The 46,205-nt window shown below is 69.6% G+C and carries 43 protein-coding genes (1 of these 43 only partly in view); 23 read left to right on the top strand and 20 right to left on the bottom strand.

The window, feature by feature from the left end; all coding sequences use genetic code 11:
- Positions 1–301, top strand: partial view of a hypoxanthine-guanine phosphoribosyltransferase gene (locus tag KRX52_RS07455; RefSeq protein ID WP_217681100.1) — the 3' portion only. The gene continues 257 nt to the left of window position 1, outside the view; only the last 301 of its 558 coding nucleotides appear in the window; the start codon falls outside the window, past its left edge; it ends in the stop codon at positions 299–301.
- Between the two features lie 123 nt (positions 302–424).
- Here KRX52_RS07455 and dauA read toward each other — a convergent pair whose 3' ends face one another.
- From dauA to KRX52_RS07475, 4 genes are all read right to left on the bottom strand, one after another.
- Positions 425–2,164, bottom strand: coding sequence for a C4-dicarboxylic acid transporter DauA (dauA, locus tag KRX52_RS07460; protein ID WP_217681105.1), 1,740 nt, complete (start codon positions 2,162–2,164; stop codon positions 425–427).
- A 149-nt stretch (positions 2,165–2,313) separates the two neighbouring features.
- On the bottom strand, positions 2,314–2,898 hold the full coding sequence (locus tag KRX52_RS07465; RefSeq protein WP_217681149.1) for a TMEM165/GDT1 family protein: 585 nt from the start codon (positions 2,896–2,898) through the stop codon (positions 2,314–2,316).
- Between the two features lie 332 nt (positions 2,899–3,230).
- Positions 3,231–4,229, bottom strand: coding sequence for a methyltransferase (locus KRX52_RS07470; RefSeq protein WP_217681106.1), 999 nt, complete (start codon positions 4,227–4,229; stop codon positions 3,231–3,233).
- A 182-nt stretch (positions 4,230–4,411) separates the two neighbouring features.
- Positions 4,412–5,374 carry a 2-hydroxyacid dehydrogenase gene (locus KRX52_RS07475; protein ID WP_217681107.1) on the bottom strand — a complete coding sequence of 321 codons (963 nt, stop codon included), beginning with the start codon at positions 5,372–5,374 and terminating at the stop codon, positions 4,412–4,414.
- Positions 5,375–5,517: 143 nt separating this feature from the next.
- Here KRX52_RS07475 and KRX52_RS07480 point away from each other — a divergent pair, with 143 nt between their 5' ends.
- The 7 genes from KRX52_RS07480 (at position 5,518) to KRX52_RS07510 (ending at position 14,947) form a co-directional block, all read left to right on the top strand.
- Positions 5,518–6,192 (top strand): LysE family translocator, encoded by a 675-nt coding sequence (locus KRX52_RS07480; protein ID WP_217681109.1) that lies wholly within the window; start codon positions 5,518–5,520, stop codon positions 6,190–6,192.
- Between the two features lie 114 nt (positions 6,193–6,306).
- Positions 6,307–8,133 carry a DUF1302 domain-containing protein gene (locus tag KRX52_RS07485; RefSeq protein ID WP_217681110.1) on the top strand — a complete coding sequence of 609 codons (1,827 nt, stop codon included), beginning with the start codon at positions 6,307–6,309 and terminating at the stop codon, positions 8,131–8,133.
- 132 nt (positions 8,134–8,265) lie between these two features.
- Positions 8,266–8,754 (top strand): DUF3015 domain-containing protein, encoded by a 489-nt coding sequence (locus tag KRX52_RS07490; protein ID WP_217681111.1) that lies wholly within the window; start codon positions 8,266–8,268, stop codon positions 8,752–8,754.
- Positions 8,755–8,840: 86 nt separating this feature from the next.
- Positions 8,841–10,697, top strand: coding sequence for an Lnb N-terminal periplasmic domain-containing protein (locus KRX52_RS07495; protein WP_217681112.1), 1,857 nt, complete (start codon positions 8,841–8,843; stop codon positions 10,695–10,697).
- Between the two features lie 73 nt (positions 10,698–10,770).
- The gene (locus tag KRX52_RS07500; protein ID WP_217681113.1) at positions 10,771–11,412 is read left to right on the top strand and encodes an MBL fold metallo-hydrolase; all 642 of its coding nucleotides are present in this window, start codon (positions 10,771–10,773) and stop codon (positions 11,410–11,412) included.
- A 92-nt stretch (positions 11,413–11,504) separates the two neighbouring features.
- Entirely contained in the window at positions 11,505–12,206 is a 702-nt protein-coding gene (locus KRX52_RS07505) for a YiaD family glycine zipper/OmpA-like lipoprotein (protein WP_217681114.1), read from the top strand.
- A 188-nt stretch (positions 12,207–12,394) separates the two neighbouring features.
- Positions 12,395–14,947, top strand: coding sequence for an insulinase family protein (locus KRX52_RS07510; RefSeq protein ID WP_217681115.1), 2,553 nt, complete (start codon positions 12,395–12,397; stop codon positions 14,945–14,947).
- Between the two features lie 4 nt (positions 14,948–14,951).
- Here the strand turns inward: KRX52_RS07510 and KRX52_RS07515 are convergent, their stop codons facing one another.
- Complete coding sequence (locus KRX52_RS07515; RefSeq protein WP_217681117.1) at positions 14,952–17,126, bottom strand: dihydrolipoyl dehydrogenase family protein; 2,175 nt, start codon at positions 17,124–17,126, stop codon at positions 14,952–14,954.
- Between the two features lie 2 nt (positions 17,127–17,128).
- A complete protein-coding gene (gene arsS / locus KRX52_RS07520) occupies positions 17,129–18,100 on the bottom strand; it encodes an arsenosugar biosynthesis radical SAM (seleno)protein ArsS (RefSeq protein ID WP_217681118.1) in 972 nt (323 codons plus the stop codon).
- Between the two features lie 128 nt (positions 18,101–18,228).
- Here arsS and KRX52_RS07525 point away from each other — a divergent pair, with 128 nt between their 5' ends.
- Positions 18,229–18,897 (top strand): TIGR04282 family arsenosugar biosynthesis glycosyltransferase, encoded by a 669-nt coding sequence (locus KRX52_RS07525; protein WP_217681119.1) that lies wholly within the window; start codon positions 18,229–18,231, stop codon positions 18,895–18,897.
- Positions 18,890–19,576 (top strand): glycosyltransferase, encoded by a 687-nt coding sequence (locus KRX52_RS07530; RefSeq protein WP_217681120.1) that lies wholly within the window; start codon positions 18,890–18,892, stop codon positions 19,574–19,576. The genes KRX52_RS07525 and KRX52_RS07530 overlap by 8 nt, the downstream gene beginning before the upstream one ends.
- Positions 19,577–19,588: 12 nt before the next feature.
- On the opposite strand, the gene KRX52_RS07535 is transcribed toward KRX52_RS07530, so the two are convergent.
- Positions 19,589–20,524 (bottom strand): AEC family transporter, encoded by a 936-nt coding sequence (locus tag KRX52_RS07535; RefSeq protein ID WP_217681121.1) that lies wholly within the window; start codon positions 20,522–20,524, stop codon positions 19,589–19,591.
- A gap of 385 nt (positions 20,525–20,909) precedes the next feature.
- On the opposite strand from KRX52_RS07535, the gene KRX52_RS07540 reads away from it, so the two are divergent.
- The 3 genes from KRX52_RS07540 to nahK all read left to right on the top strand — a co-directional run bounded on the left by KRX52_RS07540 (position 20,910) and on the right by nahK (position 26,110).
- Positions 20,910–22,085, top strand: a complete 1,176-nt coding sequence (locus KRX52_RS07540; protein WP_217681122.1) for a porin — start codon at positions 20,910–20,912, stop codon at positions 22,083–22,085.
- 292 nt (positions 22,086–22,377) lie between these two features.
- Positions 22,378–23,541, top strand: a complete 1,164-nt coding sequence (gene nosP, locus KRX52_RS07545; RefSeq protein ID WP_217681123.1) for a nitric oxide-sensing protein NosP — start codon at positions 22,378–22,380, stop codon at positions 23,539–23,541.
- Positions 23,471–26,110, top strand: coding sequence for a hybrid sensor histidine kinase/response regulator NahK/ErcS' (gene nahK / locus KRX52_RS07550; protein WP_217681124.1), 2,640 nt, complete (start codon positions 23,471–23,473; stop codon positions 26,108–26,110). The genes nosP and nahK overlap by 71 nt, the downstream gene beginning before the upstream one ends.
- A 25-nt stretch (positions 26,111–26,135) precedes the next feature.
- Here nahK and KRX52_RS07555 read toward each other — a convergent pair whose 3' ends face one another.
- From KRX52_RS07555 to KRX52_RS07575, 6 genes are all read right to left on the bottom strand, one after another.
- Complete coding sequence (locus tag KRX52_RS07555) at positions 26,136–26,813, bottom strand: hypothetical protein (RefSeq protein ID WP_217681125.1); 678 nt, start codon at positions 26,811–26,813, stop codon at positions 26,136–26,138.
- A gap of 63 nt (positions 26,814–26,876) precedes the next feature.
- Entirely contained in the window at positions 26,877–27,263 is a 387-nt protein-coding gene (locus KRX52_RS21140; protein ID WP_437439692.1) for an immunity protein Imm33 domain-containing protein, read from the bottom strand.
- Entirely contained in the window at positions 27,215–27,961 is a 747-nt protein-coding gene (locus KRX52_RS07560; RefSeq protein WP_217681126.1) for a DUF695 domain-containing protein, read from the bottom strand. The genes KRX52_RS21140 and KRX52_RS07560 overlap by 49 nt, the downstream gene beginning before the upstream one ends.
- Positions 27,962–28,091: 130 nt before the next feature.
- Positions 28,092–28,730: an MliC family protein gene (locus tag KRX52_RS07565; protein WP_217681127.1), complete on the bottom strand. Its 639-nt coding sequence runs from the start codon at positions 28,728–28,730 to the stop codon at positions 28,092–28,094.
- Positions 28,731–28,799: 69 nt separating this feature from the next.
- Positions 28,800–29,390 (bottom strand): hypothetical protein, encoded by a 591-nt coding sequence (locus KRX52_RS07570; protein WP_217681128.1) that lies wholly within the window; start codon positions 29,388–29,390, stop codon positions 28,800–28,802.
- A gap of 445 nt (positions 29,391–29,835) precedes the next feature.
- Positions 29,836–30,174 (bottom strand): DUF3175 domain-containing protein, encoded by a 339-nt coding sequence (locus KRX52_RS07575; RefSeq protein ID WP_217681129.1) that lies wholly within the window; start codon positions 30,172–30,174, stop codon positions 29,836–29,838.
- Between the two features lie 183 nt (positions 30,175–30,357).
- Between KRX52_RS07575 and KRX52_RS07580 the strand changes: the two genes are divergently transcribed.
- A complete protein-coding gene (locus tag KRX52_RS07580; protein ID WP_217681130.1) occupies positions 30,358–30,888 on the top strand; it encodes an REP-associated tyrosine transposase in 531 nt (176 codons plus the stop codon).
- Positions 30,889–31,054: 166 nt separating this feature from the next.
- On the opposite strand, the gene KRX52_RS07585 is transcribed toward KRX52_RS07580, so the two are convergent.
- The 7 genes from KRX52_RS07585 to KRX52_RS07615 form a co-directional block, all read right to left on the bottom strand.
- Complete coding sequence (locus KRX52_RS07585) at positions 31,055–31,720, bottom strand: response regulator transcription factor (protein WP_217681131.1); 666 nt, start codon at positions 31,718–31,720, stop codon at positions 31,055–31,057.
- A 45-nt stretch (positions 31,721–31,765) separates the two neighbouring features.
- Positions 31,766–32,311, bottom strand: coding sequence for a PQQ-dependent catabolism-associated CXXCW motif protein (locus tag KRX52_RS07590; RefSeq protein ID WP_217681132.1), 546 nt, complete (start codon positions 32,309–32,311; stop codon positions 31,766–31,768).
- 188 nt (positions 32,312–32,499) lie between these two features.
- Positions 32,500–33,291, bottom strand: coding sequence for an ABC transporter permease (locus tag KRX52_RS07595; protein WP_136489613.1), 792 nt, complete (start codon positions 33,289–33,291; stop codon positions 32,500–32,502).
- 130 nt (positions 33,292–33,421) lie between these two features.
- Complete coding sequence (locus tag KRX52_RS07600; RefSeq protein WP_217681133.1) at positions 33,422–34,144, bottom strand: ABC transporter ATP-binding protein; 723 nt, start codon at positions 34,142–34,144, stop codon at positions 33,422–33,424.
- Positions 34,141–35,112 carry a YVTN family beta-propeller repeat protein gene (locus KRX52_RS07605; protein ID WP_217681134.1) on the bottom strand — a complete coding sequence of 324 codons (972 nt, stop codon included), beginning with the start codon at positions 35,110–35,112 and terminating at the stop codon, positions 34,141–34,143. The genes KRX52_RS07600 and KRX52_RS07605 overlap by 4 nt, the downstream gene beginning before the upstream one ends.
- A 22-nt stretch (positions 35,113–35,134) precedes the next feature.
- A complete protein-coding gene (locus KRX52_RS07610; protein WP_217681135.1) occupies positions 35,135–35,620 on the bottom strand; it encodes an SEL1-like repeat protein in 486 nt (161 codons plus the stop codon).
- Positions 35,621–35,623: 3 nt separating this feature from the next.
- Positions 35,624–36,796 (bottom strand): ABC transporter substrate-binding protein, encoded by a 1,173-nt coding sequence (locus tag KRX52_RS07615; protein ID WP_217681136.1) that lies wholly within the window; start codon positions 36,794–36,796, stop codon positions 35,624–35,626.
- Positions 36,797–36,956: 160 nt separating this feature from the next.
- Between KRX52_RS07615 and KRX52_RS07620 the strand changes: the two genes are divergently transcribed.
- The 9 genes from KRX52_RS07620 to KRX52_RS07660 form a co-directional block, all read left to right on the top strand.
- Positions 36,957–37,292: a hypothetical protein gene (locus tag KRX52_RS07620; protein ID WP_217681137.1), complete on the top strand. Its 336-nt coding sequence runs from the start codon at positions 36,957–36,959 to the stop codon at positions 37,290–37,292.
- A 37-nt stretch (positions 37,293–37,329) separates the two neighbouring features.
- Positions 37,330–37,767 (top strand): cytochrome c-550 PedF, encoded by a 438-nt coding sequence (gene pedF, locus KRX52_RS07625; protein WP_217681138.1) that lies wholly within the window; start codon positions 37,330–37,332, stop codon positions 37,765–37,767.
- Positions 37,768–37,773: 6 nt separating this feature from the next.
- Entirely contained in the window at positions 37,774–38,679 is a 906-nt protein-coding gene (locus tag KRX52_RS07630) for a substrate-binding periplasmic protein (protein ID WP_217681139.1), read from the top strand.
- Between the two features lie 167 nt (positions 38,680–38,846).
- A complete protein-coding gene (locus KRX52_RS07635; protein ID WP_217681150.1) occupies positions 38,847–39,587 on the top strand; it encodes a quinoprotein dehydrogenase-associated SoxYZ-like carrier in 741 nt (246 codons plus the stop codon).
- Positions 39,588–39,697: 110 nt separating this feature from the next.
- Complete coding sequence (locus KRX52_RS07640) at positions 39,698–40,636, top strand: quinoprotein relay system zinc metallohydrolase 1 (RefSeq protein WP_217681140.1); 939 nt, start codon at positions 39,698–39,700, stop codon at positions 40,634–40,636.
- A 69-nt stretch (positions 40,637–40,705) separates the two neighbouring features.
- Positions 40,706–41,713: a zinc-dependent alcohol dehydrogenase family protein gene (locus KRX52_RS07645; RefSeq protein ID WP_217681141.1), complete on the top strand. Its 1,008-nt coding sequence runs from the start codon at positions 40,706–40,708 to the stop codon at positions 41,711–41,713.
- A gap of 221 nt (positions 41,714–41,934) precedes the next feature.
- A complete protein-coding gene (locus KRX52_RS07650) occupies positions 41,935–43,719 on the top strand; it encodes a PQQ-dependent methanol/ethanol family dehydrogenase (protein WP_217681142.1) in 1,785 nt (594 codons plus the stop codon).
- Between the two features lie 304 nt (positions 43,720–44,023).
- A complete protein-coding gene (locus tag KRX52_RS07655; protein WP_217681143.1) occupies positions 44,024–45,628 on the top strand; it encodes a methyl-accepting chemotaxis protein in 1,605 nt (534 codons plus the stop codon).
- A 192-nt stretch (positions 45,629–45,820) separates the two neighbouring features.
- The coding region (locus KRX52_RS07660; RefSeq protein WP_217681151.1) for an aldehyde dehydrogenase family protein at positions 45,821–46,205 on the top strand (385 nt) is incomplete at its 3' end.

Here is a 46,205-nt window from a genome sequence, read left to right on the forward strand (position 1 = left end):
GCTGTTCTGGAAGGCCAAACCGGAGATGTCGCTGATCGACCGCGACGTGCTGATCGTCGACGACATCTTCGACGAGGGCCACACCCTGGCCGCCATCGTCGACTACTGCAAGCACGCCGGCGCCCGCGCGGTGCACACCGCGGTGCTGATCGACAAGGAGCACGACCGCAAGGCGCGCCCGGAGATGGACGCCAACTACGTCGGCCTGCCCTGCGTCGACCGCTACATCTTCGGCTACGGCATGGACTACAAGGGCTACTGGCGCAACGCGCCGGGGATCTACGCGGTCAAGGGCATGTAAGGCCTTGTATAGGGTGGGTTAGCCGCGCAGCGGCGTAACCCACCCTCGCGACCGCGAGGTCGCGCATGCTAATGCCAGGCCTGCGGCCTGGTCGGTGGGTTACGGCCTGCGGCCTGACCCACCCTACACCGGCTCGGCGGCGACCGTCGGTTCCGTCCTTTCCTCCAGCCAGCGCAGCGCCTTGCCGCGCGCCTGATCCAGATCGTGCACGTAGGCTAGTTGGTGGTTGTGGCGGTGGATGCCGGCGCGGCGCAGCTGCAGGCGCACCCGCGAGCTGGTGCCGCTGAAGATCAGGCCGACGCCGTGGTGGCGGAAGTCGCGCAGCACGGTGTCCAGCGCCGCCAGCGCGGTCATGTCCAAGAGCGGCACCGCGCTGAGGTCGACGATCACCACCTTCAGCCCCGGGGTGAAGCGGCACAGGGTGTTCAGCGCCTTTTCCGCCGCGCCGAAGAACAGCGGGCCGCGGATCGCGTAGGCCAGCACATGCTCGGGCAGGTCGTGCAGCGCCTGGTGGAAGTGCCGCGGCAGCGGCGCGGTGTCGGTCAGCGCGCTCATCTGGCGGATGAACAGGCCGGCGGCCAGCAGCAGGCCGGCACCCACCGCCAGCACCATGTCGAATGCCACGGTCAGCACCAGGCAGGTCAGCAGCACCACCACGTCGCTGCGCGGGGCGATGCGCAGGGTATGCACCACGTGCGGCGCCTCGGCCATGTTCCACGCCACCATCAGCAGCAGCGCGGCCAGCGCCGCCATCGGCAGGTAGCTGAACAGCGGCGCCAGCAGCAGCATCGCCGCCAGCACCACGCCGGCATGGATGATCGCCGCCAGCGGCGAAAACGCGCCGGCGCGCACGCTGGCGGCGGTGCGGGCGATCGCCGCGGTGGCGGTGATGCCGCCGAACAGCGGGGCGATCAGGTTGCCCAGGCCCTGGCCGATCAGCTCGCCGTTGGAGTCGTGCTTGCTGCCGCTCATGCCGTCGGCCACCACCGCGCAGAGCAAGGATTCGATGGCGCCGAGCATGGCGATGGCCATCGCCGGGGCCAGCAGCTCGCGGATCAGCGCCAGGCTCAGCGGCGGCGCGTCGGCCAGCTGCCAGGGCAGGGCGAAACTCGGCAGGTAGGGTGGAATGCCCGGCTGCGCGACGCCGTCGACCATGTAGCTGAAGCGCTCGCCGAGGGTGGCGATGCCCAGGCCGGCGACCTCCAGCAGCAGGCCGAGCAGGGTGCCCACCGCCAGCGCGGCGAGGTGGCCTGGAATCTTCGGCACCAGCCGCGGCCAGGCGATCAGTACGGCGAGGGTGACGATGGCGACCAGCGCATCGCCCAGATGGGCGCTGGGCAGGGCCAGCAGCAGGTTGAGCATCTGCTCGGGAAAGTGCGCCGCGCTGGCGGTCACCGTCAGGCCGAGGGCGTCCTTGAGCTGCAGGCCGCCAATCACCACGCCGATGCCGGCGGTGAAGCCGAGGGTCACCGGGTAGGGCACGAACTGGATCAGGCGACCGGCCTTGAGCACGCCGAGGGCGATCAGGATCAGCCCGGCGAGCATGCTGCACAGCAGCAGGCCGGCGAGGCCGTACTGCTGGACGATGGGCAGCAGGATCACCACGAAAGCCGCGGTGGGGCCGGAGACGTTGAAGCGCGAGCCGCCGCTGAGGGCGATCAGCGGCGCGGCCACCAGCACGGTGTACAGGCCGTGCTGCGGCGGGGCGCCGACGGCGATGGCCAGGGCCATGGCCAGCGGGATGGCGATGATGCCGACGGTGAGGCCGGCGAGAATGTCGCCGCGCAGCGCCTGACGGGTGTAGCCGGCGCGCAGGGTCTGGCGCCAGGCAGTGAACAGCGGAACGCGCGCAAGTCGGGACATTGCTTGTCCTCCGTTATATTTCCCCTCTTCTTTGAGAGGGTAAGCCGTTTACCGACAAACGGCTATCGGACGGAGGTCCAACCCCGGCTTTTGTGCGCGCGTTGCGACGTGGCGGGCAGGGCGGCGGCGAGCACGCCCTGCCGCGGCCGTCAGCCGATCCAGCCGCTCAGGGTCGCCGCATGCCAGGCGGCATAGCCGGCCAGGGCGAGGAAGCACAGCGCGGAGATGCGGTGGATCAGGGTCATCGGCAGCTTGTCGGCCGAGAAGTGCGCGGCCAGCACCACTGGCACGTTGGCGATCAGCATGCCCAGGGTGGTGCCGGCGACCACCAGCCAGAAATACTCGTACTGCGCGGCCAGCATCACCGTGGCGATCTGCGTCTTGTCGCCCATCTCGGCGAGGAAGAAGGCGATCAGGGTGGTGAGGAACGGCCCGTAGCGTTTGAAGTGCGAGGCTTCGTCCTCGTCGATCTGGTCGGGCACCAGCATCCAGGCGGCCACGGCGAGGAACGAGGCGGCGAGCACCCAGCTCAGGGTGGCTTCGCTGAAGAACGAGGCGACCCACTTGCCCAGCGCGCCGGCGGCGAAGTGGTTGGCGATGGTGGCGACCAGGATGCCCCAGATGATCGGCCAGGGCCTGCGGAAGCGGGCGGCGAGCAGTAGGGCGAGCAGCTGCGTCTTGTCGCCGATTTCGGCGAGGGCAACGAGGCCGGTGGGGACGAACAGGGATTGCAGGGCTTCCATCAAGGATTCCAGTGGGGGCGGGTCGACGATGACATGACACGCACAGCCTGCCCGCCCCGGGTCGGCTTGTGAGTGTCATGAGTCTTGTCGAACCGCGGCGCCGGCGTGGCCGGTGCGGGTTGTGCGCGCCATGGTCTGCGGACCAAGTATGTTGACGCGCACGCCACCGAATCGCTCGGCGGCAGACTACTCCCTCAGGACGGCGCGCATTGTGCCCAAGGGGGGCGCAAGAGGCAAGGCAGCGGGGGCCGTCGGTGCGCATGGCGCACCCTGTGGGAGGCGCCGGCCCCTGCGTAGGGTGCGCCATGCGCACCGCCATTGCGTCACGGACGGCGCGCCGAGTACACCCGGAAGCCGTCGCGCTCGGCCAGCAGCGTGCACGGGCCGAGATGCTTTTCGATCAGCGGCGCGTACTTGAGGAAGCTGTTGGCCACCAGGCGCAGTTCGCCACCGGGACGCAGGTGGCGGGCGGCCTCGCGCAGCAGCTGCTCGGTGGCCTGGTAGTCGGTGTGCACGCCCTGGTGGAACGGCGGGTTGCTGACGATGGCAGCCAGCTCGTGCGGGGCATCGCTGATGCCGCTGCCGGCCAGCACCTGGCCTGCGAGGCCGTTGGCGGCCAGGGTCTGGCGGCTGCTGGCGACGGCGAAGGCGTCGACGTCCAGCAGGTGCAGCCGGCTGGCCGGATAGCGGCGCTGCAAGGCGGCGCCGAGCACTCCGGCGCCGCAGCCGAAGTCGAGCAGCTCGCCCTGCGGCAGGCCGTCGAGGTGCTCCAGCAGCAGGCGCGAACCGACGTCCAGGCGGCCGTGGCTGAACACGCCGGGCAGGCTGACCACCTGCAGCTCGCCCTGCGGGGTGAGCACCGGGTAGCGGCGGGCGAGGGCGTCGAGGTCCGGCGCAGCCGGGGCCTGCTCCACCGTCACCTGCCACAGCTGGCAGTGGCGCGCGCTGTCCAGCTTGCGCGGCCGGCCGAACGGCTCCAGCTGCCTGGCGGCGCGCTCGATGCCGGCGCGCTTCTCGCCGACCAGCCACAGCGGCGCGCCGGGCAGGCGCGCGGCCAGGGCGGCGAGCAGGTAGTCGGTCAGCTCGCGCGACTTGGGCAGGAACAGCACGGCGCCGGCGAAGGCCCGTGCCGGCGCCTGGGTGCCGAACTGGCAGCGTCCCGGATAGCGCGCCTCGACGGCGCTGTGCTCGTGCCACAGCCAGCTCCAGCCGTGGGCTTCGGGCAGCACGCCGAGCAGCTCGTCGGCCGGCAGCCCGGCGAGCAGCAGGGGGCCGGTGAACAGTTCGGCCTGACGCAACAGCACTTCGCTACGCGGATCCATCGGACATCTCCGGAACAAAAGGCGGGCAGATTAGGCAAAGCCCCGACGGCTGGCAAATCCGTGGCGGCGTAGGGTGGACAACGACCGCAGGTCTTGTCCAGCAAGGGGCCGCTGCGCAGCGCTCTCCCGTTGCCGCCGATGGTGGGAAACGCCTGCGGCGGTTTCCCACCCTACGAGATTCGTTACGACACCACGCGCATCGGTGTCCCGGCGAGGAAGGCGGCGGCATTCTCCTCCAGCTGGCCGACGATGCGCTGGCGCGCCTCGCGGCTGCCCCAGGCGCTGTGCGGGGTGACGATCAGCCGCGGGATGTCGGCGGCCAGCAGCGGGTTGCCGTCCCTGGGCGGCTCGACGCTGAGCACGTCGGTAGCCGCGCCGCCGAGATGACCGGCGCGCAGGGCGTCGGCCAGCGCCTGCTCGTCGACCAGGCCGCCGCGGGCGGTATTGATCAGGAAGGCGCCGGGCTTCATCAGGCCCAGCTCGCGCGCGCCGATCAGGTTGCGCGTCTGCTCGGTCAGCGGGCAGTGCAGGGTCAGTGCATCGACCTGCGGCAGCAGCTCATCCAGCGGCAGGCGGCCGTCCACGGCCTGGCGCCCCGGCAGCAGGCCGAGCAGCACGCGCATGCCGAAGGCGCGCGCCAGCTGCGCTACCGCGCTGCCCAGCTCGCCGTGGCCGAGCAGGCCGAGGGTCTTGCCCTCCAGCTCGACGATCGGGAAGTCGAGCAGGCAGAACTGGCTGGACTGCTGCCAGCGCCCGGCGCGCACCGCGGCCTGGTAGTCGGGGAGGCGGGTGGCCAGGGCGAGCAGCAGCATCAGGGTGTGCTGGGCCACCGAAGGGGTGCCATAGCCCTGGCAATTGCACACGGTGACGCCGTGGGCGCGGGCGGCGGCCAGGTCTACGTTGTTGGTGCCGGTGGCGGCGATCAGCACCAGCTTGAGCTCGGGGCAGGCGGCAAAGGTGGCGGCGTCGATCATGACCTTGTTGCTGATCGCCACCTGGGCGCCCTGCAGGCGTGCGGCCACCTGCTGCGGCGCGGTCTGCGCGTGCAGTTCCAGCTCGGCGAACAGCAAGCGCAACGGCGTCAGGTCGAGGTCGCCAAGGTCGAGGGAGGGATGGTCGAGAAATACGGCGCGGATGGCGGTCATGCGAAGGCAGTTCCTGGGCGGGTGAGGGCGGGCGCCGCCGTGGGCTGGCTGGCGCGCTATCATCCCAGCAGCCTAGCGGAAAGCGCCGGCCGATTGCAGCCGCTGCCGCCCGTGGCGTTGGCCGAGCCAGCCGGGGAGGCTGCATGTACTGGTCGGAATTTCTCACCGTGGCGCTGATCCACCTGCTCGCCGTGGCCAGTCCGGGGCCGGATTTTGCCGTGGTGATCCACGAGAGCGTCAGCCACGGCCGCCGCGCCGGGCTGTTCACCGCGCTGGGCGTGGGCAGCGGCATCTTTCTGCACGTGGCCTATTCGCTGCTCGGCATCGGCCTGATCGTCGCGCAGTCGGCGGCGTTGTTCGCCGTACTCAAGTGGCTGGCGGCGGCCTATCTGCTGTACCTCGGCTGGCACGCCCTGCAGGCCCGCCCAGCCGATCCGGCCGCGCTGCGGGCGCTGGCCGCCAGCGCCGCGCCCAGCGGCCGCAGCGCCTTCGCCACCGGGCTGCTGACCAACGCGCTGAACCCCAAGGTCACCCTGTTCTTCCTCTCGGTGTTCACCGTGGTGATCGACCCGCACACGCCGCGGCTGATCCAGACCGGCTACGGCCTCTACCTGATGTTCGCCACCACGGGCTTCTTCTGCGCCATGGCGCTGCTGTTCAGCCTGTCTCGCGTGCGCAGCGGGTTCGCGCGCATGGGCCACTGGTTCGACCGGCTGATGGGCGCGGTGCTGATTGCGCTGGGCCTGCGGCTGGCACTGGGCGAGCTGCTCTCCGCGAGCCTGTTCAGCCTCTGCTGCGCGTCGGCCATGCTGCGTTGACGTCGATTTCGCCTTGCCTGGGTCGATGACGAACCCGCAGCCGGCGCGCTTGTCCGATAATGCCGGGCGCCGATGGCGTGCAGCGGAGCTGAACAGAAAGATGGAAGCGTGTTGATGAGCAGAATCCAACCGGCCCGACGCCTGGCCGGACTGGCGCTGGGCGCCACGCTGGCCGTTCCGGCCGGCGCGGTGCCGTTCAATCTCGGCGCCGTCGAGGGGCAGTTCGACTCCAGCCTGTCGCTGGGCGCCAGCTGGTCCACGGCCGCTGTCGACCGGGAGCTGATCGGCGCCAACAACGGCGGCCGCGGCCTGGCGCAGAGCGGCGACGATGGCCGCCTGAACTTCAAGCGTGGCGAAACCTTCGCCAAGCGCTTCACCGGCGTCCACGGTCTGGAGCTGCGCCGCGGCGACAGCGGCCTGTTCCTGCGCGGCCGCTACTGGTACGACGTCGAGCTGCAGGACGAGGGCCGGCCGTTCAAGGACCTCGACGACCACGGCCGCAGGGCGGGTGCGCAGGCTGCCGGCGCGCAGCTGCTGGACGCCTTCGTCTACCGCAACTACCGCCTCGGCGAGCGCCCCGGCAGCGTGCGCCTCGGCCAGCAGGTGGTCAGCTGGGGCGAGAGCCGCCTGCTGCCGGGCGGCATCGACGTCATCAACCCGCTCGATGTCGCCGCCCGGCGCCGGCCCGGTGCGCAGCTGCGCGACGGCCTGCTGCCGGTCAACCTGCTGCATGTCGCGCAGAACCTGAGCGACGCGCTGGCGCTGGAGGCCTTCTACCAGCTGGAGTGGGAGCCGACGGCGGGGGACAACTGCGGCAGCTTCTTCGCACAGTCCGACCTGCTGGCCAACGGCTGCGTGGACAACCTGCGCGTGCTGAACAGTCGCGCCGCGCTGTCGCCCGGCACCCTGGCCAGCCTGGCGGCGGCCGGTGTCGCGGTCGATGGCGAGGGCGTGCTGATGCGCCGCGCGGCCAACCGCAACGCCGCCGACGCCGGCCAGTTCGGCGTGGCCCTGCGCTACTTCGTCGCGCCGCTGGATACCCAGTTCGCCGGCTACTTCATCAACTACCACAGCCGCGCGCCGCTGCTCGGCGCCACGGCCGCCGGCCCCGAGGCCTTCCGTGCCGGGCTGCCGGCCGAGCTGGCGCCCTTGCTGGCGGCCGGCAAGGCGCAGTATTTCCTCGACTACCCCGAGGACATCCGCCTCTACGGCCTGAGCTTCGCCACCACCCTGGCCGGCGGCAGCCAGTGGCGCGGCGAACTCAGCTACCGGCCCAATGCGCCGCTGCAGCTGAGCATCGTCGATGTGCTCAATGCCACCCGCACGCCGCTGGATGCCGATCTTTCGCCGCTGCAGGCGCGGCCCGGCGAGGACATCCCCGGCTACCGGCGCCACGCCGTCACCCAGCTGCACACCGGCCTGACCCACATCTTCGACAATGTCATGGGCGCCAGCCGCCTGACCCTGGACGGCGAGCTGGGCTGGAGCCACGTCGGCGGCCTGAATAGCCGCGGGCCGCGTCGCTACGGCCGCGACCCAGTGTTCGGCCCCGGCCCGCTGGCGAACGGCGGCTGCGAGGCCCTCAACGCCGCCACCCTCGGCAGCGCCACGGCGCGCAACGTCGGCCGCTACTGCGCGAACGACGGCTTCACCACCCGCGACGCCTGGGGTTATCGCCTGCGTGCGGTCTGGGAGTACGACAAGGCCATTGCCGGCATCGACCTGCGGCCGAATCTCGGCTGGGCCCACGACGTGCGCGGCTATTCGCCGGCCCCCGACGCCACCTTCGAGGAGGGGCGCAAGGCGATCAGCCTCGGCCTGGACGCCGACTACCTGGACACCTACACGGCCAGCCTGGCCTACACCGATTTCTTCGGCGGCCGCTACAGCACCCAGGGCGATCGTGACTTCCTGGCCCTCGAACTGGGCCTGCGCTTCTGACTTCGACGCGGCGCACAGTCGCAGGCGCCGCCCAGGTCATCGCCTTGACATTGCGGGGATATTGCAAAAAGCTGCGCGGCAGGGCCGGCAAGGTCGCCGGCCTGCGTCATCACATTGAAGAAGAGATCGAACATGAAACGGATTCTGCTGGGTTCCCTGCTCGCCGCCGCCTCCCTCAACGCTTTCGCCGAAGCACCGGGCGGCCCGGGTTGCGGCTGGGGCAACATGCTGTTCGAAGGCCAGCGCGGCCTGCCCTCCCACCTGGTCGCCTCGACCACCAACGGCACTTCCGGCAACGCCACCTTCGGCATGACCTCTGGCACCAACGGCTGCTCCACCAAGGGCGCGCTGCGCTACGACGGCAAGTCGATGCTGGTGCTGAGCAGCATCATGACCGAGCTGTCCGAAGACATGGCCAAGGGCGAGGGCGAAGCCCTGACCACCTACGCCGTGGTGCTCGGCGTGCAGCCGCAGGACCGCGCGCACTTCGCCGCCGTGACCCACCAGCACTTCGCCCAAATCTTCAGCTCTGCCGACGTCACCGCCGAGCAGGTGCACGCCGCCACCCTGGCCGTGCTGAAGCAGGACGCGCGCCTGGCCCAGTACGCCGACAAGGCCTGACCCGCCGCGGGCGCTCCCGCGGCGCCCGTCCTTTCCGGGTGCCCGCTGCGGCGGGCACTTTCGTGTTTCCCGCGCCACGGCTCCCCATGCTCCGACGTCTGCTTCCCCTCCTGCTGTGCGGCCTCTGCACCGTGCTGCAGGCCGCTCCGCAACTCGCCCCTGCCCGCCTGCAAGCCCTGGCCGCCGAGCCGTTCTGGCTCGCCCTCGGCCACTACGAGCGCGGCAAGCTGGGCGGCTGGCGCAGCTACGTCGACGACGACGAATTCTTCCTCGCCGCCAGCGGCGCCGAGGACCCGGCCGCCGAGCTGGCGGCCACCTTCGAGGCGCTGTATCGCCCGGCGGCCCTCGGCGACCGCCATCCGCAGTGTCGCTATCCGGCGCGTACCCGCTGGCTGCGCGAGCAGCTGGCACTGGACGACCTGCCGGCGCCGGCGTGCCCCGAGTTCGCCGCCTGGTACGCCGACATCGCCCCGCACAGCACCGTGCTGGTGTTCCCCGCCGCCTACCTCAACAGCCCCTCGTCGATGTTCGGCCACACCCTGCTGCGCGTCGACCAGGCCGACATCGACCGCCAGGGCAGCCCGCTGCTCAGCTATGCGCTGAACTTCGGCGCCTACATCGAGGGCATGGACAACAGCATCCTGTATGCCTGGAAGGGCCTGATGGGCGGCTACCCCGGGTTGTTCGCGCTGATGCCCTACCGCGAGAAGATCGGCGAATACAGCCGTCTGGAAAACCGCGACCTGTGGGAGTACCGGCTGAACCTGACGGCCGTGGAAACCGGCCGCCTGCTCGAACACGTGTGGGAGCTGCGGCAGATCCAGTTCGACTACTTCTTCTTCGACGAGAACTGCTCCTACCGCCTGCTCGAGCTGCTGGAAATCGCTCGGCCGGGGCTGCAGCTGACCGAGGACTTCCCGCTCACCGCGATCCCCGCCGACACCGTGCGCGCGGTGAAGAACGCCGGGCTGATCGAACGCATCGACTACCGCCCCTCGCGCGAGCGCGAGCTGCTGGCGCGCGCCGCACCGCTCGAAGCGGCCGAGCAGGGCTGGGTGCAGCGCCTGGCCGCGGACAGCAGGGCGCTGCAGGACGCCGGCTACCAGGCGCTGCCGACCGAGCGCCGCGCGCTGATCGAGGACGGCGCCTACCGCCTGCTGCGCTACCAGGCCAGCGGCGCGGAGCGCGATCCGGCCAGCGCGGCGCGCAGCTACCGCCTGCTGCAGGCGATCAACCGCAACCCGCCGCCGCGCCTGGAGGTCGAGCGCCCGATCCTGCCGGAAGACGGCCACCAGTCGCGCACCTGGCAGCTCGGCGTGGGCAGCCGCGACGACCGCGCCTTCGCCGAATACGGCCTGCGCATGGCCTACCACGATCTGCTCGACAACCTCGACGGCTTTCCCCTCGGCGCGCAGATCGAGATTGCCCAGCTCAGGCTGCGCCAGTACCAGGGCAACCACTGGCAGCTGCAGCAACTGGAGCTGGCCGGCATCCGTTCGCTGACCCCGCGCAACCGGCTGCTCAAGCCCTGGTCCTGGCAGGTCGCCGGCGGCCTGGAGCGGGTGCCCGGCGAAGGCGGCGAGGAGCGCCTGGTCGGCCACCTCAACGGCGGCGCCGGCGGCAGCTGGCAACTGGGCGAGGAACTGCTCGGCTTTGCCCTGGCCACCGTGCGCCTCGAACAGAACCGCGACTTCGCCGCCTGGCTCAGCCCGGCGGCCGGCTTCGACGGCGGCCTGCTGTGGCGCAACCGCGCCGGCAACCTGCTGCTGGAGGCCCAGGGCGACTACTTCCACAACGGCGAGGTGCGTCGCCGCCTGAGCCTGGCCCAGCAGCTGGAGCTGGGCGACAACCTCGGTCTGCGCCTGTCGGCCGCGCGCGAGTTCAGCCAGTGGGCGCCGCCGGTCAACGAGGTCCAGCTGCAGCTGCGCTGGTATTACTACTGAGGTGCGCCGTGGGGGCCGAAATTTCCGGCGCAGTGTGACAAAGTAGCGCCATCCACGATTCCGGAGCCCTGCCATGACCGCCCAGCCCGCGCTGATCCGCGAAACCTTCCCCGTCGGGCCGTTGCAGTGCAACTGCACCATCATCGGCGACCCGCTGACCAAGAAGGCCATCGTCGTCGATCCGGGTGGCGATCCGGAGCTGATCATGGCGCGCCTGGACAAGCACGGCCTCAAGGTGGTGAGCATCATCCACACCCATGCCCACCTCGATCACTTCCTCGCCGCCGGCGAGATGAAGAAGCGCACCGGGGCGAGCCTGCACCTGCACAAGGACGACCAGTTCCTCTGGGACGGCCTGGAGATGCAGTGCCGCATGTTCGGCGTGCCCTACACGCCGATGCCGGCGCCGGACCAGTGGTTGGCCGACGACGAGGAACTGGCCTGCGGCTGCGGCGTGGCGCTGCACACTCCGGGGCACACACCGGGCTCGATGAGCTTCTGGTTCGCCGAGGCCAAGCTGCTGATCGCCGGCGACACCCTGTTCCGCCGCGGCATCGGCCGCACCGACCTGTGGGGCGGCGACTACGCCACCATCGAACGCTCGATCAAACAGCGCCTGTATCGCCTCGACGAGGATGCGACCGTGATCACAGGTCACGGCCCGCAGACTACGCTGGGCGAGGAAATGCGCGAAAATCCGTTTATCCGTGCCTGAGGAGCAGGTCGGCGGGAATTTATTGCCGCCACTCGCCTCTAATGGCCAGATGCCTGCAACAGCGGGCCAGAATTGTTCAAGGAGAACCACCCATGAAACTGTCGCGTCGCCTGATCCTGACCGCTACCGCCCTGGCTGTGCTGAGCGGTTGTGCGCAGAACCCCTATGACCAGAGCGCCCAGACCGGCCAGACCGAGTCCACCGGCATGAGCAAGACCGCCAAGTACGGCGGCCTCGGCGCCCTGGCCGGTGCGGCCGCCGGTGCGCTGATCAGCCACGACAACCGCGGCCAGGGCGCGCTGATCGGCGCCGCCATCGGTGGCGCGAGCGGCGCCGGCTACGGCTACTACGCCGACAAGCAGGAAGCCCAGCTGCGCCAGCAGATGCAGGGCACCGGCGTGGAAGTGCAGCGCCAGGGCGACAACATCCAGCTGATCATGCCGGGCAACATCACCTTCGCCACCGACTCGGCGGACATCTCCAGCAGCTTCTACACCCCGCTGAACAACCTGGCCAACTCGTTCAAGCAGTACGACCAGAACAGCATCGAGATCGTCGGTCACACTGACAGCACCGGCGGCTACCAGCACAACATGGCGCTGTCCCAGCGTCGTGCGCAGAGCGTGGCCAACTACCTGGTCTCCCAGGGCGTCAACCCGAGCCGCGTGACCACCCGCGGTGCCGGTCCGGACCAGCCGGTGGCCAGCAACGCCAACGAGTCCGGTCGCCAGCAGAACCGTCGCGTGGAAGTGAACCTGCGTCCGCTGCCGGGTGCCCAGGGCACCCAGCAGTAATCCGCCGCGCCGGCCCGCGGCTGGCCTGGGCAGGAAAAGAAGGCGCTGCAGCGATGCGGCGCCTTTTTTCATGGCCGCGCGTCTGCCGGCAGTACTTTGGTCGCAATCGCCTGCGACCTGCGCAGGGTTGCCCGTCGGCGGGTGAGGCGGGATGCTGCTCTCTCCATCCCCCGCACAAGTTCAGGCCCATGGACTCCGACTTTCCGCAACTGGCGCACCGCACCCTGCAGCTGGACAACGGCGTGCGGGCCGCGCTGCTGCACGATGCCCAGGCCACCCGCGTGGCGCTGGCGGTCAGCGTGGCGGCCGGCAGTTTCCACGAGCCGCCGCAGTGGCCGGGGCTGGCGCACTTTCTCGAGCACAGCCTGTTTCTCGGCAGCGTCGGCCATCCCGAGGTCGGCGCCTTCGCCGACTACGTGCACGGCTGCGGCGGGCGCTACAACGCCCGCACCCTCGGCCTGCAGACCCTCTACTACCTGGAGGTGCCGGCGCGCGAGCTGGCGCCAGCGCTGCGCCGCCTGGTCGACCTGCTGGCCCGGCCGCTGCTGCTGGAAGGCCGCCTGCAGGCCGAGCGCGAGGTGCTCGAGGCCGAATACCGGGCGCGCTGCCAGGACGGCGACTGCCAGCTGCAGGGCGCCATCGCCGGCCAGCTGCACCCCGGACATCCCCTGGCGCGCTTCCATGCCGGCTCGCGCGACAGCCTCGATACGCAGAATCCCGACCTGCTCGCCGAACTGCGCGACTGGCATGCCCGCCACTACCGCGGCGCCAACCTGCGCCTGCTGGTCAGTGGGCCGCAGCCGCTGGACGAGCTGGAGCGCCGGGTGCGCGCGCTGGCCGGCTCATTGCCGGGCGGTGAACGACCCGCAGCGGCGCCCTGGGCGGACCTGTGGCCGGCCGGGCAGGGCGTGCTCGCGCTGACCCTGGAGCAGCCGCAGGCGCTGCGGCAGATGAGCCTGTGGTGGCCGCAGCGGCTGGCGGCGCAGCACGAGGACGAACTGTTGGCTCTGCTGCGCCAGGCCGTGACGCAACCGGCCGCCGGCGGCCTGCTGGGCGAGCTGCGTGCGCGTGGCTGGGCGCAGCAGCTGGAGGTCGACTGGCAACCCGCTGGCGGCGGCGAGGGCTTGCTGGGGCTGCGCATCACGCTGTTGGAGCGCGGCGGCGGGCAGGAGCAGGCCATCGCCGCGTTGTGCGCCGACTGGCTGCGGCGTTTCGCCGAAGACCCCGCGCTGCTGCCGGCGGCGGCGCAGTGGCAGGCCCTGCGCCGCGAGCAGGCCTGGCAGGAGGCCGAGCTGGCGCCGATGGAGCGCGCCGGCCTGTGGCTCGAGCGCTGGCAGCGCCACGGCGGCGAGACGTGGCAGCCGTGGCCGTTCGCGCCGCGCGCGCCCGCACAGTGGGTGCACGCGCTGGCGCCGTCGGTGCCGCCGCGGCTGATCGTGCAGTGCGCCCGCGAGCGAGTGGACGGCGGCGCGCTCACCCCCTGGTTTCCCGTGCGCGCCCATGCCGTGGCGCTGCCCGGCCTGCCGCCGCTGGCGGCGCCGCGCTGGCAGCGGCCGCCGGACAATCCCTTTCTGCTGCCGGTCGCCGCGGCGCCGATGGAGACCTGGCCGGCGGACTGGGCGCAGGCGGCGCCAGCCGCGCTGCTGCGTCCCGGCCACGCCGCGCTGCTGCTGGCCTGGCAGGTGGACGCCGGTATGGACACGGCCAGCCGGCTGCTGGCCGAGCTGGCCGAAGCGGCGCTGGCCGCGCAGTGGCAGCAGGCGCTGGCCGGCGCGGCGCAGCTGGGTCACGCCTGGCAGCCGCTGTCGCGTCCCGGCCAGCTGCGCTTCTGCCTGAGCGGGCCGGCCGCTGCCCTGCCGGCGGTGCTGCGCGGTCTGCTGGCGGTCCTGCGCAGCGGCGATGCCGCGGCCTGGCGCGCCGCCCTGCAGCGGCGCCATGCCGAGACGGCGCAGCAGTTGCTGCTGCGCCGTCTGCTCGCCCACCCGGCCACGCAGGGGCGCGTGCCGGCCGACGCGGCGGACGCCGGTGCGCTGCTGGAACGCTGGAGCGATGCTCAGCTGCGCCGGCAGCTGGAGGACTTCCTCGCCTCTGCACAGCTGCACGGCCGCGTGTTCGGCGGCGTGCCGGCCGGCGCCCGGGCGGCGCTGGACGGCTTGGGGCAGCCGCTGGCCGGTGCGCCGCCAGTGGCCGCCGCGCCCTGGTGCGGCGGCGAGCAGGTGCAGTGCCTGCACCTCGGCGGCAGCGAGCAGGCGGTGCTGTTGCGCCTGCTGGCGCCGCCCGCAGACCCCGCGCTGGAAGCCGCTTGGCGGGTGCTGGCGCTGCTGCAGCAGGGCGCCTTCTACCAATCCCTGCGCGTCGAGCAGGGGCTGGGCTATGCGCTGTTCAGTCGCTTCCACGCCGGCGCGGACGGCGCCGAACTGCAGTTCGGTGTGCAGTCGCCGCATGCCGATGCCGCGCGGCTGCAGCAGGCCCTGCGTGCCTTCATCGAGGAGGACCGCGCGGGCCTGGCGACGCTGAGCGTCGAACGCCTGGAGCAGGCGCGCCGCGCCGCGCTGGACGCTCTGGCCGGCACCGGCAGCCGCCGCGAGCGTCTGCAGCGCGCCTGTACGGACTGGCTGGGCGGGCAGGATCCGCGCTATCCGGCGAAGGTGGGCGAGGCGCTGCAGCGTCAGGACGTGGCCAGCCTGCAGCGCGCCGCCGCCGCGCTGGGCGACGCCGAGTGGCGCTGGCTGTCGAGTTAGTCGCTCACACCACCGGCGGCTCATGCCGCGCCGGGCCGCGGCGGCCGCGCTGCCAGCGCTGCAGCCCCTTCAGCACGCGCAGCAGGCGCGGCGAAACGTGCGCCCGCTGCCAGGCGCCGGCGGCGTACTGGTTGGCTTCGGCCAGGGTCGGGTAGATGTGCAGGGTGCCCAGCACCTGCTTGAGGCCATGGCCGTGCCGCATCGCCGCGACGAATTCGCCGAGCAGGTCGCCGGCGTGTTCGCCGACGAGGGTGACGCCGAGGATGCGGTCGCGCCCCGGCACGCTCAGCACCTTGACGAAGCCGCTGGCCGCCTCGTCGGCGATGGCGCGGTCCAGCTCGGCCAGGTCGAAGCGGGTGACCTCGACGGCGATGCCCTGCGTCCGCGCCTCCTGCTCGTTGAGGCCGACCCGCGCCACTTCCGGTTCGGTGAAGGTGGCCCAGGGAATCACCCGGTAGTCGGCCTTGAAGCGCCAGAAGCGCCCGAACAGCGCGTTGAGCGCGGCGTACTTGGCCTGATGGGCAGCGACATGGGTGAACTGCCAGGGTCCGGTGACGTCGCCGACCGCGTAGATGTTGGGAAAGCGCGTGGCCAGGTACTCGTCGGTTTCCAGGGTGCCGTTGGCGCGCAGGGCCAGCCCCAGCGTTTCGGCGCCGAAGCCGCTCACGTTGGCCACCCGGCCCAGCGCCAGCAGCACCCGGTCGAAGCCCAGCAGCACTTCCGCCCCGCCGGCCTGGTCGTGGCACACCAGGCGCCGCCCGCCGTCGAGCGCCTCGAAACGCAGCGCCTGATGGCGCAGGCGCAGGTCGACGCCGTCCGCGACCAGAGCCGCCTGCACCGCCGCGCTGGCCTCCGGGTCTTCGCGCAGCAGCAGGCGCTCGGCCATTTCCACCAGCGTCACCCGGCAGCCCAGGCGCTGGAAGGCCTGCGCCAGCTCGCAGCCAAGCGGTCCGCCGCCCAGCACCAGCAGGCGCTGCGGGCGCTGGCGCAGGCTCCAGACGGTGTCCGAGGTCAGCGGCTCGACCCGCTCCAGGCCGGGGATCTCCGGCAACAGCGGGTGGGCGCCGGTGGCGATGACGATGGCGCGCGCGGTCAGGCGGCGGCCGGCGACTTCCACCGCCCACGGCGAGACGAGGCGCGCCTCGCCGTGGAGCACCTCGACGCCCAGGTCGCGGTAGCGCTCGGCCGAGTCGTGCGGCTCGATGCGGCCGATCACCCGCTGCACCCGCTCCATCACCGCGGCGAAGTCCGCCTCGCCGCTGGCGCGCCAGCCCAGCGACGCGGCCTTGCGCAGCTCACTGGCGACCCGCGCCGAGCGCAGCAGCGCCTTGGACGGCACGCAGCCGCGGTTCAGGCAGTCGCCGCCCATCTGGCCCTTCTCGATCAGCGTCACCCGCGCCTGCAGGGCGGCGGCGAGGTAGGCGCTGACCAGGCCGCCGGAACCAGCGCCGATCACCACCAGGTTACGCTCGAAGTGCCGCGGCCGCTGCCAGCCGGCATACACCCGGCGGGCCTTGAGGCGCTCCAGCAGGAGGCGGGCCAGCAGGGGGAACAGGCCGAGCAGGGCGAAGGCACCGAGTAGGCCGGGGGAGAGGATGCCGGCCAGGCTGTCCAGCCGGCCCAGCTCGCGGCCGGCGTTCACGTAGACCAGGGTGCCCGGCAGCATGCCGAGCTGGCTGACCCAGGCGAAGGTGCGCAGCGGCAGGCGGGTCAGGCCCATGGCCAGGTTGATCAGGAAGAACGGAAAGGCCGGCACCAGGCGCAGGGCGAACAGGTAGAAGGCGCCGTCGCGGGCGATGCCACGGTCGATGGCGGCCAGGCGCGGGCCGAAGCGCCGCTGCACCCAGTCGCGCAGCACGAAGCGGCTGCTGAGCATGGCCAGGCAGGCGCCGAGGGTGGAGGCCAGGGACACCAGCACGCTGCCCGCGAGCAGGCCGAACAGTGCGCCGGCCACCAGGCTCAGCAGCGCCGCGCCGGGCAGCGACAGCGCGGTGGTCGCGACGTAGACCAGCAGGAACAGCCCGGCCGCACGCCACGGCCGGGCGGCGACCTGCGCCTCCAGCGCCGCCTGCTCGGCCTTGAGCCGGGCGAGGTCGAGGTACTGGCCGAGATCGAAGACGAAGAACAGCGCGACCAGCGCCAGCAGCAGGCCGAGCAGCGCCAGCCGGCGGCGGTCCACGCTCAGGCCTTGAGCGCGCCGCCGCAGCTCGAGCCCTGGCCGGCGGTGCAGGCGTAGCAGTGGTCGCGGGTGACGATGGGGTTGCCGTCGAGCTCGGCGTTGAGCAGGTCGCGCAGGTGGGCGCGCTCGCGGCCGAGCAGCCCCGGCAGCTGCAGCGGCAGGCCGAGCATCTGGTTGAAGTCGCAGTCGTACAGGTAGCCCTGCCAGTCGACGCTGAGCAGGCGGCGGCACATCAGCGCGTCGAGGTTTTCCGCGCGGTAGCTGTCGCGCAGCAGTTGCAGGTAGGCGGCGAACTGGCCGTGGCTGACCAGGGTGCTGCCGAAGCGGGCGATCGGCTGGTTGGTGAGGGTCAGCAGGTGGTCGAAGTGGATGTCGAACTCCGCGGCCAGGTGCGCCTTGTAGTCGGCCTCCAGCTGCGCCTGCGGCGGCGGCAGGCTCGGCCCCTGCGGGTTGTAGACCAGATTGAGCAGCAGCGCGCCGCCGCGGCCGTAGCCCAGGGCATTGAGCTGACGCAGGGCGGCGATGCTGCGCGCGAACACGCCGTCACCGCGCTGGCGGTCGACGTTGTCCCGGCCGTAGCAGGGCAGCGAGGCGCAGATCTCGACGGCCTCGGCGGCGAGAAACTCGGCCAGATCCGCCTGTCCGGGTTCGTTGAGGATGGTCAGGTTGCAGCGGTCGATCACCCGGCGCCCGGCGCGGCGGGCATGGCGGACGATCTGCCGGAAGCGCGGGTGCAGCTCGGGCGCGCCGCCGGTCAGGTCGAGGGTGTGCAGCGGAAGGCTGTCGAGCAGCTGGCGCAGGAACGCCACGTTGGCGTCGTCCATGCTCTCGTGGCGCGTCGGCCCGGCGTTGACGTGGCAGTGCAGGCAGCGCTGGTTGCAGCGGTAGGTCAGGTTGACCTGCAGGGCTTCCAGCGTGCCGCGGCGCAGGGCGGGAAAGTCCAGGGCGTTGAGCAGCGGCAGGGTGGCGTGCATGGTGGACGGGTCCCGGCGCGGGCAGGATGGGTGCTGCAAGGATAGACCCTGTCGCGGCATTCGCCCGGCGGCTTGCGCGCCGCTGACGACCGGCTGTACTGAAGGGGGACTCACGGAGGGCGACGGCCATGACCGAGCGCGATCTGCCGACCCTGGTGCTGCTGTGCAAGCGTCCGGCGCCCGGCCACGGCAAGCAGCGACTGGCGGCCAGCCTCGGCGCCGAGGCCGCCTGTGCGGTGGCGCAGGCGCTGCTCGACTGCGCGCTGGAAGATCTGGCGCACTGGCCGGGGCCGCGGGTGCTCGCCCCGGATCGCCCGGCGGATGGCGACTGGGCGCGCCGACAGGCGGCGGCGACGGGCTGTCTGGTACAGCCGCCGGGCAACCTCGGCGAGCGGCTGAACGCGCTGGATCGCCGCCTGCGCGCCGCCGGGCATCGGCAACTGATCTTCATCGGCAGCGATGCCCCGGCCCTGGGCGCGCAGCACTACCACGCGGTGAGCGCGGCACTGCAGGTGCACGACGCCGTGCTGCTGGCCGCGCGCGACGGCGGCGTGGTGCTGCTGGCCGCCGGCCGGCCATGGCCGGACCTCGCCGCGCTGCCGTGGAGCACGCCGCGCCTCGGCGCGGCGCTGGCCGCTGCCTGCCGGGACGCCGGCTGGCGCGTCGGCCTCTGCGGCGAATCCTTCGATATCGACCGCGAGGCCGACCTCGCCTGGGCGCAGCGCGAACTGGCCGCCGACCCGCGCCCGGCGCGCCGCCGCCTGCTGGCCTGCCTGGCGGCGCTTGGCCGTGGCTGAGCTGGGCGTCAGCGTGATCATCCCCTGCTGGCACGACGAGGCGTGTCTGGCGCGGCTGCTCGGCCAGCTGGCGGCCTGCGCGCCGCCGCTGCAGGTGGTGGTGGTCGATGCCGCGCAGAGCGAGGCATGCCGGGCCCTGTGCCGGCAGCACGGGGCGCTGTGGCTGGCGTCGCGGCCCTGCCGCGGCGCGCAGCTGCGCCAGGGCGCGGCCCAGGCCAGCCACGAGGCGCTGTGGTTCCTGCATGCCGACGCCGAGCTGTGCGGCGATCCGCTCGGCGCTCTACGCGCGGCGCTGGGCGCGGGGGCCGTGGGCGGCTGTTTCGCCTTCCGCTTTGCCGGCGCGCCGCCCTGGCAGGGACGCCTGCTGGCGTGGCTGGTCAACCGGCGCACTCGCTTCGGCACGCCCTACGGCGACCAGGGCCTGTTCGCCCGGCGCGGCGCCTATCTCGCCGCCGGCCAGCATGCGCCCTGGCCGCTGTTCGAGGAGGTGCCGCTGGTTGGCGGCCTGCGCCGCCTCGGCGCGTTCCGCCGGCTGGGACCGGGGGTGCTGGTCGACCCGCGCCGCTGGCTGCGCGACGGCTGGTGGCGGCGCTCGCTGCGCAACCGCCTGCTGGCGCTGGGCTTCGCCCTCGGCGTGCCGGTCGAGCGGCTGGCGCGTGGCTATCGGTCGCGCGTCTAGCCGCACCGGCCACTAGATCCCCAGGATCCCCAGCAGCGCGCTCATGGTGAGGAAGGACAGCGCCGTCGCCGTGACCAGCGCCGTGGAGCAGCGGTTCTCCAGGCCGTACTGCTGACCGAGCAACGGGAAGATGCTCATCATCGGCGCGCTGGCGAACAGCAGGGCGGCGACCTTGAGGGTGGGGTCGGGCGACGGCACCAGGCTGAAGGCGACGTACACCGCCAGCGGGTGCAGCAGCAGCTTGCCCAGGGCCACCTGGCTGACCTCGGCCAGCATGCCGCCGGGCTTGAGCCCGTACAGCGTGCCGCCGATGGCGAACAGCGCCGCCGGCGCCGAAGCCTGGGCGAGCAGCTCGACGCTGTGCAGCAGGATCGGCGGCAGGCGCAGCTCCAGCAGCGACAGGCTCAGGCCGGCCAGCATGGCCAGCAGCAGCGGGTTGCGCGCCAGGCGGCGCGCGGTCTGCGCCACCACCTGGCGCGCGCCGCCACCGCTCTGTCGGCCGGCCTCGGCCAGCGCCAGCGCCAGCGGGATCATCAGCAGGCTCTCCACCAGCATGCCCAGCGCCATGGGGATCGCCGCGGCCGTCGGACCGATGACCATGGCGGCCACCGGGTAGCCGATGAAGCCGCTGTTGGAGGCCGACATGCCCAGCCCGGCCATGGCCGAACCCTGCAGGTTGTCGCCGCGCAGCCAGCGCGACAGCGCAAAGCCCACCGCGAATACCGCCAGCGAGGCCAGCCCGTAGGCCAGCAGGTAGCCGGGCTTGATCACCTCCTCGAACGGCCGGGTGACCAGGGCGTGGATCAGCAGGGCGGGCAGGGCGAAATGGATGACGAAGCTGCCGATGCCGCGGATCTGCTCGCGGCTGAGCAGGCCGCAGCGCGCGGACAGGAAACCGAGGCCGATGATGATGAAGATGGGCGTGGTGATGGTGAGGATGTCGAGCATGGGGGATCCGGCGGGGTGGCCACCTGCCGGGCAGGGGGCGAAAGGGGCAGGCGCCGGCCCAGGCCGCGCGGCCAGGGCCGCGCCCATTATCCGCAGCGCGTCGCGCCGGGCGAAAGGTGGCCTGAGCAATTCGCCCGCTTTCCGTGCGATCAGCGAACGGAAAGTTTCCAAAATCCGCGCGCTTACATCCAAAGCATCATAAGGCCTGCAGGAGTAGCACGACTTCCGGCCACCCGGGATGAGCGGCTTTGGGCGCGCGCCGTATGGGCCTGCCAAAGCACAAGGCATCCGGCGCTTGCGCAGAATACGGGCGCTACCGGCCGTCTCCGGATAATCGGCGCGACTGTTGGATCAGGCAGTCGTCCTGACGCAAGCGGAGACAAAGATGAACAACAAGAACAAAGCCTGCTATTCCCTGCTGGCCGCTGCCACTGCCCTGGCATTCAGCCTGCCGGCGGCCGCCGAAATCGTGCTGTACGACAAGAATGACACCACCTTCTCGACCGACGGCTACTTCAACACCTTCTACGTCAACAGCGACGTCGATCGTGCCGGCGAGCAATTCGACCGCACCCAGTCGCGGGTCAAGATGGGCTTTCTGCCCAACTACATCGGCTTCAACTTCGGCAAGCAGGTCGACGACCTCAAGCTCGGCGGCCGCGCCTCGTTTTGGGTGACCATCAACGACAGCGAGACCAACGGCACCGCCACCGACATCGACGTGCGCCAGTTCTACGCCACCGCGGCCAACGCCGAGTGGGGCGAAGTGCTGTTTGGCAAGGACTTCGGCCTGTTCGCCCGCTCCAACATCCTGCTCGACGAAATGCTCACCGGCTACGGCCAGGTCAGCGACACCCTCGGCCTGGTGGATGGCGGCGGCGTGTCCTTCGGCAACATCGGCACCGGCTACCCGTATCCGTTCCCGACCTCGCAGATCACCTACCGCTCGCCGCTGATGAGCGGCCTGCGCGTCGCCGCCGGCATCATGGACCCGGTGGACACCAACGAAGACACCAGCTCCGCCCTCGACAAGGCGTACCAGGAGGCCCCGCGCTTCGAAACCGAGATCACCTACCAGTTCGAAGTCGGCGGCGCGCAGATCTTCTCCTGGGTCAACGGCATGCAGCAGAGTTCGGAAAACACCGACAACACCATCGAGGACGTCGACTCCTCCGGCGTCGGCTACGGCGTGCAGGCCAAGATGGGCAACCTGTCGCTGACCGCGTCCGGCTTCCAGGCCGAGGGCATCAACCCGTTCTTCACCAACAACGCCGGCGAGGCGCTGCTGCGCGAAGTCGACAGCGACGGTTACCTGCTGCAGGGCTCCTACCGCTTCGGCAAGAACCGCGTCGCGCTGTCCTACGGCAAGACCAAGGACGACGGCAACGGCCTGGGCAGTGCCGCCGACTACCAGACCCGCGGCATCGCGCTGTTCCACGACGTCAATGCCAACCTCAAGCTGGTCGCCGAGCTGAACCAGTTCGAGATCGAGGGCAAGGACAGCAATGCGCTCGACGAGGACACCCGCACCTTCGCTGTCGGTGCGGCGCTGAGCTTCTAAGGCCGCCAGTCACGGCCTGGGGGAGGGTGGAAAACGACCGTGGGTCTTTTCCACCTGGCGCGTCGCGGTGGAAAAAACGTCGAGCGGGTTTTCCATCCTCCAGGCGGTGTCCGATCGAGGCGGGGTAGGCGGGCGGGGAAACGACCGTGGGGTCTTTTCCTGCCGCCGCGCCCCGGACTCTCAATGCGCTACCCCCAAAGACGCAGGCCGGCAGTACCCAAGTAGCATTAACTGCCCGCCGCGACCTTCCTAGAATCACCCAGTCTGTGTGTTCTGCCGGTCCGGAGGCGACGTGGAAGAAGATCTGAACGACGTCGTCCGCATGGCCCTTTCCGAGTCGACCGATGCGGAAAGCGTGGCCCAGGACCTGGCCCGCCAGCTGATGCACCCGCACCTAGGTTGCGTGCTGTTCTTCTGCAGCGCCGAATACGACCTGCCCGCGCTGGCCAATGCTCTGGAGCAGTACTTTGGCGGCGTGCGCCTGGTCGGCTGCACCACCGCCGGCGAGATCACCCCGCAGGGCTACGGCCGCGGCTGCGTCAGCGCCATCGGCTTCGACCATCGCAGCTTTTCCATCGCCGCCGCGCGCATCGACGCGCTGGACAGCTTCAGCCTGCTCGACGCCCAGCAGGTGGTCGCCCAACTGGCCGAGGAGTGCCGCGGCAGCAGCCGCGAACCGATCAGCGGCCACAGCTTCGCCCTGACGTTGCTCGACGGCCTGTCCAGCCGCGAGGAGCTGGTGCTCTCCGCGCTGAACGCCGCCTTCGGGCGCATCCCCCACTTCGGCGGCTCGGCCGGCGACGACAACTACCTGACGCGCACCCACGTCTACCACGACGGCCGCTTCCACACCGGCGCCGCGGTGGTGGTGCTGGTGCACACCGCGCTGGATTTCGAGGTGTTCACCACCCACCACATCCAGCCGCTGGACGAGAAGCTGGTGGTCACCGCCGCCGATCCGGCCAGCCGCACCGTGTTCGAACTCAATGCCGAGCCGGCGGCGCTGGAATACGCGCGCCTGCTCGGTGTCGATCCGCGGCAGCTCGACCTCGAGACCTTCGCCCTGCACCCGCTGGCGGTGCGCCTCGGCGAGCAGCACTACGTGCGCTCGATCCAGCGGGTCAATCCCGACCTCAGCCTGACCTTCTACTGCGCGGTGGAGAACGGCATCGTCCTCACCGCCATGCAGCCCGGGCCGCTGCTGCCCAACCTGCGGGCGCTGTTCGACGGCCTCGAACAGCGCCTCGGCCCGCTGCTGCTGACCATCGGCTGCGACTGTTTCCTGCGCCGCATGGAGGTGGAAGCGCGCGGCCTGGTCGCCGACACCGCCGGCCTGCTGGTCCGCCACCGCGTGATCGGCTTCAACACCTACGGGGAGCAGTTCAATGGCATGCACATCAACCAGACCTTCACCGGCGTCGCCATCGGCCGACCCGGACGGGGCCTGTGCCGCTGAGCTGCGCGTCCGGCTCGCCGAGCTGGAAGCGCGCAACCTCAAGCTGGAGCGGATCAACGCCGCGCTGATCGAGCGCGTCGAGTCCGCCGGCCCGCAGGGCGCCGACGCCTACGCCGCCTTCCAGCACTCGGTGGTGCTCGCCGAGCAGGTGCGCGAGCGCACCGACGCGCTGAACCGGGCGATGACCGAGCTGCAGACCAGCAACGCGCTGCTCAGCGAGGCGCGCGGCCGCGCCGAGACCGCCCACCAGCACCTGATCGACGCCATCGAGAGCATCTCCGACGCCTTCGTGCTGTTCGACGCCGGGCAGCGCATCCTGCTGTTCAACCGCCGCTTCCAGGCGCTGTGGGGCGACCTGCAGGGCCGCATCCGCCGTGGCATGCGCCTGACCGAGGTCAAGCGCCTGGCGATCAGTTCCGGGCTGGTGGTCGAGGAACACGGCGGCGCCGAGCAGGAGCGCACCCTCTATCGTCTGCACGACGGCCGCTGGGTGCAGGTCAGCGAACGGCCGACCCGCGAGGGCGGCCTGGTGATCCTCTACACCGACATCACCGAGGTGAAGGTCCACGAGACCGCGCGCCGCGAACAGGCGGTGGCGCAGAAGTCGCGCCTGCTGCAGCGCACCATGGACAACCTGTCCCAGGGCGTCGCGGTGATCAACGCCGAGGGCGAGCTGGAGCTGTGGAACGGCCGCTTCCTCGAACTCGGCGGCCTGGCGCCGCTGGAGGCGCACCGGCCGTTCGCCGAGGTGATGGCCGACAGCGAGCTGGAGCTGCTCACCCCGGACAGTTGCGACGAGCGCGGCCGCCCGCTGCGCGAGCGCGAACAGCGCCTGAGCGACGGCCGCGTGCTCGAGGTGCGCACCCACCCGATGCCGGCCGGCGGCTACGTCAACACCTACACCGACATCACCGAGCGCTACCGCTACGCCGAGACCCTGCGCGAGAGCGAGCGCTGGGTGCGCCTGATCACCGACCAGGTACCGGCGCTGATCGCCTACATCAGCGGCGACCTCACCTACGAATTCACCAACCGCGTCTACGACGAGTGGTACAGCTGGCCGCGCGGCGCCATGCTCGGCCAGGCCATGCGCAGCGTGCACAGCGAGGAGCACTTCCGCCTGCTCGAGCCGTACATCGAGCGCGCCTTCGCCGGCGAGAACGTCACCTTCGAGGTGGCCGAGCGCAACCAGGCCGGCCAGGAGCGCTACATGCTGCGTTCCTACGTGCCCAACCGCCAGCCGGGCGGCGAGGTGCTCGGCATCTTCGTGCTGATCCGCGACATCACCGAGCGCCGGCGCACCGCCGAGGCGCTGCACCAGGCCTACCAGAACCTCGAGCGCCGGGTGCGCGAGCGCACCGCCGAACTGACCGCGGTGAACAGCCAGCTACGCGAGGAGATCGACGAGCGCGCGCGCGCCGAGGCGCGCCTGCGCGAGGCCAAGCGCGAAGCCGAACAGGCCAACCTGTCGAAGACCAAGTTCCTCGCCGCGGTCAGCCACGATCTGTTGCAGCCGCTGAACGCCGCACGGCTGTTCACCAGCGCGCTGCTCGAACAGCCGGTGCCGGCGCCCAGCGCCGGGCTGATCCGCAACGTCAGCAACTCGCTGGAGGACGTGGAAAGCCTGCTCGGCACCCTGGTCGACGTCTCCAAGCTGGACGCCGGGGTGATCAAGCCCGACGTCGGCGCCTTCGCCATCGCCGACCTGCTCGACAACCTCGCCGCCGAATACCACCAGATCGCCGCCAGCGAAGGGCTGAGTCTCGACTTCGTGCCCTGTTCGGCGCTGGTCAAGAGCGACACCCAGCTGCTGGCGCGGGTGCTGCGCAACTTCCTCAGCAACGCCATCCGCTACACCGCCAGCGGCCGCGTGCTGCTCGGCTGCCGGCGGCGTCCCGGCGGGCTGTCCATCGAAGTGTGGGACACCGGCGCCGGCATCGCCCCGGACAAGCTCGGCGAGATCTTCCAGGAGTTCAAGCGCGGCGCCCCGGTGCGCGCCACCCAGGACCGCGGCCTCGGTCTCGGCCTGGCCATCGTCGAGAAGATCGTGCGCATGCTCGGCCACCGCATCCGCGTGCATTCGCGCGAGGGCATCGGCTCCTGCTTCGCCGTCGAGGTGCCCTACGCGCGCAGCGTGGCGCGCCCGCGCGAGCAGAGCGAACTGCCGCCGCCGCCCGGCGAGCACCTGCAGGGCGCGCGGGTCTGGGTGGTCGACAACGATGCGGCGATCTGCGCCGGCATGCGCACCCTGCTGGAGGGCTGGGGCTGCGACGTGGTCACCGCGCTGTCCGGCGACGACCTGGCCCGCCAGGTGGACACCGTGCAGGGCGTGGCCGACATCCTGGTCGTCGACTACCACCTCGACAACGGCCACACCGGCGCCGACCTAGTGCAGGAACTCAACGCCCGGCGCAGCGCGCCGCTGCCGGTGCTGATGATCACCGCCAACTACAGCAACGACCTCAAGCTGCAGATGCGCGAACTCGGCCAGGTGCTGATGCACAAGCCGGTGCGGCCGATGAAGCTGAAGACGGCGATGAGTCATCTGGTGGAGCGGGGGCGTGGGTAGGCTGGTTGGGATTGCGTCGAGTGACTCAGGTCGGTTGGGATATGACCCTCAACTCAGGGCATACCGGACAGGCGAAGGCATATAGCGCAGCTTCGCCGAGGAAGAACGGGATTTGGTCGAGAAAGTGGAAGGGTCCGTTCCAGTTTTCGTAGCCGATACCGACGATATGTGTCATGTGCCTGCCGCAAGAACACTTCACTTCCTCGGGCGCATCCAGCCACAAGGGGGAGCCCATGACTCTGAAAACGACGCTGCCACCGAGAAAGTCGTCGGTATTTCTCCAGTATGAATCTTCATCAAGGGGAAGCTCCGCTGGCTGGAGCTCTCTCAAGGCGATCCTGGTCTCCGGCAAGGGGGTTGGAAATCGGTCTTCCTCGGGGAGTGTGTAGCACTCGTTCGAGGTCTTGTGGACGAGCCACACCGTTTTCGATTCTTCATCGAATCTGTAAACCTGCTCCTCCACCCAGAGATCGCTGTTGATGTAGCTGCATACCGGCAGCTCGTATCGGTGTTTGGCGGCCATTGCAGAAAGCCGAGGGTCGGTCAGATCGAGCACAAGCAGCAAGGCAGGCCCGTCCTCGAGCGGCTGCGGATCGATCACCTTCCAGGAGGAGCCGCCGAAGCGGTGGTTGTAAGACGATTGCTCGCCAACCTCAACGGCATATCCTGCGGGATATCGGTAATTCAAGCCAAACTTGCTCATTCAGTGTGCTCTCCCTGTTTGGTTCGATTCCTGCCATAGCCGTCCGGGGCATGCTCCCGGCACTCAGACCTCAAGGAGCAAGGGGTCAAACCATACGTCCTCGTAGCCAGGCGCTAGGAGGATGCGCCACCCTGGGGGAAGAGCCAGATAAGGGATGACGGCCGGACAGTACGAGGGCAGGTGCAGGACATGCAGGGGCTGGAAGAAGTCTTCCTGGTCTTGTGGCAGGTCCTCCCCACCCCATATGTACCAGCCACACGTCGAACCTGCGGCCGGGTGCCGTAGCGCATTGAGTGGCTGGAGGTTGAGGGTGTGCAGGGCGACTCCGACTTTCGAGTCGGTATCGACAGGCTCGCAAGCGGTGCCGAAGCGAGCGCACACCTGCTGTTGCTCTGGGCGGATCAATCGCGACAAACCTGTGTCTCCCAGCCGTCGTAGTCGCCACCGCACTCTTTGGCCGAGCGGTTGAGAAATAGGGTCAAGGGGTTCATCGAGCCGTAATCGGGAAGCCCGGTATGCGCCAGCCTGACGGTGTAGCTGAGATGATCGCCCCTCGGCGATTCGCTGAGCTCGCATATTTCGAAGTGTTCGCTGACCAGAATGATGAACTGTTCCCGGTCCTGCGGATTATCGAAGTGGGCCCAGTGAGCGATGGGGCGTGGGGTGGCAAAGGCTTCGCCTTCGCGCCTCAAGGCGTCTTCGGTACGGATATCCTGAATGACTTGCCAGTCGTCCTCGGTGGGGAACAGTTCGCTCCAGTAGGCGGCCCGCTCCGGATCTGGTTCGCAGCAGAACAGAATCTGGTAATCGAACTGCTCCGCCAATTGCTCTGCAAGGCTGGCGACATCGGCCTCTGTCCATGAAGTGAAGAAGATGAAGTGCCGCTTGCCACCGGTCGTGATGCGTCCGATCTGAATACCTGTTTGGTCGCTCAACACATTCGTCAACTGGTCTTCAATCGCATTCAGGTGGCTGAATTCTTCACCTGAGGGAAGGCCGCGCTCGTCCGGGGATTTGAGTACGACGGCGAAGCGCGCGCAGTTGCTGAAGGGAAGACTCTCTATCTCGGTGCGAAGTCCATGGTCGTAGGAGATCCATGCGACGTGATTGCCCATCTGGCAGGGGAAGGTTTCCCAGTGATCGCTCATGCTGACTCCTGTCGTTGCGCATATCGCTGCAAGGAGTGGTATGCAGCGGCTCTGCGCAAAGGTTGAATGACTTCCTTGTCGAGCTCGATCGTTCGGGCGATCGGGACTGTGGCAACGCTATCCATTGAGCTCAGAACTGTCTACTGCTCATGCAATGGCAATTTCTCAGGGCCTCCGCCGGCAACACATCTCCTGTGCCCCCATACCCCCACAACACCGTCGCCTCGTCCTGATGCTCCCAGAAGCTTTCATTGCGTCCCTGGTAGCGGGTGCCGCTGGCGCTGGGCTGGCGGTACATCAGCGACACGCTGTCGCCGCGTTCGGCGATCAGGGTGGGCGGTTCGGTGGCGAAGAAGGTGACGACCACCTCGCTACCGGGCTGGTCGTCGCAGGCGAAGGTGAAGGGGCCGGTGTGCGGCACCAGCCGATAGCGGGCCTGCAGTTCGGTGATGCGTAGCCGGTAGCTCTCCACCACGCAGGCGCGCTGGTCGGTGCTCTTCCAGCAGTCGTCGCGGCCCTTGATCCAGCCGCGCTGCTCGGCCTTGAGCCGTGGCGGGTGCTCGTTGGCCGCTCTGGCGCTGGCTGCGGTGTAGACCTCGGCCAGTTGGCGGTCGAGGGCGGATAGTTCGGCGTCCGCGCAGACCAGCGCCGGGATGCTGGGCTTCTCGACCTTGTTGCAGTCATACGAGGGGCCTTGGGCCTGGGTGTGCACAGCGAAGGTCAGCAGCATGCTGCAAAGCGGCAGCGCCGCGAAGCCGAAGCGATTCATGTCGATCTCCCTGTGCGACCGGGGCAGAGCCGCGGCCTGCCCCCGGCCGGATGGGCCGGCGGCGTGCAATCAGGCGGGGGCAACCTGCTCCAGTATGGCCAGCGACTGGGCAAGGCGCTGGCTGCGCTCGTGCAGCTGCGCCACTTCGAACTGGTGGACTTCTTCGATGATGGCGAACAGCGACTGGAAGCGCTCCAGGTCGTCCTCGTTGGCGAAGCCCATGCCGTCGTCGGCGAAGACCACGGCATCCCGGCAGGCGTCGATGAGCTGGCAGATCTCCATGGCCGCGACAATCCAGCGGTCGCGGTTGCGGTAGAGCAGACTCTGCGCTTCGAGCTGGTCGTTGATCGAGGCCATGACGCCCGCGCGATATTCCGCCTGCCGCTGCTCCGGCAACTCGTCCAGCGCCGCAGCCAGCTCGGCGCAGCAGGCCAGGGCCAGTTGCTCGAATGCGCTCTGGTGCGTGCGCATGAACTCGCTGAGTTGCTCGAGTGCCGCCCTGGATTGCGCGGTGCCCTCCGGGCTGGCCAGGCGCTCCTGCAACAGCACCCGTTCGAGCTGTAGTTGCTCCTGTCGGTCGTTGAGGGCCTTGGCTGCCTGCATGCCGACCAGGGCATGGCGTTTGGCGAGTTCGATGAAGCGGAGCTCGGTCACGTGCATGAGTAGAAGAACTGCTCTTGATTCGCGGCAGAGGGCATGGGGCAGAAGTCCCTCGGCGGCATGACATTTCCTTGTCGTTCCTGGTGCGTACCTCGGTACAGCGGGCGGCCGTTCGCTGCCGGTTGCGAGGGATGCTGGGCCAGGATTGGCAAGCCGTTGCCGTTCGCTGCATGACGCAAGCGGGCATGGCATAACGCTATCCCGGGGCGCGCGCGACTGTCCATGTCGGAGGGGCGGTTTTGCCGATGCGGGCACAGAGACAGCCTGCGCCTGGTCGAAGTCGTTCCGCAGCGCAGGTACAACGGACGGATGCGCAGGCCAGAGGTTTGCCGAGGCAGTCGGTGCTGACAGGCACCTCTCGCGCGGCGCTTGCAGCAGCGAGGCACTGGCGTCTTGGGCGGGGCTGGATTGTTCTACTGCTTCGCGGCGGACTGATCCCCGGCCCTCATGACTGCGGCTGGCCGCTGCGTGGGTTGCGCCGTGGCCGGCCGTACAGCGCGCGCAGCTCGTCCTTGGCCGCCTCCAGCACCGCGCGCTGCTCGGCGGGGAGTTGGCGGCCGGCGCGGTTGATGTAGAAATTGAGCATCGCCATCGCCGAGGCTAAGGGCGTGGCCTTGCGTCGCTGGCTGCATTCGGCGCAGGCCTTGAGCGACTCGGCGATGGCACGTGGGTCGGCCCAGGTGAACACGCCGGGTTCGAGGTCGAGGGCGTTGCTGCGCTCGCTGACCCGCTGCGACCAGCGTTTCGGCGGTTGCGGTGCGTCGGATTGCGGGGAGTTGGCCATATGCCTCGGCCCTCGGGGCAGGTAGCGGCGTGAATCCACTTTAGGCTCGTGGTGCGCATGGCGCACCCTACGGCTGGCGGGCGGATGTGATTGTCGTAGGGTGCGCCGTGCGCACCGTCACGGAATGGTCCGCTGCGCTGTTTCTATGCTGGCCGACGACGCATGCCAATCGAGGGACATGGAATGTCCGAATATCGCCGCTCCCGAGAGGCGGGAGCCCTGTATTTCTTCACCGTGGTCAGCCACGGACGCCGGTCGCTGCTGACCCGGCCCGAGTTGCGCCTCAGCTTGCGGCGGGCAATCCAGGCGGTGCGTCAGCGCCATCCGTTCGCCATCCACGGCTGGGTGTTGCTGCCCGACCACCTGCATTGCCTTTGGCAACTGCCGCAGGATGACGCCGATTTCGGCCGTCGCTGGTCGATGATCAAGCGCAAGGTCAGCCAGGACTTTCCCGATGGCGGTGCGCTCAGCCTGAGCCGCCAGCTGCGCGGCGAGCGGGGAATCTGGCAACGGCGCTTCTGGGAACACCTGATCCGCGACGAGGACGACTACCGGCGGCACATGGACTACCTGCACTGGAATCCGGTGCGGCATGGCCTGGTGGCGCGCGTCACCGACTGGCCGTGGTCCAGTTTTCATCGTCTGGTGCGCGAGGGGCGCTATCCCGCCGACTGGGGTGGTGCGGGCGAGGTTGACGGTGATTTCGGTGAGTGAGGGGGGTGTTTGGTGTGCACGGCGCACCCTACGGGATGGGCGGGGGGCTGGTGCGCATAGCGGATCCTACGCCGGGGGGTGGGAGCTGGTGCGCATGGCGCACCCTACGGTTCTGCGCATCCTTGCGCGCTGCGGGCCTGGTAGGGTGCGCCGTGCGCACCATGGCTCAACGGCGCAGATAGGCGCTGAAGTCGATGTCGCCGGCGCTGAGGATGGCCTGCACGCGGTTGTGCACGCCGAGCTTGCGCAGGATGGCGGAAACGTGGGCCTTGACGGTGGTTTCGGCGATGTCGAGGTTGTAGGCGATCTGCTTGTTGGATTCGCCCTTGGTCATGCGCTCCAGCACCAGCAGCTGCTTGCGGGTCAGCGCCTGCAGCAGTTCCGGCGGGATGCCCGAGGCCTCCTGGCTGGCGCGGCGCGGGGCCGGCTTGCTGGCGCGAATGATGTCGGAGGGCAGGTAGACGTTGCCATTGAGGATCTGCTCGATGGCCTGGGTCATCTGCGCGCGCGGCGAGGACTTGGTGATGAAGCCGACTGCGCCGTAGGTGATCGCCTGCAGGACGATCTGCTTGTCCTCCTCGGCGGAGACGATCACCACGGGGATGGTCGGCGCCTCGTTGCGCAGGGTCATCAGGCCGTTGAGGCCGTGCATGCCGGGCATGTTGAGGTCGAGGAGGATCAGGTCGAGGTCGTCGTGTTCCTGGGTCAGGGCCAGGGCGCTGTCGAGGTCGGAAGTTTCCATCACCTCGCTGTCCGGGAAGCCGTCGGCGATGACGTTGTGGATGGCCTCGCGGAACAGCGGGTGGTCGTCGGCAATCAGGATCTTGTACATGGGCCTTCACCAGATTCTTGTCGTTATCGATGGGGGTGCGGCGGTTCAGGGCAGCGGTGCGGGCGTGGCGGTCTGCACCGGCAGGCCGGCCTGTTGCCAGGCATCGATGCCGTCACGGTACCAGTACAGCCGGGTATAGCCCAGCGCGGCGGCGCGCTTGCTGGCGTTCCACGACAGCCAGCAGTCGGACTTGCAGTAGAGCACCAGCGGCCGGGTCGGGTCGCCGCCGCTGGCCTGTTCGAGATAGTGGCTGAAGTAGTCCAGCCACTGCGCCTCGGGCCGGCCCTCGCCGACGTTGGCCAGCCACAGGCTGCCGGGGATGTTCTGGTGCGCTTCGTCGCTGACGAACTGGCCGTGCAGCCAGGGGCGGCGGAACACGTCGATCAGCACCGGCTTGTCGGCGCCGGCCAGCATGCGCTGCAGGGTGGCGGTGTCGATGGTCTGCGCGCCCTCGACCGTGGCCGGGGTCGGGCTGCGGTAGCGGTCCAGGCGATAGCCGTCGGTGGAAAACAGCTGTTCCTCGCCGGCCTGGGCAGGCAGCAGACCGAGGAGCAGCGGCAGACAGAGCACGGCAGCGAGCAGACGCGACATGGCCGGGAGTTCCTATTGTTGTTTGCGACTATTTATCGGTTAGTCGCAGTGCTTTGGAAATCCTGCGATGGAGGGCGAAAGCCAGTACCAAAGTAGTAATTTTGCGAAAAGTCCGTCAGGTAGGGTGCGCCCTGCGCAGCATTGGCCGAGCCGCGGAGCATTGGTGCGCAGGGCGCACCCTGCGACACTCAGGCGTTGCGCCGCAGCGCCGCATGCTGCGGGTTGAAGGTCAGCACGGCGAGCAGGCTGCACAGCGCGGTGACGCCCAGGCACACCAGCAGGGCAGTGACGCTGAGGCGCTCATACAGAGCGAAGCGCACCAGTTCCACCGCGTGGCTGAACGGGTTGAGTGCACACAGCCAGTACAGCCATTCGCTGGCCTCGCGCATCTTCCACAGCGGGTAGAGCGCCGAGGACAGGAAGAACAGCGGGAAGATCACGAAATTCATCACCCCGGCGAAGTTCTCCAGCTGGCGGATGCCGTTGGACAGCAGCAGGCCCAGCGCCGCCAGCATCAGCGCGGCGAGCAGCAGCGCCGGCAGCGCATACAGCAGGCCCCAGGCCGGTGGTTGCACGCCGTACAGCCAGGCGATGGCGAGGAAGGCGTAGACCTGCAGCAACGACAGCAGGCTGGTGGCCAAGAGCTTGGCGGCGAGCAGGAACGGTCGTGGCAGCGGGCTCATCAGCAGCACGCGCATGCTGCCCATCTCGCGGTCGTAGACCATCGACAGCGAGCCCTGCATGCCGTTGAACAGCAGGATCATGCAGGCCAGGCCGGGGACGATGTAGGTCTCGTAGGTGATGTAGGTGTCGTAGGGCTCGATGATGGCGATGCCCAGTGCGGCACGGAAACCGGCGGCGAATACCAGCAGCCACAGCAGCGGGCGCACCAGCGCGCTGAGAAAGCGCGAGCGCTGCTGGACGAAACGCAGCCATTCGCGCAGCACGATGCCGCGCAGGCATTCCAGGTAGGCGGTCATGGACGGGTCTCCGTAGGGTGCGCCGTGCGCACCGATGGCTTACGGCTCGGCCGCTGGTGCGCATGGCGCACCCTACGCAGGGGGATGCCGTGCGGCCGTAGGGTGCGCCGTGCGCACCGCGGAAGGTCGTTCATGCGGCGACCTCCGTCAGGCGGGCGAAGGAGGCGGCCAGGTCCTCGCCTTGCGCGGCCACGCTGGCCGCCGTGCCGCGTGCCACCAGGCGGCCGCGGTGCAGGATCAGCAGCGGGTCGTCGGCCTGCACCTCGTCGAACAGGTGGGTGGTCCACAGCACGGTCAGGCCGTCGTCGGCACACAGGCGGCGCACGTGCTGGTTGAGCGCCTGGCGGCTGGCCGGGTCGAGGCCGGCGCTGGCCTCGTCGAGCAGCAGCAGTTGCGGCCGGTGCAGCAGGGCGCGGGCGATCTCCACGCGGCGGCGATGGCCGCCGTTGAGTGCGCGCACCGGCTCGCGGCGGCGTTCGCTCAGCTGCTGGCGCGCCAGCTCCAGCTCGATGCGCTCGAAGGCCTGCGCCCGCGGCAGGCCGTGCAGGGCGGCGTGGTAGCGCAGGTTCTGCTCGACGGAGAGGTCGAGATCGAGGGTGCTCTGCTGGAATACCACGCCGATCTGCGCCAGCGCCTGGCGCGGCTTGGCGCGGACCGAGCAGGCGCCGATGCGGATGTCGCCGCCCTGCAGCTCGTACAGGCGGGTGAGCAGGGCGATCAGGGTCGACTTTCCGGCGCCGTTGGGGCCGAGCAGGGCGTTGAAGCGCCCCGGCGCCAGGGCGAAGTCCAGCTCGCTCAGTGCCTGGCGCGCGCCGTAGGCGAAGCTCACGCCGCTCACCTCGAGGCCGATCATGGCGTCACCACCACGCCCCACGGGTAGCGGCCGACCTTGATCGACTTGGTGACCTTGCGGCTGGCCACGTCGATCACCGAGACGTCGCCGCTGACCCCGTTGGTGGTCAGCAGCTGCTGCTCGCCGGGGGTGAAGGCCAGGTGCCAGACGCGCCGGCCGACCAGCAGGTAGTCGAGCACCTCGAAGGTCTGGGCGTCGACCACCGCCACATGGTTGGCCGGGCCGAGGGCGACGAAGGCGTACTTACCATCTGAGGTCAGCTTGACCCCCACCGGCTGCACCTTGTCCGGGTGCACGCCCTTGATCGCGAAGGTCAGCGTCTTGATCGGCTGACGGGTGGCGACGTCGACCACGGTGACGGTGCCGCCGATCTCCGCCGAGGCCCACAGCCGCGTGCCGTCCTGGCTGAACTCGACGTGGCGCGGGCGCTGGTCGACCTGGGTGTTGTCCACCACCTGGTTGGTGGCGGTGTCGATCCAGTGCAGCATGCTGGTGGTTTCGCTGGTGTTGATCGCCCACTTGCCGTCCGGGCTGACCGCCATGCCTTCCGGCTCGACGCCGACCTCGATCTGCGCCTTGACCTGCTCGCTGTCGACGTCGACCACGGTGACCAGCGCATCGTCCTCGTTGGAGATGTACAGCCACTTATTGTTGGGGTGCAGGGCGAACTGCTCGGGGTCGGCGCCGGAGGGCAGCTCCTTGACGATCTTGCGGCTGGCCAGGTCCATCACCTGCACGCGGTCGGAGTCGCTGGCGCAGATGTACAGGCGCTGGTGGTCGCTGGACAGCGCCAGGCCGCGCGGGCGCATGCCGACCTCGAGGGTCGCCACCGTCTCCAGCTTGTCGAGGTCGATCACGCTGAGGGTGTTGTCCTTCTCGTTGGACACGTAGGCGGTGGCGGCGAAGATCGAGTTGGCTCCGATCAGCAGCGGGGCGGCGATGAGGCGGGCAAGGCGGGGTGTGCGCATGGGATGTTCTACCTTGTTGTTGTCATGGGCGAGGGGGGGCGGCGGGGGCGGCCAGACGCTGCAGATAGGCGATGGCCTCGCTCTCGCCGGCCGCGGCCGACTTCTCGAGCCAGCGCCGGCCCTCCGCCGGGTCGGCGGGCACGCCGCGGCCTTCGGTCAGCGCCGTGCCCCAGTGGTAGCGGGCCAGGCTGACGTAGGGCGCGTCATCCGGCTGGCGGGCGCCCCGGCGCATCAGCTCGGCGGACTTGCCTAGGTCGACGGGCATGGCGCCACCGACCTCGTACATCTGCGCCAGCCAGATCATCGAGTAGACGTCGTTCCAGCGGCGGATGCAGTCCTCGAAGATCTGCATGGCGGCGGCATGGTTGCCGGTCTTCTCGGCGGCGTAGCCGTACAGGCATTTGATGCGCTTGTCGCTGTCGATGTACGCCTCGTAACTGAGGTCGCTGGTTTCCTGGGCCAGCGCCAGGGGGCTGCACAGCAGCAGGGCGAGCGGGAGATAGCGCATGGTTCAGAGATCCTTCTCGTTGAGGCGGCAGCGGCTTTCCGGGCGGTCGTAGCCCAGGCTGTCGAGGTCGGTGACCGGGTGCAGGAAGCCGTCCTGCGGCGAGGTGGTGACCAGCGCGCGCGGCTGCACCACCGGGATCGGCTGGCGCAGCTGGCCGTTCCAGGCGCGGAAGCTCAGCTTGCGGCCCTTGAAGCCGTCCAGCGGCAGCTGGTCGGACAGCGCCAGCTGGCGGATCGCCAGGGCATCGCTGCTGCGCAGCTTGTTGGCCGCGGTGGCAATGCTGCGCACGGCGATCCAGGCGGCGAAGTCGCGGTCGTTCATCCAGCGCCCGGCGTGCTCCTCGAAGCGCTTCTGCAGCTGGGCGGCGCCGTAGGTCTCCACGGTCTTGTGCCAGCCGGTGGGGGTCAGGCCCTGGGTGCCGGCCACCGGGCGCGGATACCAGGTCTGGTAGGGCACGTACTCGCCGAAGTCGCCGCGCTCGTCGGCCACCAGCACCACGTCGTACTCGGCGGTCTGGGTGAACAGTGGCATCTCGGCCTGGGCGCTGCGCCGCTGGTCGTTGTCGAAGCTCCACGGTTTCTCGGCGACGATCTTCACCCCGAAGCGCTTGGCGGCGCGGCGCAGGGCGTCGGCGTAGGCCTGGTCGTCTGCGGTCGGGCCGGGAATCAGCAGGGCGCGCTGCCAGCGGCGCGCGGCGAGGAACTGGCCGAGGGCGTCGGCGAGCATGGCGCGGCTGGGCAGGGTGTGCAGCAGGTTGGCTGCGCAGTTGTCGGTGCGCAGGCTGTCGTCGGCGCTGCCGGCGTTGAGCAGCAGGCTTTCCGGCAACGCCCCGGCCAGCTGGCGCAGGGTGTCGGCCGGGGCGTTGACCACGAACAGGCGCAGGCCGCTGGCGTGCAGGGCGCGGGCCTGCTCGAGCAGCGCCGCGCCGCTCTGCGCCTCGGCGCTTTCCAGCCGGTAGCTGTGCTTGAGGAAGCGCCCGGTGCTGTTGCTGTCGACGATGGCCAGCTCGGCGCCGCGCCGGCCGGCGTCGAGCGGCTCGGGGATGACGTTGGACAGCAGGGGGCCGCGCTCCGGCGTGTAGCCGAGGTAGCCGATGCGCACGTCGAGATCGGCATTGGCCGGGCCGGCGGCGAGCAGGCCGAGGGCGGTGAACAGGCAGGGCAGCAAGGTACGCATGGCAGCCTCCGGTGGGGATGCTGCCAGCTTAGGAAGGGGCCGGGGGCGGGCAAATATGCAGAAAGTAGCGGTGGAGCAGTACCAAGGTACCGGTTCGGAGCCGGGAGGCAGCTCTTAGCATGGGGCTTATAACGATAACGACAGGAAAGGCCCCCTCGCCATGTCCCTGCTCAGATTGCTGTCCCTGCTGGTGTTGCTGATCCTCGTCCTGCTCGGTCTCGACCCCATCCACAGTAGTAGCGCTGCCGACCTTGCTGCCCGTCGCGCCGCGGCGCAGGCCCGGCTGCTGGCGCTGCAGGCCGGTGACTGTCACGTCGCCCCCGCGCTGCCGGGCGGTCTCGCCGCGAATGGCGCGCAGCCCCCGGCGTGCGCGGGTTTCGCGGTCAAGACGGTCCCCATGGACTCCTACCAAGGAACGAAGGCGCGGGCACCAAAGCAGAATACAGTCCGCGGCCGGGGGCTCCCTAAGATGCCGACAACGCGCTCCACAGGCTGAGCGCATGCCTTGCACCGCATCGAAATGAGGTACCGCCATGAACAACAAGAAACTGCTGCACGCCCTGCTGGCTTCCCTGGCGCTGAGCGCCGCTTCCCATGCCATGGCGCATGGCGACGTGACCCCGCAGGCGGTGAATACCGCCGACCTCGAGCAGCTGGGTACCGAGTGGCGCGACGAGAACCCCTACCGCGAGCCCTACGCCAAGCACAAGAAAGCCGTGGAAATCGGCGCTTCCGCCTACACCCAGAACTGCGCCCGTTGCCACGGCCTGGAAGCCGTCTCCGGCGGCATCGCCCCGGACCTGCGCATGCTGGATGAAGGCATCGAGGGTGACGAGTGGTTCAAGGAGCGGGTGATCAACGGCGCAGTGCGCGACGGTCGCGTATACATGCCGAAGATGGCCGACTATCTCAGCCAGGAATCGCTGTGGGCCATCCGCAGCTACCTGGAAAGCGTTGCCGTCAAGGAGTAAGCCGCCATGCGCCTGCTGATCCTGGTGTTGTGCAGTCTGCTGACGCTTGGCCAGGTCGCGCAGGCGCAGGTTCGACCGTTCGATGACATCGTCGCCTCGGGTGCGCTCAGGGTGGCGGTGTACGAGAACTTCCCGCCCTACAGCTTCCAGCAGGACGGCCAGCCGCGCGGCGTGGATGTCGAGTTGGCGCAGAAGCTGGCCGACAGCCAGGGCCTCAAGCTGGAGCTGCTGTGGATCGCGGCGGGCGAGAAGCTCGACGACGACCTGCGCAACTTCATCTGGAAGGGCCACTACCTGCGTCCCGAGGTGCTTGCCGACGTGATGCTGCGGGTGCCCTACGACCGCAACTACGCCTTCAAGCGCAACGAACTGGGCGAGCTGGTCAACGAACGGGTGGTGATGTTCGCTCCCTACCAGCGCGAGTGCTGGCAGGTCGCCCATGACACCCGACGGCTCAAGGAAGTGCCCAGCGTCGCGGTGTTCGGCTACCACCCGATCGGCGTCGAGCTGGAGAGCGTGCCGTCGTTCTACATGAGTTCGGTATTCGGCGGGCGGATGAGCCGCAACACCCGTCACTACCCCTCGCCGCCGCAGGCCTTTGCGGCGATGCGCGAGGGCAAGGTGGACGCGGTGATGGCCATGCGCGGCGAGATCGACTGGCTGCTGCACGAGGCGCACGACCCGCAGCTCAAGGCGGCGGCCAACGCCTACCCGGAGATGGGGCGCCAGCAGTGGGACATCGGCATGGCCGTGCACGAGAGCAACCGCCAGCTGGCCTATGCGCTGGAGGGCGGGCTGGAGGAACTGATCGGCTCCGGCGAGCTTGCGGCGATCTACGCCCGCTACGGCCTGCGCTACGAGGTGCCGGAGCTGTACGAGGGCGAGGTGCAGGCGCAGACCCACGGCGAGTGAGCAGGCCGCCGATCGCTCCCACGCTCCCGCGTGGGAGTGCCTGTGGGGACGCTCCGCGTCCCGGGATGCCGGGCGCAGGAGCGCCCAGCGGGATCGGTACCCACGCCGGAGCGTGGGCACCATCAGTTGATGCAGACAGCAGGAGGCAGGCAATGACCATCCGTAGCATGGGCCTGGCATTGGGCTGGCTGTTATTGAGCAGCCCGGCCTGGGCCGGCGAGACCGATCCGCTGCAGTCGGCGATGTGGAGCTTCCACCAGACGCGCTTCCTCGGCGAGGCGCCCTACGAGTTCGACGAGCGGGTGGTGCTGACGGCGCCGCCGTTCGCCGAGGACTCGCGGCAGGTGCCGATCAGCATCGACGCCACGGCGCTGGGCCGCGAGGTGGTGCGCATCGTCGCCTGGGCCGAGCTCAATCCGATCCCGCACATCTTCACCTTCTTCCCCAGCGGGCCGGTGGCGCCGCGCATCGCCTTGAACATCCGCGTCGAGCAGTCCACGCCGATCCGCGCCGCGGTGCTGACCCGCGATGGCACCTGGCACGTCGGCTCGACCCGCATCGACGCTGCCGGCGGCGGCTGCACTGCGCCGAGCGCGGTACGCGCCCAGGCCGGCTGGGAGGAGCACCTCGGCGAGGTGTTCGGCGCGCGCTTCCCGCAGGGCGACGGCAACCGCCTGCGCCTGCGCATCTCGCACCCGATGGACAATGGCCTCTCCGGCGGCATTCCCGAGTTCTTCATCGAGCGCGCCGAGCTGCGCGGCGCGGCCGACGAGGTGCTGGCCAGCCTGGAGCTGCATCCCTCGGTCAGCGAGAACCCGACCCTGACCCTGCAGCTGGGCGGGCAGGACGCCGGCCAGCACCTGTGGCTGCGCGACAACAACGGCAACGAGTTCGAGGCGGCGTTCTGAGTGGCCCGTGATCGTGGTGCGCGCGGCGCACCCTACGGATCGGGTCTGCAAAGGACCGAAGTGCACGTAGGGTGCGCCATGCGCACCGATCACACCGGAAAGGAGGCACCATGCGTCTGTTCAGCCTGCTTGTGGCGACTATCCTCAGCCTGCCGCTGGCGGCGGCCGAGCCGAGCTATGACCTGCAGCCCCGGCAGATCGCCGCGGACACCTGGCTGCTCGAGGGCAGCACGGAAAACTTCGCGGCGAGCAACGGCGGCAACATCGTCAACGTGGCGTTCATCGTCACCGAGGCCGGCGTGGTACTGATCGACACCGGCATCTCGAAACGCTACGGCGAGGCCCTGCGCGCCGCCATCGGCCGGGTCACCGACAGGCCGATCGCCCTGGTGATCAACACCCACCACCACCCCGACCACGTGTTCGGCAACCAGGCCTTCAGCGACGTGCCGATCGCCGCGCTGGCGCACACCCGCGAGCTGCTGGCCGAGCAGGGCGCGGCCTTTGCCGACAACATGTACCGCCTGCTCGGCGACTGGATGCGCGGCACCGAGGTGCTGCTGCCCGGCGAGACGCTGGAGCCCGGCGTGCGCGAGATCGGCGGCCACCGCCTGCAGCTGCTGGCCTTCAGCGGCCACACCGGCGCCGACCTGGCGATCCTCGACCAGACCACCGGCGTGCTGTTCGCCGCCGACCTGGTGTTCTACCAGCGCGCCCTGACCACCCCGCAGACGCCGGGGCTGGACGTCTGGCTGAGTGATCTGGATGCGCTGGAGAAACTGCCCTACCGGCTGCTGGTGCCCGGCCACGGCCCGGTGACCGCCGGCCGTGAGCCCTTCGTGCAGATGCGCGACTACCTCGGCTGGCTCGACGGCCTGCTGCGCGCGGCGGTGGCCCAGGGCCAGGACATGAACGAGGCGATGCGCACGCCGATTCCCGCGCGCTTCGCCGGCATCAGCCAGGCCCGCTTCGAGCTGACCCGCACGGTCAGCCACCTGTACCCGAAATACGAGGCCAGGGTGTTCCAGAGGATCGACCGGCAGGATTAAGCTGCGCCGCGGCCCGGACGATGCGGGCCTTCCCTGGTCTTTCGCCATTCCCCCTCAGGAGAATCCCCCATGCAGGTCATCAGGCTCCAGGCGCCCGGCGGTCTCGACCGCTTCCAACTGCACGACGAGCAGGACCCGGGGCAGCCCGGCGCCGGCGAGATCCGCGTGCGGGTCCGCGCCAGTTCGCTCAACTACCACGACTACCTGATCGCCTCGGGGGCCTGGCCGGCCGCCGACGGGCGCATCCCGCTGTCGGATGCCGGCGGCGTGGTCGAGGCGGTGGGCGCGGGCGTCAGCGAGTTCGCGGTGGGCGATCACGTGCTGTCCTGCTTCTTCCCGCGCTGGCAGGACGGCCCACCGACGGTGAGCGACTTCGCCGAGGTGCCGGGCGACGGCTGGGACGGCTATGCCCGCGAGCTGGTGGTGTGTCCGGCAAGCTGGTTCACCCGCGCGCCGCAGGGCTACAGCCATGCCGAGGCCGCGACCCTGACCACCGCCGGGCTGACGGCCTGGCGCGCACTGGTGGTCAACGGCGGCCTCAAGGCCGGCGACAGCGTGCTGGTGCTCGGCAGCGGCGGGGTGTCGATCTTCGCCCTGCAGTTCGCCAAGGCGATGGGCGCCACCGTGCTGGCCACCTCGTCGTCCGACGCCAAGCTGGCGAGCATGCGCGAGCTGGGCGCCGACCATTGCATCAACTACCGGCAGACCCCCGAGTGGGGCGCGGCGGTGCGCGAGCTGACCGGCGGGCGCGGCGTCGACCACGTCATCGAGGTCGGCGGGCCGGGCACCCTGGCGCAGTCGATCAGCGCGGTGCGCACCGGCGGGCACATCGCCCTGATCGGCGTGCTGACCGGGCATGCCGGCGAGGTGCCGACCACCCAGCTGATGGCCAAGCAGGCGCGCCTGCAGGGCCTGATCGTCGGCAGCCGCCGCGAGCAGGTCGACATGGTCCGCGCCATCGACGCCATCGGCCTGCGCCCGGTGATCGACCGCCGCTTCGCCCTGGCCGACATCGGCGCGGCGTTCCGCCACCAGGAAAGCGGCGCCCACCTCGGCAAGATCTGCCTCGAGTTCTGAGTCCCGCTCGGCGCGGGAGCGACCTCCCGCGCCCGCTCCGGATGGCCCGCGTTTGGCGGCTGTCCGCTGCCCGGCGCGTGCTTGCTGCGCCGGGTATTGCTACCAAGGAAGCATGTCTTTGCTCCCCGCGATCAATTGTTGCGCTACCCCCTGCGGCGAAGAATTCACTGCAGACCGGGAAAAATTCCCGGCAATAACAATGAACCCGCAGAGGTAGCCGTATGAAGCACTCCGGTCTCACCCATACTTTCGCCAGGACCACCTTGGGCCTTGCGCTGGCACTGTCCGGCCTGTCCGCCTGGGCCGTCACCGACGACGACATCCTCAAGGACGCGCAGACCCCCGGCGAGGTCGTCACCAACGGTCTCGGCCTGCAGGGCCAGCGCTACAGCCCCATGGATACCCTCAACGCCGACAACGTCACCCAGCTGCGTCCGGTGTGGGCCTTCTCCTTCGGCGGCGAGAAGCAGCGCGGCCAGCAGGCCCAGCCGCTGGTCAAGGATGGCGTGATGTACATGACCGCCTCCTACTCGCGGGTGTTCGCGGTGGATGCGAAAACCGGCAAGGAGCTGTGGCAGTACGACGCGCGCCTGCCCGACGGCATCATGCCGTGCTGCGACGTGATCAACCGCGGTGTCGCCCTGTACGACAACCTGGTGATCTTCGGCACCCTCGACGCCAAGCTGGTGGCGCTGGACAAGGACTCCGGCAAGGTGGTGTGGAAGAAGACCGTGGCCGACTACAAGGCCGGCTACTCGATCACCGCGGCACCGCTGGTGGTCAACGGCAAGCTGATCACCGGCGTGTCCGGCGGCGAGTTCGGCGTGGTCGGCAAGATCGAGGCCTACAACCCGAAGAACGGCGAGCTGCTGTGGACCCGGCCGACAGTGGAAGGCCACATGGGCTACGTCTACAAGGACGGCAAGCCGGTCGAGCACGGCATCACCGGCGGCGAAGCCGGCAAGTCCTGGCCGGGCGACCTGTGGAAGACCGGCGGCGCGGCGCCGTGGCTGGGCGGTTACTACGACCCGGAAACCAACCAGCTGCTGTTCGGTACCGGCAACCCGTCGCCGTGGAACTCGCACCTGCGTCCGGGCGACAACCTGTACTCCTCCTCGCGTCTGGCGCTGAACCCGGACGACGGCACTATCAAGTGGCACTTCCAGTCCACCCCGCACGACGGCTGGGACTACGACGGCGTCAACGAGCTGGTGTCGTTCAACTACCAGGAAGGCGGCAAGACCATCAAGGCAGCCGGTACCGCCGACCGCAACGGCTTCTTCTACGTGCTTGACCGCACCAACGGCAAGTTCATCCGTGGCTTCCCGTTCGTCGACAAGATCACCTGGGCCAAGGGCCTGGATAAGGACGGCCGGCCGATCTACAACGAGGACAACCGTCCGGGCAAGCCGGGCGATACCGGCGCGCAGGGCAAGACGGTGACCGTGGCGCCGTCGTTCCTCGGTGGCAAGAACTGGATGCCGATGGCCTACAGCCAGGACACCGGGTTGTTCTACGTGCCGTCCAACGAGTGGAGCATGGACATCTGGAACGAGGGTACCGCCTACAAGAAGGGCGCGGCCTACCTCGGCGCCGGCTTCACCATCCACCCGCTCAACGAGGACTACATCGGCGTGCTGCGCGCCATCGACCCGAAGACCGGCAAGGAAGTCTGGCGCTACAAGAACTACGCGCCGCTGTGGGGCGGCGTGCTGGCCACCAAGGGCAACCTGGTGTTCACCGGCAACCCGGAAGGCTTCCTGATGGCCTTCGACGCCAAGACCGGCAAGAAACTCTACGAGTTCAACACCGGCTCGGGCGTGATCGGCTCGCCGATCACCTGGGAGATGGACGGCGAGCAGTACGTCTCCGTGCTGTCCGGCTGGGGTGGTGCGGTGCCGCTGTGGGGCGGCGAGGTAGCCAAGCGCATCAAGGACTTCAACCAGGGCGGCATGGTTTGGACCTTCAAGCTGCCCAAGGAAATGGCGGCAGTCGCCAAGCGCTGATCGTCAGGGGGTAAAACAGGGCCGGCATGATTGCCGGCCCTGTCGTTTGTGCCGCCGCTGGCCGCGCCTGTCGCGGGGCCGGCGTCCCGACTTTTCGCCTGCCGGCTAAAGTCGGGCGGCAAATGGCCGATGAATGGATACGCGGTCCTGCGCCTGTGCGGGTCACTGCACGCTGCAGGCAGGCAGTGGCTGATGGGCCGCGATAATTACAAGAACAATGCCGGTGCCGCCCGGCGCTCAGGATGGAGGCTCGCGCGCCGCTGTCGTGGCGCCGCAGGCGGTCCGCCTCCCGTGAGGATTCCCCATGTCGTCCGTCGCTTCCCGCTGTGCCCTCATGCGTCTGCTGCAGGGCGGCATCGCCGCGCTGCTGGTCGCTGCCCAGACCCTGGGCTGGCTGCCTCTCTGGCTGTGTCTCGGCGTGCTGATCCTGCTGCCCTGGGTGCCGGTGGCCTGGCGCCGCTGGCGCTGTGCCAGCGGCCTGCCGGCGGCCGTCGATGTCGACCGGCTGGCCCGCGAGCTGTCCTTCTCGGTCAGCCACAACGCCCTGTCGGCGGCGGGCGTGGCCTATTCGGTGCAGCACCTGGCCGCCCGCGGCGAGTCGCAGGTCGATGCCGCCGAGCGCATCGTCGGCAGTGCCGAGGTGATGATCGCCACCGAGGCGCAGACCTCCGCGCTCAGCCGCCAGGCGGTGGACGCCGCCATCGAGGCGCGGCAGAGCAGCGATGCCGGGCGCCGCGTGCTGGGCGCCACCATCGGCCGCATGCACCAGTTGCGCCAGCAGGCCGCGACCAGCCGCGAGCTGATCGAGGAGCTGAACCGGCGCAGCGAGGAGATCCAGCGGGTTACCGGGGTGATCCAGTCGATCGCCAGCCAGACCAACCTGCTGGCGCTCAACGCTGCGATCGAAGCGGCGCGGGCCGGCGAGCACGGCCGCGGCTTCGCAGTGGTGGCCGGCGAGGTGCGCAGCCTGGCCGGGCGCACGTCCTCGGCCACCGCCGAGGTTGGCCACATGATCGAGGACATCCAGCGGCATACCGGCGAGGTGGTCGAGCGTATCCGTCAGCTGTCCGGCGAGCTGGTCACCGGGGTGACCGAGGTGGAGCGCGCCGGCCAGCATCTGGACAGCATTGCCGGCCTGGCTGCCGGCGTTGAGCAGCAGATCAGCGAGATCTCTGCCGGCTCGGAGAACAATCGTCGCCAGCTCGGCAGCCTGTTCGAGGCGGTAGCGCAGATGCGCCGCGATCTGGCCGTCAGCGAGGAGCAGACCCGGCGCCTCGAGGGCGAGGCGACCAAGCTGGAGGAGCTGACCGAAACCATCAGCGAGCAACTGGCCGCGGTGGCGCTGGACGACTACCACCAGCGCGTCTACGACCTGGCCCGCGAAGGCGCCGCAGAGATCAGCCGGCAGTTCGAGGCTGCGATCCGCAGCGGGCGTATCGGCCTGGACGATCTGTTCGACCGCAACTACCAGCCGATTGCCGGCACCCAGCCGCCGAAGTATCGCACCCGCTTCGACCGCTTCACCGACGAGGTGTTGCCGGCGATCCAGGAGGCGCTGCTGCAGCGCCACGAGGGCATGGTGTTCGCCATCGCCTGCACCCCGGACGGCTACGTGCCGACCCACAACCGGGCATTCAGCCAGGCGCTCACCGGCGATGCCGAGGTGGACATGCACCACAGCCGCAGCAAGCGACTGTTCACCGACCGCACCGGCATCCGCTGCGGCAGCCACCAGCAGGCGCTGCTGATGCAGACCTATACCCGCGATACCGGCGAGCTGATGCACGACCTGTCGGTGCCGATCTTCATCCAGGGCCGCCACTGGGGCGGCCTGCGCCTGGGCTACCAGCCGCAAACCGCGCTGGCCGGCGCGGCCCGGTCGCTCGAGGGTGATCGCGCGGCGGCCTGAAGCGGGGCGGGGCGGCGGTCTTGCGCTTTGGCCGGGTGCGTGCCAACTTTCAGCGCTCGTTACTACCAAATAACGAGCTTCTGCATTCCAACGGCGCATACCGACGCCGTGCGCTGGCTGACACCATCAACCCACAGTCCGCGCAGAACCAGAACCAGTCCGGACCGCAACAATAAAAGAGAGGCCATGAGCATGATCTACGCACAACCGGGTACCGCTGGCGCCATCCTTTCCCTCAAGCCGCGCTACGGCAACTTCATCAATGGTGAGTTCGTCGCGCCGGTCAAGGGCCAGTACTTCACCAACACCACGCCGGTCACCGGCGAAGCCATCGGCGAATTCCCGCGCTCCGATGCCGCCGACATCGAGCTGGCGCTGGACGCCGCCCATGCCGCCGCCGACGCCTGGGGCCGCACCTCGGTGCAGGACCGCTCCAACCTGCTGCTGAAAATCGCCGACCGCATCGAGCAGAACCTCGAACTGCTCGCCGTCGCCGAGACCTGGGACAACGGCAAGGCCGTGCGCGAGACGCTGAACGCCGACGTGCCGCTGGCCGTCGACCACTTCCGCTACTACG

It is taken from the genome of Geopseudomonas aromaticivorans (genome assembly GCF_019097855.1).
GTDB lineage: Bacteria > Pseudomonadota > Gammaproteobacteria > Pseudomonadales > Pseudomonadaceae > Geopseudomonas > Geopseudomonas aromaticivorans.

What these genes read in the sequence shown, in the direction of transcription:
- dauA (WP_217681105.1), bottom strand. Translation starts at nt 2,164, where the DNA reads ATGTCCCGACTTGCGCGCGTTCCGCTGTTCACTGCCTGGCGCCAGACC.
- KRX52_RS07470 (WP_217681106.1), bottom strand. Translation starts at nt 4,229, where the DNA reads ATGGATCCGCGTAGCGAAGTGCTGTTGCGTCAGGCCGAACTGTTCACC.
- KRX52_RS07475 (WP_217681107.1), bottom strand. Translation starts at nt 5,374, where the DNA reads ATGACCGCCATCCGCGCCGTATTTCTCGACCATCCCTCCCTCGACCTT.
- KRX52_RS07480 (WP_217681109.1), top strand. Translation starts at nt 5,518, where the DNA reads ATGTACTGGTCGGAATTTCTCACCGTGGCGCTGATCCACCTGCTCGCC.
- KRX52_RS07485 (WP_217681110.1), top strand. Translation starts at nt 6,307, where the DNA reads ATGAGCAGAATCCAACCGGCCCGACGCCTGGCCGGACTGGCGCTGGGC.
- KRX52_RS07490 (WP_217681111.1), top strand. Translation starts at nt 8,266, where the DNA reads ATGAAACGGATTCTGCTGGGTTCCCTGCTCGCCGCCGCCTCCCTCAAC.
- KRX52_RS07495 (WP_217681112.1), top strand. Translation starts at nt 8,841, where the DNA reads ATGCTCCGACGTCTGCTTCCCCTCCTGCTGTGCGGCCTCTGCACCGTG.
- KRX52_RS07500 (WP_217681113.1), top strand. Translation starts at nt 10,771, where the DNA reads ATGACCGCCCAGCCCGCGCTGATCCGCGAAACCTTCCCCGTCGGGCCG.
- KRX52_RS07505 (WP_217681114.1), top strand. Translation starts at nt 11,505, where the DNA reads ATGAAACTGTCGCGTCGCCTGATCCTGACCGCTACCGCCCTGGCTGTG.
- KRX52_RS07510 (WP_217681115.1), top strand. Translation starts at nt 12,395, where the DNA reads ATGGACTCCGACTTTCCGCAACTGGCGCACCGCACCCTGCAGCTGGAC.
- arsS (WP_217681118.1), bottom strand. Translation starts at nt 18,100, where the DNA reads ATGCACGCCACCCTGCCGCTGCTCAACGCCCTGGACTTTCCCGCCCTG.
- KRX52_RS07525 (WP_217681119.1), top strand. Translation starts at nt 18,229, where the DNA reads ATGACCGAGCGCGATCTGCCGACCCTGGTGCTGCTGTGCAAGCGTCCG.
- KRX52_RS07535 (WP_217681121.1), bottom strand. Translation starts at nt 20,524, where the DNA reads ATGCTCGACATCCTCACCATCACCACGCCCATCTTCATCATCATCGGC.
- KRX52_RS07540 (WP_217681122.1), top strand. Translation starts at nt 20,910, where the DNA reads ATGAACAACAAGAACAAAGCCTGCTATTCCCTGCTGGCCGCTGCCACT.
- nahK (WP_217681124.1), top strand. Translation starts at nt 23,471, where the DNA reads ATGGCATGCACATCAACCAGACCTTCACCGGCGTCGCCATCGGCCGAC.
- KRX52_RS07555 (WP_217681125.1), bottom strand. Translation starts at nt 26,813, where the DNA reads ATGAGCAAGTTTGGCTTGAATTACCGATATCCCGCAGGATATGCCGTT.
- KRX52_RS07560 (WP_217681126.1), bottom strand. Translation starts at nt 27,961, where the DNA reads ATGAGCGATCACTGGGAAACCTTCCCCTGCCAGATGGGCAATCACGTC.
- KRX52_RS07565 (WP_217681127.1), bottom strand. Translation starts at nt 28,730, where the DNA reads ATGAATCGCTTCGGCTTCGCGGCGCTGCCGCTTTGCAGCATGCTGCTG.
- KRX52_RS07570 (WP_217681128.1), bottom strand. Translation starts at nt 29,390, where the DNA reads ATGCACGTGACCGAGCTCCGCTTCATCGAACTCGCCAAACGCCATGCC.
- KRX52_RS07575 (WP_217681129.1), bottom strand. Translation starts at nt 30,174, where the DNA reads ATGGCCAACTCCCCGCAATCCGACGCACCGCAACCGCCGAAACGCTGG.
- KRX52_RS07580 (WP_217681130.1), top strand. Translation starts at nt 30,358, where the DNA reads ATGTCCGAATATCGCCGCTCCCGAGAGGCGGGAGCCCTGTATTTCTTC.
- KRX52_RS07585 (WP_217681131.1), bottom strand. Translation starts at nt 31,720, where the DNA reads ATGTACAAGATCCTGATTGCCGACGACCACCCGCTGTTCCGCGAGGCC.
- KRX52_RS07590 (WP_217681132.1), bottom strand. Translation starts at nt 32,311, where the DNA reads ATGTCGCGTCTGCTCGCTGCCGTGCTCTGTCTGCCGCTGCTCCTCGGT.
- KRX52_RS07595 (WP_136489613.1), bottom strand. Translation starts at nt 33,291, where the DNA reads ATGACCGCCTACCTGGAATGCCTGCGCGGCATCGTGCTGCGCGAATGG.
- KRX52_RS07600 (WP_217681133.1), bottom strand. Translation starts at nt 34,144, where the DNA reads ATGATCGGCCTCGAGGTGAGCGGCGTGAGCTTCGCCTACGGCGCGCGC.
- KRX52_RS07605 (WP_217681134.1), bottom strand. Translation starts at nt 35,112, where the DNA reads ATGCGCACACCCCGCCTTGCCCGCCTCATCGCCGCCCCGCTGCTGATC.
- KRX52_RS07610 (WP_217681135.1), bottom strand. Translation starts at nt 35,620, where the DNA reads ATGCGCTATCTCCCGCTCGCCCTGCTGCTGTGCAGCCCCCTGGCGCTG.
- KRX52_RS07615 (WP_217681136.1), bottom strand. Translation starts at nt 36,796, where the DNA reads ATGCGTACCTTGCTGCCCTGCCTGTTCACCGCCCTCGGCCTGCTCGCC.
- KRX52_RS07620 (WP_217681137.1), top strand. Translation starts at nt 36,957, where the DNA reads ATGTCCCTGCTCAGATTGCTGTCCCTGCTGGTGTTGCTGATCCTCGTC.
- pedF (WP_217681138.1), top strand. Translation starts at nt 37,330, where the DNA reads ATGAACAACAAGAAACTGCTGCACGCCCTGCTGGCTTCCCTGGCGCTG.
- KRX52_RS07630 (WP_217681139.1), top strand. Translation starts at nt 37,774, where the DNA reads ATGCGCCTGCTGATCCTGGTGTTGTGCAGTCTGCTGACGCTTGGCCAG.
- KRX52_RS07635 (WP_217681150.1), top strand. Translation starts at nt 38,847, where the DNA reads ATGGGCCTGGCATTGGGCTGGCTGTTATTGAGCAGCCCGGCCTGGGCC.
- KRX52_RS07640 (WP_217681140.1), top strand. Translation starts at nt 39,698, where the DNA reads ATGCGTCTGTTCAGCCTGCTTGTGGCGACTATCCTCAGCCTGCCGCTG.
- KRX52_RS07645 (WP_217681141.1), top strand. Translation starts at nt 40,706, where the DNA reads ATGCAGGTCATCAGGCTCCAGGCGCCCGGCGGTCTCGACCGCTTCCAA.
- KRX52_RS07650 (WP_217681142.1), top strand. Translation starts at nt 41,935, where the DNA reads ATGAAGCACTCCGGTCTCACCCATACTTTCGCCAGGACCACCTTGGGC.
- KRX52_RS07655 (WP_217681143.1), top strand. Translation starts at nt 44,024, where the DNA reads ATGTCGTCCGTCGCTTCCCGCTGTGCCCTCATGCGTCTGCTGCAGGGC.